General features: G+C 50.2%; 35 protein-coding genes, 1 rRNA gene, 1 pseudogene and 1 riboswitch. Of the genes and pseudogenes, 16 read left to right on the top strand and 21 right to left on the bottom strand.

Features of this window, described 5'->3' with window-relative positions; all coding sequences use genetic code 11:
* The first annotated feature begins 84 nt into the window (after positions 1-84).
* From rrf to F452_RS0107280, 9 genes are all read left to right on the top strand, one after another.
* A 5S ribosomal RNA gene (rrf, locus tag F452_RS0107325) occupies positions 85-195 on the top strand.
* Positions 196-528: 333 nt separating this feature from the next.
* The gene (locus F452_RS0107320) at positions 529-1722 is read left to right on the top strand and encodes a saccharopine dehydrogenase family protein (protein ID WP_018965567.1); all 1194 of its coding nucleotides are present in this window, start codon (positions 529-531) and stop codon (positions 1720-1722) included.
* Between the two features lie 31 nt (positions 1723-1753).
* Positions 1754-2266 (top strand): isochorismatase family protein, encoded by a 513-nt coding sequence (locus F452_RS0107315; protein WP_018965566.1) that lies wholly within the window; start codon positions 1754-1756, stop codon positions 2264-2266.
* Positions 2267-2466: 200 nt separating this feature from the next.
* The gene (locus F452_RS0107310; RefSeq protein ID WP_018965565.1) at positions 2467-3801 is read left to right on the top strand and encodes a TolC family protein; all 1335 of its coding nucleotides are present in this window, start codon (positions 2467-2469) and stop codon (positions 3799-3801) included.
* 42 nt (positions 3802-3843) lie between these two features.
* Positions 3844-5097, top strand: coding sequence for an efflux RND transporter periplasmic adaptor subunit (locus F452_RS0107305; protein WP_018965564.1), 1254 nt, complete (start codon positions 3844-3846; stop codon positions 5095-5097).
* A gap of 440 nt (positions 5098-5537) precedes the next feature.
* On the top strand, positions 5538-7889 hold the full coding sequence (locus F452_RS0107295) for an ABC transporter permease (protein WP_026292288.1): 2352 nt from the start codon (positions 5538-5540) through the stop codon (positions 7887-7889).
* A gap of 32 nt (positions 7890-7921) precedes the next feature.
* On the top strand, positions 7922-10288 hold the full coding sequence (locus tag F452_RS0107290; protein WP_018965561.1) for an ABC transporter permease: 2367 nt from the start codon (positions 7922-7924) through the stop codon (positions 10286-10288).
* A gap of 26 nt (positions 10289-10314) precedes the next feature.
* Positions 10315-12690, top strand: a complete 2376-nt coding sequence (locus tag F452_RS0107285; protein ID WP_018965560.1) for an ABC transporter permease — start codon at positions 10315-10317, stop codon at positions 12688-12690.
* A 93-nt stretch (positions 12691-12783) separates the two neighbouring features.
* Positions 12784-13443: an ABC transporter ATP-binding protein gene (locus F452_RS0107280; protein WP_004585231.1), complete on the top strand. Its 660-nt coding sequence runs from the start codon at positions 12784-12786 to the stop codon at positions 13441-13443.
* Between the two features lie 347 nt (positions 13444-13790).
* On the opposite strand, the gene F452_RS0107275 is transcribed toward F452_RS0107280, so the two are convergent.
* The 9 genes and pseudogenes from F452_RS0107275 to F452_RS12830 form a co-directional block, all read right to left on the bottom strand.
* Complete coding sequence (locus tag F452_RS0107275) at positions 13791-14969, bottom strand: hypothetical protein (RefSeq protein WP_018965559.1); 1179 nt, start codon at positions 14967-14969, stop codon at positions 13791-13793.
* Positions 14970-15301: 332 nt separating this feature from the next.
* Positions 15302-16840: a PAS domain-containing protein gene (locus tag F452_RS0107265; protein ID WP_018965557.1), complete on the bottom strand. Its 1539-nt coding sequence runs from the start codon at positions 16838-16840 to the stop codon at positions 15302-15304.
* Between the two features lie 119 nt (positions 16841-16959).
* On the bottom strand, positions 16960-17118 hold the full coding sequence (locus tag F452_RS12080) for a DUF1661 domain-containing protein (RefSeq protein ID WP_234231716.1): 159 nt from the start codon (positions 17116-17118) through the stop codon (positions 16960-16962).
* A 205-nt stretch (positions 17119-17323) separates the two neighbouring features.
* Entirely contained in the window at positions 17324-18679 is a 1356-nt protein-coding gene (locus tag F452_RS0107250) for an aldehyde dehydrogenase family protein (protein ID WP_018965555.1), read from the bottom strand.
* Positions 18680-18875: 196 nt separating this feature from the next.
* On the bottom strand, positions 18876-19991 hold the full coding sequence (locus tag F452_RS0107240) for a 4-hydroxybutyrate dehydrogenase (RefSeq protein ID WP_018965553.1): 1116 nt from the start codon (positions 19989-19991) through the stop codon (positions 18876-18878).
* Positions 19992-20040: 49 nt separating this feature from the next.
* The gene (locus F452_RS0107235; RefSeq protein WP_018965552.1) at positions 20041-21336 is read right to left on the bottom strand and encodes an acetyl-CoA hydrolase/transferase family protein; all 1296 of its coding nucleotides are present in this window, start codon (positions 21334-21336) and stop codon (positions 20041-20043) included.
* Between the two features lie 5 nt (positions 21337-21341).
* Positions 21342-21626, bottom strand: coding sequence for a NifU family protein (locus tag F452_RS0107230; protein WP_026292287.1), 285 nt, complete (start codon positions 21624-21626; stop codon positions 21342-21344).
* 72 nt (positions 21627-21698) lie between these two features.
* Positions 21699-23159 carry a 4-hydroxyphenylacetate 3-hydroxylase family protein gene (locus tag F452_RS0107225; RefSeq protein WP_018965550.1) on the bottom strand — a complete coding sequence of 487 codons (1461 nt, stop codon included), beginning with the start codon at positions 23157-23159 and terminating at the stop codon, positions 21699-21701.
* A 301-nt stretch (positions 23160-23460) separates the two neighbouring features.
* Positions 23461-23663, bottom strand: a riboswitch (cobalamin riboswitch).
* A 348-nt stretch (positions 23664-24011) separates the two neighbouring features.
* Positions 24012-24104: pseudogene (locus F452_RS12830) on the bottom strand (DUF1661 domain-containing protein); the annotation flags it as partial.
* Positions 24105-24120: 16 nt separating this feature from the next.
* On the opposite strand from F452_RS12830, the gene F452_RS13375 reads away from it, so the two are divergent.
* From F452_RS13375 to F452_RS0107205, 5 genes are all read left to right on the top strand, one after another.
* Positions 24121-24186 carry a hypothetical protein gene (locus F452_RS13375; RefSeq protein WP_394331897.1) on the top strand — a complete coding sequence of 22 codons (66 nt, stop codon included), beginning with the start codon at positions 24121-24123 and terminating at the stop codon, positions 24184-24186.
* A 333-nt stretch (positions 24187-24519) separates the two neighbouring features.
* Positions 24520-25473 (top strand): D-2-hydroxyacid dehydrogenase, encoded by a 954-nt coding sequence (locus F452_RS0107220; protein ID WP_018965549.1) that lies wholly within the window; start codon positions 24520-24522, stop codon positions 25471-25473.
* A gap of 223 nt (positions 25474-25696) precedes the next feature.
* A complete protein-coding gene (locus tag F452_RS0107215; protein ID WP_018965548.1) occupies positions 25697-26845 on the top strand; it encodes an 8-amino-7-oxononanoate synthase in 1149 nt (382 codons plus the stop codon).
* A 5-nt stretch (positions 26846-26850) separates the two neighbouring features.
* Positions 26851-27264, top strand: a complete 414-nt coding sequence (locus F452_RS0107210) for a hypothetical protein (protein ID WP_235317553.1) — start codon at positions 26851-26853, stop codon at positions 27262-27264.
* Between the two features lie 3 nt (positions 27265-27267).
* Positions 27268-27693, top strand: a complete 426-nt coding sequence (locus F452_RS0107205) for a hypothetical protein (protein WP_018965546.1) — start codon at positions 27268-27270, stop codon at positions 27691-27693.
* 90 nt (positions 27694-27783) lie between these two features.
* Here the strand turns inward: F452_RS0107205 and F452_RS0107200 are convergent, their stop codons facing one another.
* From F452_RS0107200 to F452_RS0107180, 5 genes are all read right to left on the bottom strand, one after another.
* Positions 27784-28986, bottom strand: a complete 1203-nt coding sequence (locus F452_RS0107200) for a tetratricopeptide repeat protein (protein WP_018965545.1) — start codon at positions 28984-28986, stop codon at positions 27784-27786.
* Between the two features lie 33 nt (positions 28987-29019).
* Positions 29020-31599, bottom strand: a complete 2580-nt coding sequence (gene gyrA / locus F452_RS0107195) for a DNA gyrase subunit A (protein WP_018965544.1) — start codon at positions 31597-31599, stop codon at positions 29020-29022.
* Between the two features lie 184 nt (positions 31600-31783).
* Positions 31784-32710, bottom strand: a complete 927-nt coding sequence (locus F452_RS0107190; protein ID WP_018965543.1) for a hypothetical protein — start codon at positions 32708-32710, stop codon at positions 31784-31786.
* A gap of 36 nt (positions 32711-32746) precedes the next feature.
* Positions 32747-33457, bottom strand: a complete 711-nt coding sequence (locus F452_RS0107185; RefSeq protein ID WP_018965542.1) for a DUF3256 family protein — start codon at positions 33455-33457, stop codon at positions 32747-32749.
* A 64-nt stretch (positions 33458-33521) separates the two neighbouring features.
* Positions 33522-33980, bottom strand: coding sequence for an HU family DNA-binding protein (locus F452_RS0107180; RefSeq protein ID WP_018965541.1), 459 nt, complete (start codon positions 33978-33980; stop codon positions 33522-33524).
* 345 nt (positions 33981-34325) lie between these two features.
* On the opposite strand from F452_RS0107180, the gene F452_RS0107175 reads away from it, so the two are divergent.
* Entirely contained in the window at positions 34326-35537 is a 1212-nt protein-coding gene (locus F452_RS0107175; RefSeq protein ID WP_018965540.1) for a DUF6080 domain-containing protein, read from the top strand.
* Between the two features lie 26 nt (positions 35538-35563).
* Here the strand turns inward: F452_RS0107175 and rodA are convergent, their stop codons facing one another.
* From rodA to F452_RS0107140, 7 genes are all read right to left on the bottom strand, one after another.
* Entirely contained in the window at positions 35564-37021 is a 1458-nt protein-coding gene (gene rodA / locus F452_RS0107170; RefSeq protein ID WP_018965539.1) for a rod shape-determining protein RodA, read from the bottom strand.
* Positions 37011-38876, bottom strand: a complete 1866-nt coding sequence (gene mrdA, locus F452_RS0107165; protein ID WP_018965538.1) for a penicillin-binding protein 2 — start codon at positions 38874-38876, stop codon at positions 37011-37013. Before mrdA ends, rodA begins: the two co-directional genes overlap by 11 nt.
* Positions 38869-39387: a rod shape-determining protein MreD gene (gene mreD, locus F452_RS0107160; RefSeq protein WP_018965537.1), complete on the bottom strand. Its 519-nt coding sequence runs from the start codon at positions 39385-39387 to the stop codon at positions 38869-38871. The genes mrdA and mreD overlap by 8 nt, the downstream gene beginning before the upstream one ends.
* A complete protein-coding gene (gene mreC, locus F452_RS0107155; protein WP_018965536.1) occupies positions 39387-40274 on the bottom strand; it encodes a rod shape-determining protein MreC in 888 nt (295 codons plus the stop codon). The genes mreD and mreC overlap by 1 nt, the downstream gene beginning before the upstream one ends.
* A 37-nt stretch (positions 40275-40311) precedes the next feature.
* Positions 40312-41331 (bottom strand): rod shape-determining protein, encoded by a 1020-nt coding sequence (locus F452_RS0107150; protein ID WP_018965535.1) that lies wholly within the window; start codon positions 41329-41331, stop codon positions 40312-40314.
* A gap of 101 nt (positions 41332-41432) precedes the next feature.
* A complete protein-coding gene (purH, locus tag F452_RS0107145) occupies positions 41433-42950 on the bottom strand; it encodes a bifunctional phosphoribosylaminoimidazolecarboxamide formyltransferase/IMP cyclohydrolase (RefSeq protein ID WP_018965534.1) in 1518 nt (505 codons plus the stop codon).
* A 374-nt stretch (positions 42951-43324) separates the two neighbouring features.
* Positions 43325-44704 carry a tryptophanase gene (locus F452_RS0107140; protein ID WP_026292286.1) on the bottom strand — a complete coding sequence of 460 codons (1380 nt, stop codon included), beginning with the start codon at positions 44702-44704 and terminating at the stop codon, positions 43325-43327.
* Between the two features lie 974 nt (positions 44705-45678).
* Between F452_RS0107140 and F452_RS11580 the strand changes: the two genes are divergently transcribed.
* Positions 45679-46037 (top strand): ISAs1 family transposase (locus F452_RS11580; protein ID WP_018965531.1); only part of this gene is annotated, 359 nt, incomplete at its 3' end.

The following is a 46037-nucleotide window of genomic DNA, read 5'->3' as shown; positions in this document are numbered from 1 at the left end:
TATAGGTTTGCTTGGATAAAGCGCTTTACAAGATGATTTTATTTCTTAGTCTTTCGATATGTCGATTGCCTTTTTTAGAGGTATTCAGGTGGTTATAACGTTGGGGATCCACCTCTTCCCATTCCGAACAGAGAAGTTAAGCCCAACGGTGCCGATGGTACTGCGTAATAGTGGGAGAGTAGGACGCCGCCGTTTTTTAAGAAGAAGAGGGGTATTATTTCCCCGAGTCAAGGAGAGAGTCTCTAACATACAGAGACTCTCTCCTTTTTTGGTTCCCTGTTTTCGACTGATTAGGTCCTTATCTCTTTCTCATCACTTCCTTATTAATATCCATTCCCCATCCCTGCCTCTCCCCACCGCCCCCGCCAAGGAAGCATGAAACTAAGGAGGAAGGGCAAAAGACCAAGTGAATACTGCTTTTTAGTGCGTTTGGAGAGTCGGGGTGGGATTTTTTTGCCGATTTGTTGGTCTGTTCTCTTTATCTTTGCGCTACAGGCGAATAATAATCATACAAAGAATCATAGAAAAATGGGTAAAGTCCTCATTATCGGGGCCGGCGGTGTAGGTACCGTTGTGGCCAAGAAGGTGGCTATGAACACCGATGTATTCACGGAGATCATGTTAGCCAGCCGCACGAAAAGCAAGTGCGACAAGATTGCGTCCGAAATCAAAAACGTCCGGATCCAAACCGCTCAGGTCGATGCCGACAATGTGGAAGAACTGGTGGCTCTATTCGAGAGTTTCAAACCGGAATTGGTGATCAACGTGGCACTTCCCTATCAGGATCTGACGATCATGGATGCCTGCCTGCTCTGTGGGGTGAACTATCTCGATACGGCCAACTACGAGCCTCTCGACGAAGCCAAGTATGAATACAGCTGGCAGTGGGCTTATCAGGATCGTTTTCGCGAGGCCGGCCTGACTGCTATCCTCGGCTGCGGCTTCGATCCGGGTGTGACGAGTGTATATACGGCTTATGCGGCCAAGCATCATTTCGATGAGATTCATTATCTCGATATTGTGGACTGCAACGGTGGCGATCACCACAAAGCTTTTGCCACGAACTTCAATCCCGAAATCAACATTCGCGAGATCACTCAGAAGGGTAAGTACTGGGAGAACGGCCGTTGGATAGAGACCGAACCGCAGGAAATACACAAGACGCTGACCTATCCGAATATCGGTGAGCGCGAGTCCTATCTGCTCTATCATGAGGAGCTGGAATCACTCGTGAAGAATTTCCCGACGATCAAGCGCGCCCGTTTTTGGATGACGTTCGGACAGGAATATCTGACTCATCTTCGCGTGATGCAGAATATCGGTATGACGCGTATCGACCCGATCATGTACAACGGCGTGGAGATCGTCCCCATCCAATTCCTCAAAGCCGTGCTGCCCAACCCCGGAGACCTCGGCGAGAACTATACGGGCGAGACGAGTATCGGCTGCCGCATCCGCGGTATCCGCGATGGCAAGGAGCGTACCTATTATATATGGAACAACTGTAGCCACGAAACCGCCTACAAAGAAACGGGAACGCAGGGCGTAAGCTATACGACGGGCGTTCCTGCCACGGTGGGAGCCATGATGTTCATGAAGGGTATCTGGCGCAAGCCCGGTGTCTTCAACGTGGAGGAGTTCGATCCCGATCCATTCCTCGAAGAGGTGGCCAAGCAGGGACTGCCTTGGCACGAGAAGCACGACATCGACTTGGAACTCTAACCCCCGTAAGGAAGAAGAAAGACATAGAGCTATGGTACTCTTGATCGTGGATCCGCAGGTGGATTTCGTAAGCGGTTCGTTGGCCGTCAAAGGCGCACCGAAAGCCATGAAGGCTTTGGCCGAATATATGGCTGCACATCGGAAGGAGATAAAGTCCATCGTCGTGACGATGGATCAGCATCCGGCCGATCATTGCAGCTTCGTGGCACAGGGCGGACAGTGGCCGCCGCATTGTGTCCGTTATACGGTGGGTGCCGCTATCGAACCATGCATTGCGGAGGCTCTGGCTGCTTGTTCGGCAGAGGGTATCCCTGTCGAAATGATAGAGAAGGCTACTACGCAAGAGCGCGATGCTTACAGTGCCTTCGAGACGGAAGTGCCCGATTCGTTGCGCTCGGCCGAACGCATAGTCGTGGCCGGAATAGCGGGCGATTACTGCGTGCGTCAGAGCGTGCTCGATCTGGAGCGTCATGGTCTCGGTGAGCGGATCGAACTTCTCAAGGAGGGAATCGCCTATATAGCCGAAGAGGAGAACCGGCCGTAAAACGCTTTCCTGCTCTTTCTCCCTCGCGGAAGAAGCCTTTCCTTTCAGGATATACTGTCCAATAATTAGACGCCGATGTCTAATTATTGGACAGTTCCTTTTTAGGGGTAATGGCGTAAAGCGTTTGTTTACAGTGCTGTATGGAGTTTGGCACGGCGTTTGAAACTATTCTTGTATAGAAAACATCATACCGGAATAATATGCGTTTCCAACATTATCTCATTTGTACGGCTGCCGTAGCGGCTTTGGCGACGAATTCCCTTACGGGCCAATCGAACATGACCCTCGAAGAGTGCGTAGACTATGCACGCCGGCACAGTTCGGCCGTGGCTCTGTCCGTTGCAGAGCTGGAGCAGTCCAAGGCCGATTATCTTCAGGCCGTCGGCAGTTTTCTGCCCCGTGTGTCGGCCGGAACCGCTGCTTCGTGGAACTTCGGACGCGGATTGGATGCCGAGACGAATACCTACACCGACATCAACAGCTTCAACAATTCGTACAGCATACATGCCACGATGACCCTCTTCGACGGTTTGCAGAGTGTCTATCGGTTGCGGATGGCGCGTGCACGCCGGGAGTCGTCGCGCCTCTCCGTTCGCGAGCAGCAGGAGCTGGCAGCCCTCGGAACCACGGAGGCCTACTACGACCTCGTCTATGCGCGCCGAATGCAGGAGCTGGCCATGCAGAAGTACGAGGAGAGCAGCCGCCTCCACCGGCAGACGGCTCGGATGGAAGAGCTGGGGATGAAAAGCCGTCCCGATGTCCTCGAGATGCAGTCGCGAATGGCCGGCGATCGTTTGGCTCTGACCCGGGCGGACAATCAGTGCATCATCGCTCTGATCCGACTCAAAGAGAAAATGAACTTCCCCATCGAAGACGAACTCATCGTAGACGATATGCCGGCTGACAGCCTCTCTGCCGACATGGCCCAATCGGACAGCTCGGCCGGCGTCTTCGCCCGTGCTGCCCATCATCATCCCGTCCTCCTCCGTGCCAGACTCGACGAGCAGGCTGCCACTGACCGTTTGCGAGCCGCGCGAGGTGCATTCCTGCCGAGTGTGTCGGTATCCGGAGGATGGAACACGGGATTCTCACGCTTTTTGAACGGATCGGACTATACGCCCTTCAGCGAGCAGTTTCGCAATCGTCGGGGGGAATACGTCAGTCTGAATCTGAGTATCCCCATCTTTTCGGGCTTCAGCCTCGTGAGCCATCTGCGTCAGGCGCGTGCCGAGCGCAGGGCGGCAATCGTCCGACGGGGCGAAGCGGAGCGCAAGCTCTACAGCGAGATCGCCGAGGCCATGGCCGACCGGGATGCCGCTCTGGCTTCCTACCGTCAGGCAGAGGAGCATACCGATGCCATGCAAGCTGCTTACGAAGCCGTCTTACAGCGTTATGAGGAGGGGCTGAATACGGCCATCGACCTGACCACTCAGGCCAATCGGCTCCTCGATGCCCGTGTGCAGCGACTGAGAGCGGCCATGACCTACCGGCTCAAATGCAGGCTCATAGCCTACTACGGCTGCCTTTCGGACTAAAACATTTCTTTTCTCCCGTTCGTATCAAATCATACCATCATCATGGATAGAAAAATAGAAAAAAAGAAGACGCTCATCCCCCGTAAATATTATCCCTATGCAGGGGGAGCGATAGTAATACTCGCCTTGGCGGCATGGGCCGTATTCGGCAATCACAGCACCAAGTTCAGAGCCGAACGCGCTCGGATCAGCATCGACAGCGTGCGCCGGGGCGAGTTCAACGACTATGTCCGCATCAACGGTCAGGTGCAGCCCATCAACTCCATTCAGATCAGTGCCGTAGAGGGCGGAATGGTGGCGGAGAAAGCCGTGGAGGAGGGTGCCATGGTGCACAAGGGGGACATCATCGTGAGGCTGACCAATCCGATGCTGAACCTGAATATCCTCGACAGCGAAGCGCAGCTTGCCGAGAAGCAGAACTTCCTGCGCAATACGCAGGTGACCATGGAGCAGGACAGGCTCAACCTGAAACGCGAGAGCCTCAACCTCCGATTGGATATAGAGCGCAAAAAGCGGAAAGCCGAGCAGTACGCCCGGCTCTATAAGGAAAAACTCTGTTCGCGCGAGGAGTATCTGCAAGCCGGCGAGGACTACCAATATGCCGTGGAAGGCAGCAAGCTCGTCATGGAACGGCAGCGACAGGACTCGCTCTACAGGGGGATACAGGTGCGTCAGATGGAGGAGAGCCTGCACAATATGCGCCGCAATCTGGAGATGGTGCGTGCCCGTGTGGAAGATCTGAACGTGAAGGCACCGGCCGACGGTCAGCTGGGACTTTTGGACGTGGAGATCGGGCAGACGGTAGGAGCCGGCAGCCGCATCGGACAGATCAACGTCCTGTCCGACTACAAGGTGGAGGCTATGATAGACGAGCACTATATCGATCGGGTCAAAGCCGGTCTGGCCGCTTCGTTCGAACGACAGGGTAGGGACTTCTCCCTTCGTGTCCGGAAGGTGTACCCCGAGGTTCGGGACAAGCAGTTCCGTACCGACTTCGTATTCGACGGAGAGCGACCCGACAATATCCGCACAGGCCAGACCTACTACATCAATCTGCGTCTCGGACAGCCGTCCGAAGCCATCATGATCCCACGTGGAGCCTTTTATCAGAATACCGGTGGCCGATGGATATTCGTCGTTACGCCCGATGGCAAGCGAGCCGTTCGCCGGGACATCACGATCGCCCGTCAGAATCCGCAGTATTATGAAGTTACCTCCGGTCTGCATGCCGGCGAGATGGTTATCACCTCTTCGTATGATATGTTCGGCGATGCGGAAGAAATTATCCTGAATTGACCTATCTACAGACTCCGTGTAAAAGAGAAACGATATGACTCTTATTCCTTTTCCTCTATTAAAGAATCGAATCATGCAAATCTGTCTTATAAATTCATTTTTGCAGGATTGTAAAGAAGAATTTCCAAGCCGAAATTCATGGTTACAAGCTTGCAGCATACAATTTCGTCGGAAAAATCGCTTGTTGCAAGCTTGCAACATGAAATTTTGGGAGAAAAATTACTTGCTGCAAGTTGCAGAAAGCTTTTTCGGTCGAAAAATTACTCACTGCAAGCTTGCGACTATAAATTTCGGAAGCAAAATTTGTCGCTGCAAGCATGTATCAGCATTTTCTGCTACAAAAATCGCTATTTGCAAACTTGAATCAAAAGGATATTAGTCATAAGGTTAATTTTTCCTTCGAGAATACAACCATCATTCCATCATTCGTCATCATTATCATGCGTACTTACTTCAAATTCCTTAGCAGAAACAAACTCTACACCTTCGTTACTATCGTAGGCTTTGCCCTCTCGCTCATGTTCGTCTTGCTACTTAGCTTCTATGTGCAGCGCGAACAGCAAGCCGATCGTATTCATACCGATTACAAACGTATCTATCAGTACAATGTCGAGAGCAAGGATAGCTGGAGCGGATTTATCTGTTGCTATCCTGCCGGAACGCTCATTCGCGAGCAGGTACCCGATGTGGAAGAGATATGCCGCATCAGCGAATACAACGACAAGGAATACATCTTTATCGGTGCCGATAAGCAAAACGGGTTGATTGCCTCCCATCTTTCGGTCGAATCCAATTTCTTTACTTTCTTCGACGGCTACAAAATCCTTGAGGGTGATCCCAAAACCGTCCTTTCCGAGCAGAACAGTGCCGTTATTTCCTCCGCGTTGGCGGCCCGTATCTTCGGCAACATGTCTCCCATCGGGCAGGAGATTTCTTTTTTCGATTTTTCCAAAGACAAGCAGACCTTTCGGATCACGGGCATCATGGAGCCGATGCCGGATAACTGCCATATCAGACCGGCCGAACTCCTTTTCTATCAGGAGCCCAAAGAAAGCAACTACAACAACGGCAACTATATCCTCTATCTCAAAGCTCGCGAAGGAGCCGACCTCACGGCACAACTGCCTGCCGTGCAGAAAGCCGTCCAAGGCAAAGATGTCATATTCGCTTTCGACGAGAAGGCCGAGGTGAAGCTCCATCCGCTGGAAAAATGCTATCCGGAGCCGCTATTCCCCAAGGAATACGCCCTAATGGTGCAAAAAGGAAATCCCGCCCGCACGCGCATACTCATTGCCATCACCCTTTTGGTCCTGATCATTGCCATCATCAGCTATATCAATCTGACCCTCGCACAGGCAGGCAGCCGCGGCAATGAGGTCGCCCTCAGAAGGCTCTGGGGGAGTAGCCGTCTCGCCATCGTACGCCGCCTCTGGTTCGAGTCGCTTCTGCTCATCTTCCTGAGCACGCTGCTGGCCGTATTCGGCATGTTCGCACTCGAACCCGTATTCGATCGCCTGTTCGATACGCATCTCTATCTGGCACGGCATATTTCGCCCGCGCTCATCCTGCTGCTGATCGGCTTCATGCTCCTGCTGAGCATCGTGTGCGCAGCCCTGCCCGCATGGTTCATATCGCGGTTTCGTCCGATCGAGGTGGTCAGCGGCAAGTTTCGCCGTGTGGTCAAGAGCAGCTTCTCGCAGATTATGGTTATTTCCCAGTATGCCATTACGATGATCCTGCTGGGCTGTACCATGGTGATGGCCGTGCAGATCGACTATATGACCAACTCCGACATGGGCTACGATTACAGGAACAAACTGATCGTAGACGTTTTCAGACTGGATCCGCAGATCGTCAATACGATGAAAACCGAAATGGCCAAAATCCCCGGCATAACGGGTATAGGTCTCACCCATGGCACTCCGCTGAACGAAGGCAACAACAACACCTCCGAATACCGTGGCAAACCTCTCTCCATGCAGATTTTCTCCATGGACTCCGTGGCACTGAGCCTGTTCGACCTGAAGATGAAGCCCAACGGCCGCAAGACCGACAAGCCCTATAGCACCCTCTATCTCAGCCGATCCGCCTACAACGACTTCGATGTGGCCAATCTGCCGGACGGTGTCATTCATTGGGGCAAAGCCGGCGAGTTCCACTATTGCGGCGATGCTCCTGAACTTCATTTCGGAGGATTCAAAGAACCACAACCGAGCTATCTCTTCATCCCTTATCCCAAGACATCCGCCTGGTCGTGGTCCGTACTGGTCGGCTATTCCGAGGGGGCCGATCCGGAGCAGTTGATCCGAAGCATACAGGCCGTTTACTCCCGTGTTACGGGGCAGCCCTATACCGAAATCCTGCGTTCGGAAGACATCATAGCCTCGCACAGTAAGGAGGAACGTTCGCTCAGCGGTTTTCTTCTCCTCTTCAGCATTCTGGCACTGGTCGGCACGGTGATGAGCGTCTTTGCCATGGCAGCCCTGCGCATCCGTCACAAGCAAAAAGAAATAGCCATCCGCAAGGTGGTCGGAGCGCGCGAAGTGCAGATATTGCAGATTATCGGCCGCCGCAGCCTGTGGAATCTGCTCATCGCCTTCGCCGTGGCCACTCCCGTCATCTATCTGGTCATGAACCGCTGGCTGCAAGGCTATACCTATCATGCCGATATGCCTTGGTGGGTATTCCCCGCATCGCTTCTCTTCGTCTCCGCAGTAGCCATGCTCTCCATGCTCAGCATGGCCATGAACGCTGCATCGAGCAACCCCGTGGACTACCTCAAAAACGAATAAAAACAGCAGCATCAAAAACGATTGTCGTCACTATGCGTACTTACTTCAAATTCCTCAGCCGCAACAAACTCTACACCTTCGTCACCGTATTCGGTTTCTCCGTATCTCTGATGTTTGTCATCATATTAGGCATATACATCCGGAACGAAATGTCCGTGGATCGCTTCCACTCGAAGGCCGACCGCATCTACATGCTCTGCTCGGAGCAAGGTGCCAACTGGTCTAATCTGGCTCCCCCGTATATACAGAGCATCCTGCCCGACATCGAATCTTATTGTCGTGTGGCAAACAGGGATGTATACGTCCAAATGCCCTCCGGAGAGAGACTGAAAACCCCCATTCTGCTGGCGGACAGCACCTTTTTCACCCTCTTCGATTTCCGTCTCACGAATGGCATCCCCTCGCAAGTGCTCAACGACCGGAAGTCAGCCGTCATCTCTCGGGATTTTGCTCGCAAGCTCTTCGCCGATCAGGATCCCGTGGGTCAATCCGTATTTCTCTACAATTTTCCTCATACGATCACGGGCGTAATGGAGGGAATCTCGTCCAACAGCCAGTTCAAAAAGGTGGATATTGTGGTCAATTACCATTTTCTGTCCGATTTGAGTGGCGAGAATGCCTTCCGCTGGGGTAATTGCAGTTTTATGGCCTACTATCTGCTCAAAGCCGGAACCGACCTTGAGAGCAAAGCCCGAATCCTCGAAGAAACATTCAAGAAGGAGGCGTTTATGTGGCTCTATCATCAGGGTTTCCACAAAGAAGTACACTTCGTCTCTCTGCCGGATTGCTACTTCGATAGCAGGGTCGTGGAAGCCAATCTGGAGAATCGCGCGAACAATATGACCAAAGTGAAAGTGCTGACGGGTATCGTCCTGCTCATCCTCGTTATCGCCGTGCTCAATTATGTCAATATGACTGTCGCACAGGCCGGTTTCAGGGGCAAGGAATCCGCCATTCGCCGTCTGCTCGGCGGAAGCCGTTCGGGAGTCATCCGCAAGCTCCTGTTGGAGTCTCTGGTCATGACCCTGCTCACATTCATCACAGGTCTGCTGTTGGCCTTTACCTTCGAGCCGTTTTTCAATCGCGTGCTGGAGACGACCCTCGACCTCAAACATCAGTTTACTCCCTCCACCGTCATTGCCATAGCCCTCTTCGTCGTGCTGCTATCCTTCCTGTCGGGTATTCTGCCGGCTTGGATCATCTCCCGTTTCAAACCGATAGAAGTGGTCAAAGGGACACTCCGCTACCGCATCAAAAGCACTTACTCCAAGGTGCTGATCATCTTCCAATATACCATTGCCGTCGCTCTGCTGGTATGCAGCTTGTTCATGATCCGTCAGACGCATTACCTCATTCATTCCGACTTGGGATTCCGCACGCGTGGCGTGCTCTGGATGTCCAATACGGCGGATTCCGTTCCGAAGGGAATGCTTCGTGCCGAATTGGAGAAGATCCCCGGCGTGGAGAAAGTATCATATGCATGCGGCAATCCTATCCGGTATGTCAATAATATGTCGTTCACCAAAAACGGAGTGAACGTGAGCACTTGGGAAATGGTGGTGGACTCCGTCTTCTTCGATTTCTTCGAGATCAGTCCGATACCGCTGACGGACGAGCCGGTGGAGACCTTTTTCGACAGGGAAAAGATGCGTGCCGCCCGAATTATTCCCGAATGGGGCAATATGAAGATGTTCAACGCCGTCCAACCCGATCCCGAGACCGGCATATTTACCCAGGGCGATGACGATAACGACGAGGTGAAGTATCGTATGGTGGGACGTATCCCCGACCTGAAATACAAACCCCTCAACATGGAACAGTCTCCCCTGCAGATACGTCCTCTCTATGCTCGCGAACAACCATGGGTAACGCTCGTAAGGGCCTCGGACGAGGCAGACAAATCTGCCGTCCTTGCTGCCGTGAGCGACACTTATAAGCGAGTGACCGGAGCCGAGGACATAGAACCCCTCTGGGCGGAAGACATCATTCTGGACCGGTACAAGTCGCAGACCAATCTGTCGCAGCTCATTTCCGCCTTTGCCCTGCTCACCGTCCTCATTATGGTGATGGGCGTCTTCGCCATGAGCCTCTATATGATCAAGCAGAAAGAGAAAGAGATCGCCCTTAGAAAGGTCAATGGTGCCACGGTAGCTACCATACTGGCCATGCTCAACATCCAGTCGCTCCGCCGTTTCGGTATAGCTCTGCTCATAGCTCTGCCTGTATCGTGGTGGGCCATGGATCGCTGGCTCCAGACATTCGCTTTCCACATCAGGCTGGACTGGTGGGTATTTGTCGTTGCAGCCCTCATCGTCTTGCTGCTATCGCTCGTGAGCACATCGCTTCAGAGCTGGCGGGCAGCCTGCGCCAACCCCGTGGACTATCTCAAAAACGAATAACAACCTTAAACGATATATAGCACATCATGTTACCTCTCAGACTTGCTGCTCGCCGCCTCTTCCGACAGGGCGAACACAGCATCAGCAAACTCCTGACGCTTACGCTCGGACTTTCCGTCAGCGTGCTCCTGCTTTCTATCGTCATCTATCAGCGAAGCTACGAACGGGATTTCCCCCATCATGATCGCATCTGCATCGTCAAGACGCATGGCACGCGCCAAAGTCAGGAGGGGGGTAAGCCGGAAGAACTCGACTTCCCTCAGGTCAGCGGAGGTGTTGCCCCTGCCATTCAGGAGGAAATACCGGGTGTGGAACTGGCTACCCGAACGACTCTGTATGGCACCTCGAAGATGGTACTCGAAGACAACAAAACCTACGAGACAAAGACGCTGCTGGCCGAACCGGCTTTCCTCGACATGTTCGGGGTGGAACTCATCACCGGCGTCCGGGATAGTGCCTTGCGCGACAATATGACCTGTCTCATCTCCGAGAGTATGGCCCGGAAGATGGGGGGCGATGTCTTGGGCAAACGGCTGAGACCGGCAGAAAGCAAATCGGGCCGAGCCATCACGATCGGAGGAGTATTCGAGGATCTGCCACACAACAGCAGTATCCAAGCCGATATGCTCCTGCCCATTACGTGGATGCCGGCCGAGAGCCTGAACAACTGGATCGGCAACGACCGCTACATAGCCTACGTTCGCCTGCGTCCCGGCGTGTCGCCGGAGAGTCTTGACGGAGCTCTCCTTGAGATGCAAAAGCGGCATCAGGATATGGAAGTCTTCCGCAAAGCAGGAGTGGAATTGCACTATTCCCTCACGCCCTTCAACCGCTTGCGTCTGGAAGATCCTACCTTGGTCAATATGCTGCAAATACAGCAGATCGTGGCCATAGCAGTGCTGCTTATTTCGCTGCTGAACTACGTGCTCATGACCCTTGCCTCCATGGTCAATCGCCGGCGCGCAGCTGCCATTCGCAAGTGTTACGGAGCCATGCCCGTGCAGATACAGGGCACGATGATCTGGGAGACCTTCCTCTATCTCCTCCTCTCTCTCGTGCTGGCCGTCCTGACCCTTGTACTCTTCCGCAAACCGATGGAGGCTCTGATCGAGACTCCGCTGCTGCATCTGATCTCGTGGCGCGTAGCCGCAGCCTTGGCCGGAGTATTGGCCGTGGCCACTTTCTTCATGGGATGGATCCCCGGCTACTCCCTGTCCCGTACTCCGGTGATGAATATCTTTCGCAAGTCGGTGGCACACAATCGGCTCTGGAAGCTGGGGCTGCTGGCTGTGGAATTCGTGGCAGCCACTTTCCTCTTCGGCCTTTTGGCTGTCACCGGTCTGCAATACCGGCACATGGTAGGGCAGGATGCCGGGTACAAAGCCTCCGGCCTGTATTATGTCCCCATCGAGTCGCTGGATCAGCAGCAACTCCCCGTCGTGATCGAAAAGCTCAAGGCACTGCCCGAAGTGGAGGGCTATACGCTGACGACCGCCTTGCCGGCTTCTTCCGGCCAGAGTGGAGATAACCTCATCGACCCCGTTACGGATCGTGAACTGATCAATGTGGCCGACCTCTTCTACGTGGACGAACACTATCTGAATGTCTATGGCATCAAGCTGCTCGAAGGGAAAAACTTCGACACCGCCACCGAAAAGGACAGAGAGATCATGCTCAGTAAGAAAGCGGCTGCGGAATTGGCTCGGCTGATGAATTGGAAAGACGGTGTCATCGGCAAGAATATCATCCTGACATCCTTCGGCCGTGTGGTGATTCGCGGTGTGTACGACGATCTCATGCTCCGCCGTCAGCACCTGAGCCCTTACCCCGAAAAGCTGCCTTCCGCCATCGTCTATGGGGACGGTTGGCTGCATTATCTGACGATCCGCCTTCGCCATGACGATGCCGAGCTCCTCCATCGCGTGAATGGCATCCTCTCCGAAGCCGATCCCTACAAGGAGACTTCTTTCCTCAGTGTGGAGATGGAGCTTCTCAGTCGCTTCGAGGCGGCCAAGACCTTCCGCAATACAATCCTCTTCGGCAGTGTCGTGGCTATCCTGATCGCTCTGATCGGACTGGTCGGTTATGTGAATACGGAGGTCAATCGCCGCCGCAAGGAGCTGGCCATCCGCAAGATCAATGGAGCCGGAGAGGGCGACATCTTGCGTCTCTTCCTCCGCTCCATTTCCCGACTCAGTGTGCCGAGTGTGCTTGCCGGACTTTTCGTCGCTTATCTCTTCGGCCGGAACTGGCTGGAGAAGTTCAGCTATCGAATCGAATTGAACGGCTGGATTTTCCTCCTTGTAGGCCTGTTCGTCCTCCTGATTATTGCATTAGCCGTAGTCATCAACCTCCGGCGCATAGCTCGCCGCAACCCTGTCAATGAACTCCGATACGAATAAATACGGCGGCAATCCGGCAAATGGCGGATTCGTGTCCAAGGCCTTGTCCGGCTTGTCGCTTTTCCTTTCACCAAATAAAAACCAGTAAAAACAATGATCGAAATCAGCAACCTCACCAAGGTTTTCAGAACAGAAGAGATAGAGACGGTAGCCCTCGATGGCGTATCGCTCAAAGTGGACAAAGGCGAATTTATCGCCATCATGGGGCCTTCGGGATGTGGTAAGTCCACCCTGCTCAATATCCTCGGCCTTCTCGACAATCCCACCTCCGGCATCTACAAGCTCGACGGGGCAGAAGTGGGCAACCTCCGGGAGAAAGACCGAACTGCTGTCCGTAAGGGCAATATCGGCTTCGTATTCCAGAGCTTCAACCTCATCGAGGAGATGACCGTAAGCGAGAATGTGGAGCTGCCGCTCGTCTATCTGGGCGTGAAAGCCTCCGAGCGGAAAGAGCGAGTGGAGGAGGCACTGCGCAAGATGAGCATCAGCCACCGAGCCGGCCACTTCCCCAATCAGCTCTCCGGAGGACAGCAGCAGCGCGTGGCTATCGCCCGTGCCGTGGTAGCCAATCCGAAGCTCATCCTCGCCGACGAACCTACCGGTAACCTCGACTCCAAAAACGGAGCCGATGTCATGGAACTGCTCAGAGGTCTCAATCGCGAAGGTGCCACCATCGTCATGGTGACGCACTCCGAGCATGATGCACGCAGTGCCGGCCGCATCATCAATCTATTCGACGGTAAGATTCGCTAAGCCTCGGCTCCCTTTCGTCGGTCACTGCTCCCGATGTCTCCGTTCGAATGGATTATAAGATCGCACGAACCCCTCCTGAAGTAAAGCATTGAGGAACCCCTAAGGAATCTCTGTTGGGACCCCTTAGGGGTCTTGGTTGGGATCCCTTAGGGGTCTTGGTAGGGATCCCTTAGGGGTCTTGGTAGGGATCCCTTAGGGGTCTTGGTAGGGACTCCTTAGGGTTCTTGGTGGAGACTCCTTAGGGATCTGGAATACCGGTATATCCGACCGTCTCCCCATTCATACAAAGGAGGTGTGCCATGATTATTGACACACCTCCTCTTCTCGTTTATTATCTTTTGATGGATTTATCGTTTTACAAATCGGAATACACCCATTTGGTTATATCTTCCTACATATACACCGGCAGGGAGCCGATCAAGGGCTATACCTCCCTTGCGATAAATGGTTTGCAACATCTTCATACCGCTGATGCTGAAGATCTCGATGATACTGCCTTCGGCCAAGTCCGGTAGGTAGAGGTGATTTTGTTTGATATAGAAGTTCACCGGCATGGGGGTTACTCCTTCTATAGACGTAGGCGTGCCTTTGTAGCTATAGTCGTAGTCTCCCACGTGTTGAATCTCATCTTGGCCCATCGGCATTTGCCACCACTCTTCTTTTTCGATGGCATAGGGGGAAACCTCCCAGGCAAAGTAGTAGGGGGTGAGGGAGTCCTCGAAGTTGAGCGGAAGGAATACCTGATCGTTCTTCAGATCGCTATGGTAGTGGTAGATATACCTAAGCTGAGGTTCATTGCTGGTAGCACCCAGGAAAGTGGTATAAGTCTTGAGGTTGTCTTGCTCGTCGTAGGTGTATTCGGCACGTTGTACCTGAGACGGCTCCGTCGCAAATTGATCGTAGTGTTGGGTAATCACCTTCACCAATTTGTCCTGTTGCCAAATGTAGGTAAGGCGAGCACTGAGATAGATGTCAGCTTCGGGATTGTTGGAGCCAAAAGGTACTGTGTAGAATTCACGCTTTTCCAAGCGCCCATTTAGCCAGTGGTAGAAGTCTTTGCTCAGGAGGTCGAATCCTCCGGGGGTATTCCAGCTCGAGAGATAGGTATTCACCTGCTTGATCGTACCATCTTCGTTGTAGGTCCACTCGAGTTTGCCACCCAAAGAGAAGCTGCCATCGAAGTTGTTGTAGTTCAGGCGCTTGATCAGTTGGTCATTCTCGTTGTAGGTGTATTCCAGGTAGTATGTGTGTTTCCATACGTTGTTCAGCTTCTGGTAGCCATCTTCCCGAACACAGTTGCCCTGCCCGTCGTACTTATAGAGGCGGTAGTGCTCGAAGTCACCCGTTTGATCTTTTTGCCATACGTACATGGAGTCGAGTCGGCCTTGTTCGGTGTAGAAATACTTGTTGGTGTCCCAGCCGGCGAAAGTGCGTTCGGAGAGTTCGAACTTTTGGGGTGCTTGTCCGAAGCAAACGATGCCGGAGAGCAAGAAAAAGAGAACGGAGAGAATAGTCTTGCGATTCATAATTATTAAGTGTTTAATGTGATTTATTGAGAGGTAAAGATAGAATATATCGGATAATTGCAAAGCGGTATCCGTCTGTGCACAGGGCAACCGCATCAAAATGTAAGTGCCTGATTATCAATCATAGTTTTGAGTGCATTCTTTATCTTTGAGTATAATCTCCGAAATGCAATCATTTGAAAATTAGCAACTTGTATTTTCTCGAGATTTTTGATGTGGTTGCCCTGGTCTGTGCACATTCTTCCCTGAGAAATAGAGGCATAAATAGAAAACGAGGAGGCTGTGCCCAAAAGGAATTTTGACACAGCCCCCCTACACAGTTTCTATTCCGTTTAGTCGGGCTTATTATAAGACGCTATGAGCGATCCCAGTTTGTCGATCAGCGTATCCAATGGAATGTCGGCGCGTTCGCTCATCATTCTAATCGTGGCAACAGGAAGGATTACCTTGGCCATCGGAGAACGAAGTAGCGTGAACTTGGAGCTGATAGTCGGCAAATCATCTATCAGCCGGGGATAACGCTGCAAGAGATTCTTCAGCTTCGTGTCCGGCCGAATACCATCTGCTTCGGCAGTATCGGATTCGCTTTCTTTTGACTCTTGTGCCGGACTTTGCTCTTCGTCCCAAGTAAGCAGTGTGCGCGAGCCTTCGAGGCTACGGATTCGTGTGCAGTCCTGCATCATTTCCATCACACCGCGGAAACGCCCGTCGGCGTCTCTGATGGCCACATAGACAATGTAGATGAAGACTCCGGGCTTATTGATCCAGAATTCTGCGCGATCCTGTTCGCCACGTCGGAACTTATCGATTATCTCCTCTACGATATGAACGCTCTTGGGCGGATGGCAGTTACGTACTTCTCGGCCGATCACGCCCTTGCTTCTGGGGAATACTCTGTGCTTTGTGTCCGTATAGAAACAAACCAGCTCGTTTTCGTCCACGAACGAAATATCCACAGGGAGATGACGGAAAAGCAGATTGATCTGCTCCAAAGTCAGCTTTCCTTCGGCTACATCCAGTATCGCCTTGTCGTCTTGTCCGCCTGTCCCCATACCATGTTTGGCAAGTAAGGCTCCCAGTTCTGCCATAAATGATTGGCCGTGGGCTTCTTTTGATTGCTTGGCCGGTGCATCTAATTCCGGCATGTCGATAAGGAAGAAGCCTATTTCCCGATCGCCATGTTTCATTGCTTCGAACTCTTTGTCGGAAATGAGCTTCAGAGAGGTTGGATAAAGGATAAGCTCTTCTTTTTCCATCAGGTCACGCAGAACGATAGCCATCTCTTTGTATGCTGCAGGGAAGGAGTCGTAGTCTTTTTCGCGCAGTAGGCTCATGGCTTTGTTCATCTCGTCGCGGATATGATCGTCATAAGTCCACATCGTAGTGGAGGGGCGGTCGAATCCTTTCTGCTCCAGTGTTGAATAGAGTTGGTTTTGTTTGCGAGCAAAGTGTAGCTTATATCCCATAAGCGTCTCCATCAGTTCTATCCATGGATTGGGGATAAAAGTGCGCTCCAGTAGGGCATCCGCCTGATCGAGTAGTTCTTTGGCCTTATCGTTTTCGCGCAGATAGGCATCGATGGGGTGTCCGAAAGGTAAGTCGGGACGAATGGGATTTATCAGGCCTTCGAACAGCTGTAGCATTGTCCGTACGTCTTCGTTTTGGCATTCGTCCTGATCACGTTCTTTGAAGAGTTGCTCTGCTGCGGCAAACTCTTCGGGCGAGATGGAACCCACTTCTTTTTTCATACGCTCCTTGGCCTCTTCAAGTGTCAGATGACCTTCGCGATGAGCCTCTTTGATGTCGAGCATACGCTCCAACTTACTTTTGTCGAGGCTGTCAAAAGTTTCATTTGTTTTTATGACCTGCATGTTTTTTGAGCAATTAGTGATGAATAACAACCTCCTCGCAGCTTATCAAAAGCTTATTGTGGAGGCATATCCACTTTCGTAAATATAACAATCTCAGAATATATATTTGTTCTGGTTTTTCATCGAGGAAAAAAGTGCATATGCTCATTACGCCTCAAGCAGGATACGAGCCTGAAATGCTCCGATTGTGGTTTGTGTTTTGTGAAAAACAGGCGCGAGATTTTTTTCGTTTTGGTTTCACTTTTTTTCTTTTCCCACGCCAAAAGCAAAAAGTTCACGTGCCACACTTTTAGGTGTCATAAACCCGAAAATTTAGGCGTGTGAACCCAATCGGATAGGGATGATACATCCTATGGCTGAATCGGAAGTGAATATGGTGCAAAAAAAGAGGGACAGTGCACGAATTTGGCACTGTCCCTCGAAAAGAGAAGATTAAGATTCCTTCTCTATCGGGTTATTAAGCCTCGAAAGAAGGAAATTTAATTAGAGTTCCCAGATTTCTTTGTCATTGGGGATGTGAATGCTTGAATTCAGCGGTGCGATGCGTGAAATGTTGAGGAGGTGCTTGTAAGTGAAGTTCTCGGAGATAGAGTTATTACCCCATGATCCGCATCCGAGCGTATTGGTTACGGCAAGACCGTTTTGGATGTGACCACCTGCTGTAGTGGCACTCGGAGCATTCACTACGATACGAGATACCGTCAGCTCCGATCCTGCGAGGATGATGTGTGCCTGATTGTTGGAGTGGATAGCGCAGGTGTGGCCGTTACCTTCGTTGGCAAGGTTCGTACGTGCGATTTCTACACCTTCTTCGAAGTGCTTGTAGCTGAGAGCGCACATTACGGGACACATCTTTTCCTTACAGATAACGTCTTCTGCTCCTACACCGCGAGCTTCAACGACGAGAATACGGGTACCTTCGGGGATATTGATGTTTGCTTTCTTGGCAATGAAGTCAACGCTCTGACCTACTACATCTTTCGCGATGGATCCATTTTCGAAGATAGCCGTACGAACTCGATCTCCTTCGGCTTCGTCACAGAAATATGCACCGTGGTTGCGGAATGCGGTGAAAACAGCTTCCTTGTCCGCTTCGTTGTAGATGATGCTCTGTTCGCCTGAGCAGATGATACCGTTGTCGAAAGCACGACCGGTGATGATTTTTTCTGCAGCAACTTCGAAATCAATGTTGCTATCCACGATCACCTGGACGTTACCGGCTCCAACGCCGAAAGAAGGCTTTCCTGAAGAATATGCGGACTTTACCATGCCCATACCACCCGTAGCAACTACTACGTCTACGGCACCCATGAGTTCCTGCGTCTTCTCGATGCTGGGTTCTTCGATGATCTGAACCATGCCTTCCGGTACATTGAACGGAGCGATAGCTTCTTTGATCAGACGAACTGCGTGTGCAGAGCATTTTTTAGATCTGGGGTGGGGAGCAATAATGATGGCATTGCAAGTCTTGAGAGCAAAGATGATGTTACTCATCGGGGTAACGATCGGGTTGGTCGTCGGCGTTACAGCTCCTACAACTCCGATAGGCTTTGCGATTTCAATCATTCCGGTATGCTCGTCTATATTGAGGATACCAACCGATTTTTTATTGTGGAGGTTGTACCAAACACCTTTGGACTTGCCTTGATTCTTGGCCACTTTGTGTTCGTAAACGCCCATACCGGTTTCGTCTACTGCTTCGCGAGCCAGAATAGCTGCATTTTCATAGATAACTTTTGCTGCAGCTCGGCAAATATTGTCAACTGCTTCTTGGTTATGAGTAGCTTGATACTCCTTCTGAGCCTTGCGGGCAAGGCTCACCATTTCTTTGATTTCCATTGGAAAAATTTTTATTGATGTGGTTTTTGATTAGTCTTCTGTAGCCCTTGGCCAAGAATATAATAGCCGTATATCTTTTGGCTTCAGGCAGATTTTGGGGTGATAGCAGACCTGTATCGGCCGGTCTTGCTATCACCCTCGATTTGCGGCTTTTTCTCGGTTTTTGTCTTTATTCGAAAAAAGAACCTTTATGTGTTTAGTAGAGTCTTCTGTAGATACCTTCGATCTCGTCTACAGTAAGCTCTACATAGTTGTTGGCGAGCAATCTTTGCTGTGTCTGAAGCACTGATTCGGCAAAGCCTCTTACCTCTTCATCCTTCATGCCGTATTCGCGCAAAGGTTTCTTGGAAAGAAGGCATCCGAGAAGTTCGTCCAACTTCGGATACACGTATTCGGGCTGGCAGTTCAATATCTTGGAGAGCTTCCAGTTGAGTTCGACTATATGGCCGAAAGGATTCTTCTTTTGGTATACTTTGAATACTTCCGTGAAGAACTGATAGTTAGCTTCTCCATGCGGTACGTGATAGTTGCCTCCCAACGGGTAGGATAGTGCGTGGACGGCTCCTACTCCTGCATTTCCGAAGGCTACACCAGCATAGTTGCTGGCCATGATCATTTCTCCCAGCTTTTCGAAGCGGTATTCAGGGCCGTGTTCGGCGATTTTCTTGAATACTTCCAAGATAATATCCCAAGCAGCCTCACTGAAAAGGCGTGAATATGGACCGGCTTTAGGAGATACATATGACTCGATGGCATGGATAAGAGCATCGATTGCACTGCATGCATAGAAGTGGAAAGGCAAGCTCTTCAGTAGTTCAGGTATGATAATGGCATGGTCTGCAACAATGGCATCGTCTGCCAATCCCATTTTGGTGTGACGGCTTTTGATTTCTGCGATAGAAATGTTCGTCACCTCGCTACCTGTTCCGCATGTCGTGGGTACAATGATCAGTTCTTTCTCTTTGATAAGAGGTATTTTGCGGTCGAATGCATCGAGTACATCATTTAATCCTTTCAGAACGAAAAGTTTAGAGATGTCAATAACCGTACCCCCTCCGATACCGATTACACGGTCGAACTGGATATCACGGATGTCTGCCAAGATGTTGTTCATCATTTCGTCAGAAGGCTCGCCTTGCCCGTATTTCTCCTGCATAACGAAATGGCAGGGGAGCTGGCATGCCTTCATATACGGTTCATAGATGAACTCGTTGGTAATTACCAAGTCGCGTTCTCCAAGGTTGAATTCCTTGGCAAATTCTGCAAAAGTGTCAAAGTGATGTGTTACACTCTTGAGTTTGAAAAGTTGCATAATAGTATTATTGAGTTTTTGTAATAATCCTAAGCTTTTTCCTCTCGTCTTATCCGAAACGTTTGTGGAAATGTTCCATCAGCTCTTCCCTGAAGTCCGGATGAGCCACGGAGATAAGAGCTTCTGCTCGCTGGCGCAAACTCCGTCCTTTGAGTTGTGCTATACCGTATTCGGTTACAACATAATCGACTTCATTACGGAGAGTGGTTACCGCAGCACCCTCAGTAATCAGTGGTACAATTCGAGAAGCGGTACCGTTTTTGGCCGTTGAGGGAATTGCCATGATGCTTTTCCCGTTTTTAGACCATGCTGCTCCACGAACATAGTCTACTTGACCTCCCGTTCCGCTGAATTGCTTGCTTCCTATGCATTCGGACACGACTTGTCCCATAAGATCGATTTCAATACAGCTATTGATACTAACCATATTGTCGTTTTGGGCAATTACTCGGGGGTCGTTGACGTAATCTACGGGATAAAGTTCTACGTCGGGATTCTTGTCGATGAAATGATACACATCTTCACTTCCCATTAAGAAGGTTGCGACCATCTTTCCGGGGTGGAGTGTCTTTTTCTTCCCTGTGATTACTCCACTGCGTACCAATTCGACAACACCGTCCGAGAACATCTCGGTATGGATTCCCAGATCTTTTTTGTCCTTGAGAAACAACAAAGCTGCATCGGGAATGGCTCCGATGCCGAGTTGGAGTGTGGCACCATCTTCGATGAGCTTGGCGCAATTGCGACCGATGGCTTCTTCCACTTCTCCGATTTTCGGCTTTGCCAGAGGATAGATCGGGTAGTCTGCCATCACGATGTAATCCAACTTCGATACATGAATCAAGTTGTCGCCGTGTACATATGGCATTTGACGGTTGATTTCCCCTATAACTAAATGAGCGCTTTCTGCTGCCGGTTTGGTATAATCGCAGGATACTCCGAAGCTGCAGTAACCATTCTCGTCAGGCATGGAAAGCTGAACGATGGCGACATCTATGTGGAGGATGTCTTTGCGAATCATCGATGGCACTTCATAAAAGAATGCCGGAATGAAGTCGGCTCGGTTTTCCTCTACTGCCTTACGAGAGTTGCCACCCACAAAATTGGTTATGTGGCGGAAATGAGGTGCCATTTCAGGTGCCATGTATTTCCCTTCGCCTAGACAAAGCATATGATAAATCTCGACATTCCGGAAATGGTCGGCTTGTTGTACCAGTGCATTTACACAACTCTGAGGAACTCCGGCAGCATGTGACAAAGCTACCCGTTCTCCATTTTTAATATGTTTAACGGCTTCTTCGGCCGAAACAATTCGGGAGGCATATTCCGCCAATACGTCTTTCATAAAAGCTATTTGGGTTTTCTCAAAATATTCTTGGCTTGTTCCAGCAAATCATCGCTGACACTATTTTCGAGAATGACATCGATGTTGTCATCCTTGAAGTATTCGCGTATCATGGCTTGAACGATTTTTTCTACTGTCTCATTTGCTGCCGGACAGAATCGGCATGCTCCGGAAAACCGTATGAAAACGGTATTGTCCTTGATTTGAGATAAAGATAAGTCGCCCCCGTGACTGCGCAGTAGCGGACTGATCCGCTCGCGCAGTACGAGTTCGACTATTTCTTCTGTCATTGTATCCGGTTTCACGGCTGCGTTATAATCCGTCTTCTAAATACATCAAACAGATAAGTAAACGAGAGCCGATTACTTGTCGAGTGATTCGTCGATATGAGCAATTGCTCGTGCAAGTTTTTTCTTGCCCTCGAGGTCTCCCTGACGAGCGATCATAATCCTCTGAGCTTGAGGTGATCCGGCTCCGTGCATAGACTCGGTTCGATAACCGACGGCAGCTGTTCCCAACGTGATATTCTCAATCAAACGCAGAACACGCATGCGGTTTTCTGTCGATTTGCCCGTTGCACCTGCAAGATATTTCTTTACGATCGGGCCTATTTCCGGATGGCGGAAGTCTTGTTCGGAAGGCATGGTTACCATCAAACCTCCTGCAATATCCTCTGCCAGACGAGCTATTTCGTAAGGAAGACGGGTGATATTTTGCTTACAAACATTGGCTAGCAACAAATCGATCATATAGTTGCCGGCTTTCATTTGAGTTCCTTCTGAAGAGCATGCGATACCGCAAGCATACAGGGTTTCATTCAGGTGGATCATCTCAATGAGTTTATCCTTAATGTGAGATGCCTTGGGTACTCCGTTGTAGTCAGCTGCAAGAGCGGCTGCACCGATAAGTACGTCACCAACACCTACTTTACATCCTCCATAAGACTGACGGTGGTATCCTGCGAAACGTTCTACCATCATACCTGCAAACTGGTATTCTTTGCACATGAATACGCGGTCGTTGGGTACGAATACGCGGTCGAATACAACAAGAGCTTCGTGACCACCGAATTCAGGGTTACCGAGGTCGATGTCGGCTCCTTCTTCCATTTTACGAGTGTCACATGACTGGCGACCGTAGATCATGATAACGCCTTCTGCATCACTGGGAACGGCAAAAGAAACGGCATAATCAGCATCAGCTTCACGCATAGCAATCGTCGGCATAATGAGGTGCTCGTGCGAATTGACTGCTCCGGTCTGGTGTGCTTTTGCACCCGAAACGACGATCCCATCTTCACGAACTTCAACAATGTGCAGATAAAGATCCGGATCGGCTTGTTCCGAGGGCGATAGACCGCGATCCCCTTTGGGGTCTGTCATGGCTCCGTCTACAACCAAGTCGTTGTCTTGTACATATTTCATGTACTCGATGAAACGCTTGTGATAAGTGGTGCCAAGAGCTTGGTCCATTTCATAAGTAGTAGAATAGATGGCATTGAAAGCATCCATTCCTACGCAGCGCTGGAAGCATGACGCTGTCTTTTGCCCCAAGAGACGCTGCATTTTCACTTTGTTTTTCAGATCCTCTGTGTTCTGATGTAGATGGCAGAAACGATTCACCTGCTTACCAGTCAAGTTTGAAGTTGCTGTCATTAAATGCTTGTATTCGTCCATCTCAGCAAGCTTATAAGTCATAGCTACTGAATTCATTGAGGGACGAATCATGGGGTGATCTACAGGATTATTGATCTTTTCACCCATGAAATACACCTTCAGATTAAGTTTCCGAAGACTTTCTACGTACTGTTCGCTAGTCATCATAGTTTCTTTGCTCTTTAAGTGATAAAACTTTCGCTTTATTTCTGTTTTAGTCGATTCTAATGCGTTTCAGGCTCCTCGAGGAAAAGTTTTGGATTCCTTGTATAGCCATGAGCTGGGTTCTTTTGGTGGTTTACAGGTGATAGAGCGGTTAAAAGAGGATACGTCCGGTGCTTGAATAGACTTTGATATGCCGAAAAAACACGAAAAAAGTCGAAAAGAATCAATATCCTTCGACAATTCACGTGAATACAACAATCAAATGTAACACAGACCCTTCTTTATCTCTAATCCCTGAGATCCAAAGAGAACGCTTGCAATGGCAGGTCTTCTGACTTATTCAAGGTTTTGCTGCCTTCCCATACGATCTTGTATAGTGGCTTTCCCATCGCAAAACCCTTATATCTGAACTTACAGCTGAGGGCACAGCTCCAGATTTTCACTGGATTCCCTTTTCATCCTAGACCAGAAAGACCGGCCTAGAAAACCATTGACACGGCAAAGATATTCATTATATCTATACTTGTGCGGAAAATTGAAGAAAAAAATATGGATTTCATGGAGGGTCTCTTTCATGCACACCGTAAGGGTCTGTTTTTCTTCCTGTTTTAGGCCAAGTTACAGGTTGGGAAGAGATTATTTGTGGAATGGAACCTGTTCGGAAAGAAGGGGGTAATGCTTAGAGCTTGACCTTCACTGTGAACTACGAGTATGTTTGCTTTCTTTCCTTGTATGCTGCTGCTTGTGTTTTGATTTGGACGGAGTAAAAGTGGGGGCGTTTTGGGGTTTTCTTGTCGTTGAATGTTCTTGGTTAGCCTTTTCCTAATCTCAAAAATCAATCTCTACATTATGCGCTCATGGCAATACGAACCGAAAATGCTCCAATTCCGGTCTGTGTTTCCTGCAATAGTGGCGCGAGATTTTTTTCGTTCCGGCGCGTAAAATTTTTACTTCCCGCGCCGTAGTGAAAAAGTTTACGCGCCACGTTTTTCAGAGCGAGGAAATAGAAATTTGTATGAAAAGCGCGTGAAAATGCTTAATGTGAATTTTTTCAGTCACTTGTGAATACAAGACTGGAGATACGCGATCGTCATGAAAAATGCCGACAATAATAAGGTTGGAAAAGTCCTCTATAAGGTATTTCAGCGTGAATTTGACATTGAGATAACGATGAATATTGCCTCCCCCGTAAGCACTTGACACAGGAATGTGCAAAATGTGCAATCTAATATTCAGTTTTGTAATGGGCGACAAATTTTCTCTTTTGGAATAAGACTTACTCTACTACACACCGGGCATTATATATTAGATAGCACAAACAACCGAAAGCACTATGCTGTTTCATTCTTAAAAGGATATACCGATGAAGATAGTGATAGCAGACAGCTATGCAGCCCTACCCGGAGATTTGGATTGGAGCGGTATCGAAGAAATGGGCGAATGCGTGTTTTACGAATACACCCGTCCGGAGGATTTGGCTCTGCGTGCTGCCGATGCTGAAATACTGCTGACCAACAAGACACCTGTAACTGCGGCCGACATGGAAAGGATGCCCCACCTACGTTGCATCGGACTGATGATTACAGGCCTTAATCTTATAGATATGGATGCTGCTCGCCGGCGTGGTATCACCATAACGAACATCCCCCGCTATAGCACAGAATCAGTAGCCCAGATGGCGATCTCGCATCTGCTGCACATAGCCATGCCGATCGGAGGACTATCCCGACAGGTGAAAGATGGTCGCTGGCAGAACGATTACGAACAAATCGCTCGCGATACTTATCAGATAGAACTGAACGGGCTGACGATGGCTATCGTGGGACTTGGGGCAATAGGTACGCGTGTAGCGGAAATGGCACGTGGATTCGGCATGAAGATATTGGCACATACATCCAAATCCCCAATGGAGTTGCCTTCTTATATAGAAAAGGCCGATAGTATGGAGGAGCTTTTCTCGCGGGCTGATGTGCTGAGTTTGCACTGCCCCCTGACACAGCAAACCCATAAGATAGTGTCGGCTGATCGGCTCGCACTGATGAAGCCGACAGCTATCCTGCTGAATATGTCCCGAGGAGGTCTGATCGATGAAGAAGCATTAGCCTCTGCCCTAAATGAAGGACGGCTCTATGCTGCAGGATTGGATGTCCTTGCGGAAGAACCTCCGCGCATGGATCATCCTTTGCTCAAGGCACGTAATTGTCACATCACGCCACATATGGGTTGGAATACGGATGCAGCTCGCCTGCGCCTTTCAAAAACGATCAAGGACAATCTTCAAGCTTTCATTTCGGGTCAGCCTGTCAATGTCGTTTGAGAACGCAATCCATCAAAGTGATTCTTCTCGCTCCGAAAGCCTTTAAGGGATTTGCATTAGGAGGATTTATACCTGACAAATCTCCCAATCGCACATAGGCCGCCACATCTTCGTTTGTTTATATTTGCACCTTATTAGTATCCTACCTGATAATCGTTCCGGCACAATCATCAAACATCAAAATGAGAACACAGAACTCGGAACAGACAATCAAAAAACCTGAATGAACGAAAGATATAAGGCAGAACTGCGAGAGCTGGAAAAAAGCGGGAATCTCAGGCAGGTTCGGAATCTGACACACGATGGCAGTTACATCATCGAGGGGGAAAGACGAATGCTCAACCTCTCCTCGAACAATTATCTTGGGCTGACAGCCCGGAAAGATCTCATAGATGAATTTTACACATCTATCTCCGGAGAGGATCGCCTGCCGGGTAGCTGTTCTTCCCGTTTGCTTACGGGCAATAGTGCGGTATATGACAGATTGGAGCTTCAGATAGCACAACGATTCGGACGCGAGTCTTCTCTGATATTCAACAGTGGCTACCACCTTAACACAGGTGTTCTACCCGCCATTGTGGACGGACGCACCTTGATCGTAGCAGACAGATTGGTTCATGCCAGTATCATAGACGGCATCCGACTCTGTGGAACTCCTTTCGAGCGATTTCGGCACAATGATTTGGAGCATTTGGAGCGGATCCTCCACAAGAACAAGGATCTATATAGCCGGATCATCGTAGCAGTGGAAAGCATTTACAGCATGGACGGTGATTTGGCCAATCTTCCTTCCTTGGTTCGTCTCAAAGAGCTGTACCCGACTGTCGAATTATACGTGGACGAAGCTCATGCTATAGGAGTAAGGGGAAAGACCGGTTTAGGCCTGGCAGAAGAGACTGCTACCATCGAGAAAATAGACTATCTGGTGGGTACTTTCGGAAAAGCTTTAGCTTCGATGGGTGCCTATATAGTGTGTGACCATACCGTACGAGAATACCTGATCAATCGAAGTCGTTCGCTTATATTCTCCACAGCTTTACCACCTGCTACGATAGCATGGACTGAACTGGTATTCCGTCGGCTACCTGAGTTTGTGATGGAGAGAAAGCGGCTGGAGGAATCTGCCACGCTTTTGCGTAATGCTATCAAGGCAAAAGGCATAGAAATGCCATCATCGAGCCATATCATTCCCTATATGGTAGGCGAAAATACTCCTTGCATTGCATTAGCCAAACATCTTCAGGACAATGGTTTCTTCGTTCTCCCGATACGACATCCGACCGTACCGCTCCATACGGCTCGCCTGCGCTTCTCACTGACGGCAGCACTCGACACAGCAAGTATTCATAAACTGATTGATATTCTTCCCTGATGAATATGAAAAGATTTCCGCTCTATGGCATAGCAGGGCGCAAAGGATGGGCATATTGGGTGCTCCTGTTCTATGGTTTGCTATTTGTGGCTTCACTCATAGCGTCCTATATCCGCAACGAAGAACCCGTGATACCTGCATTTGCTTTTTACATTCCTGCATTCCTCCTGTGGGCTTGTATGCCGGTGGCAGTAGTCATTGATGAAGAAAACGGGCGACTGCGTTGGATAGTCGGCTTTGGACGAATACTCACCGGAGGAAAACCCCTCACGGAGTATGTCCGAGCCGAATGCGATGACACCCACACACGAAAAGTAAAACTACTCTCCAAGAAAACCCATACTTTTGTCGAGCTTTACCAGCCGGAGGCTTTCTGTGAGGAAATGAACAAGGCCATCGAAAACAATAGACAAGACTGAAAAATGACAAACCGGAAAAAATTCTACGTGCGAGGGTTCTCTGAAAAGCGAGGAGCCAGATTTTGGATCTCGATATTTTACATCGTTGTAACGGTCATTACACTTATCCTGTGGATTTTCTCTCTTGCCAACTTGTCTATTTATTACTTAGGTACATACTTCTTATTATACTCGATCTTTATGGGGTTGCAGCCGGAAGCCTACCTTATCGATGAAGAGACGAAAACCCTGCGCAAGGTGATTGCATACGGATTCTACACGACAAAAGGGCGTCCTCTATCGGATTACTTGAGTGCCGAACTCGGCCGAAACAGTAAGTACAATGTAGAGCTCAAGACTAATACAGGGGTTTCATTCATTGCATTCCAAGAGGCTGATGCTTTTTGCTCCGCTCTCAATACGGCCATTGCTGCTAACGGAAGCAAGTAACTTCCCCCTTCTTCCTCTGAAAGGATATAAAAAAGCCGTGTCCTCAGGTGTGACACGGCTTTTTTATGAGTTTGAAGTTTGAAAGGAGAATTATTTTCCTTCGTGACGCTCTGTCAGCTCTTTGTACTTATCGTTCATCTTCAAGTTGTAGTACACATTACGCAGTACATACCATGATTCGTCCGGATTGATCGAATAAGCCTTTTCCAGTAGAGGTAAGGCCTTCTGTAGATATTCCTTGGCCTTGGCTTCTGTCTCGGCATTTACCTGATCGGCACCCTTCAAATCGGCAGCTCGATTGTAATACACGCGACCCAAATCGTAGCATACGGAAGCATTGTTCGGATCGAGAGCCAAACCTTTCTTCAGCCACTCCTCGGCTTTGTCATAGTCTTGCGTATTCTCATACAACTTGGCCATCACGTCATAAAGCTGTACGTTCTGAGGATCATCTGCGATAGCTCTTTCCAATGAAGAAATAGCCTCTGCCGTACGACCCGTTTCGATGTATTTGTTGATGAGGTTAAGCAGATAATACGCTTCCTTCGGGAACTTCTGTACACCTTCTTCGAGCATGCGGATATAACCCTCTGTATCTTTTTTGTCCTGATATACTGTGGCGATCAGCTGGTATACATCATTCTGACGATAGGGAACATCCTTGATCTTATTGCAGATTTCGAGCGTTTTGTCCAAGTCGTTGGCCTGATAGGCACAGATAGCCGAAAAGAATCCTACCATCATAGAGTTGGAATCCTGTGCAGAGATTTCAGGAACAGCGGCAAACATGGGCAGTTCCTTGATTTGCATGAACTGATCGAAAGCTTCAAGAGCTTTCTTAAAGTCTTTCTTCTCCATGTAATAACCACCGGCATTGATATAGTAGAGATGATTCCCTTTGAGAGATTCCATGATCTTCTTGGTGAACTTGGGCTTTACCTTACCTTTTTCGTCCGGTGTATTGTCCAGCTGATCGGCTTTCAAGTAAAACGGCAAAACGCGCAGCAAAGCATCGTTCATTGCAGCACGATCCGGCTCCTGATTCACAGTTTGCTTGAGATTCTCTGATGTAAAGAGTCTCTCTTCCACCTGACCGGCCACAAACCAAGTCTTGGCATCGTTCATCGTTTCGGGGTTCTTCATAGCTTCACCGATCAGCGTACGAGCTTCGGCAAAGTTCGGTTTGGAACCACCGGAAAGGCTTTCTGCTCCTTTCACATTGGCTTTCTGGGCAAAGGAAACCGGCATAACTGCTGCAAACAGGACAGCTGCCAATAAACTTTTCTTGTTCATACTGATTGTGCGTTAATAGTTAAACGTCTAAAATTATTCTGGTTCGTTAGTATCAGTCATATCACTGACATCACCATTTTCTACAGATGCGGAAGAGTCGTCTTGCGGCAAAACTTCGTGAGTATGGTCGGCATGCTCTTCCGCCTTGTTCTCTTCTTCCTCGGAGACTACACTGCAAACGGAAGCGATCTCGTCTCCACGCTTGGACAGATCGATGAGCTTGACACCTTGTGTAGCTCGGCCGATAATACTCAGATCGGCCACTTTTACCCGAATGGCGACACCGCTCTTATTGATGATCATAAGATCGTTGGCATCGGTAACGGCACGAATATCGACCAACTTTCCGGTCTTTTCGGTGATATTCAGTGTCTTCACCCCTTTACCACCGCGATTGGTAATACGGTAGTCGTCTATATTCGAACGCTTGCCGTATCCCTTCTCGCTTACTACCAAGATGGTTTCTTCTTCCGGATGCTTGATAGAGATCATTCCTACCACTTCGTCCTGACCGTCATCGTCGAGCGTCATTCCCTTCACTCCCATGGCTGTACGACCCGAGGGACGAACCACGGATTCATGGAAACGAATGGCACGTCCACCGCGATTGGCAATAACCATATCGCATTTACCATTGGTCAATCGGACACTTACCAAGCCGTCGTTGTCTCGCAGGTCGATAGCGATCACGCCATTGGCACGTGGACGGGAGAAGGCTTCGAGCAATGTCTTTTTGATGATTCCTTTCTTGGTACAGAAGAGGAGATAGTGACTATTGACAAACTCCTTGTCCGTCGTCAGGTTCTTGATACGGATAAAGGCATTGACCTTATCGTCGGGATCGATATTAAGGAGATTCTGAATAGCTCGTCCTTTGGCATTCTTGGCACCCTCGGGGATCTCATACACCTTCAGCCAATAGCAGCGCCCTTTGGCCGTGAACAGCATAATGGTGGCGTGCATGGAGGCCGAGTAGATATACTCCACGAAATCCTCTTCGCGAGTATCCGATCCCTTGGCTCCGACTCCGCCACGAGCTTGCGTTCTGAATTCGCTCAGAGGGGTACGCTTGATGTAGCCCATGTGCGAAAGGGTGATGATCATATCATCGTCGGCATAGAAATCTTCGGGGTTGAATTCTTCCGAAGCATATATGATCTCGCTCTTGCGAGTATCACCATATTTCTCTTTTATCTCCAACAGTTCGCTTTTGACCAGCTCCATCAGCAATGCTCTATCAGCCAAAAGAGCCTCCAAATGATTGATGGAGGCCATGATCTCTTCGAACTCTGCACGCAGCTTGTCGCGCTCCAGTCCTGTCAGGGCACGCAGGCGCATATCGACGATGGAACGTGCCTGAATATCCGACAAGTTGAAACGCTCTATCAAACGGCTCATTGCCTCTGCAGCATCTTTGGAGGAGCGGATGATAGAGATAACTTCGTCGATATTGTCTACGGCTATAAGCAAGCCTTCGAGGATATGAGCACGCTCCCGTGCCTTACGCAATTCGAAACGACAACGGCGCGTCACTACCTCCTGACGATGATCCACGAACTCTCCAATGAGATCTTTCAGATTGAGGAGGCGGGGACGTCCCTTGACCAATGCGATATTGTTTACGCTGAAAGAGCTTTGCAAGGCCGTCATCTTGTAGAGTTTGTTGAGCACGACCGAAGCATTGGCATCGCGCTTGATCTCTACGACGATCCGCATTCCCTTACGGTTCGACTCGTCCGATATATTGGAAATACCATCCAGACGCTTCTCGTTGATCAGCTGTGCAATGTTGGAGACAAGCTCGGCCTTATTGACCAGATAGGGAATCTCCGTGATGATGATCCGCTCATGGTTATTGTGCTGCTCGATCTCGGCACGACTTCTGATAACGACTCGGCCTCGTCCCGTCTCGAAGGCTTCCTTCACTCCGGAATAACCGTATATGAACCCTCCTGTGGGGAAATCCGGAGCCTTGACATACTGCATCAAGCCCTCCACGTCTATGTCGCCATCCGCTTCTATATACGCCACACATCCGTCAATGGCTTCGGACAAATTGTGGGGAGGCATGTTGGTAGCCATACCGACAGCAATACCGGAAGCCCCGTTGATGAGGAGATTGGGGATGCGTGTGGGCAAAACCGTAGGCTCCTGACGTGTATCATCGAAATTGTTCTGGAAGTCTACCGTTTCCTTATCTATGTCCTGAAGCATCTCACCGGCAATCCGGCTGAGGCGCGACTCGGTATAACGCATGGCAGCAGGCGAATCGCCATCCACCGAACCGAAGTTGCCCTGACCGTCCACCAACGGATAGCGCAGGCTCCACGGCTGTGCCATACGCACCAAGGCCATATAAACGGAAGAGTCGCCATGCGGGTGATAGTGTCCCAGCACTTCGCCGACGGCATTGGCGCATTTGCGAGTGGGATTGGTGTACACATTGCCCGTCTCGTTCATGGCATATAGCACACGGCGATGAACGGGCTTGAATCCGTCGCGGACATCAGGCAAAGCTCTGGAGACGATCACCGACATCGAATAGTCGATGTAGGCGGTCTTCATTTCCTCCTCGATGCTGATGTTAATAATTCTGTCTTCTCGATCAGTCATTTTCTTATATTATGCTATGGTGAAAGTGCCGGGCCGGTCAATTAACCGAAGGCGGATATTTCCACCATTATATTATTCCTGTTTCCTAATTGTTTCCCGTTGGCAAATGGGATACAAGTCCCGTCCAAACAAGGCACTAAATTACTATTTTCGGGCAAAGGGAATACGTTCGCAATCAAAAAACTTACTCGCCCAAGCTGAAGCCTTTGCGTCCGATCAGATGCCCATCGGCAAAGAAATCGACCCGATAAGCTCCGGGCATCAGGGTTTCTCCCACATTCCAGTAGAGGATCACATCGGTCTGCTCTCCGGTGTATTCTATTTGTTTGCGACAGGAGTAGCTGATCTGCTTGCCCTCGAAGGCGAAAACGTCGGCAGAGGATTTTTGGAGCACGTCGTCACTGGGTGTGAGGATACGGGCGTAGATGGCTTTCTCTCCGACGGGAGCCGTAATGTTCTTGGGAATGATGAAGCTCATCTGAATGTTCTTGATCTTCGTCACCTTCTTGGTCGAACGGCCTTTCTTGTCGAGCAGAGCCACCGATATGCCGGTAGCCTCCAGTTTCGATGCCAGCTCCACCTTCCCGGTCAGCTCGGCTTTCTCCACTTTCAGACGACTGGCCTCGCCCACGGCCTCGGAGAGGTTGCGCTTCACCTCCTGATTCTCCGTTCGGAGGCGGGCATTGGCTGCATTGAGGGAGTCGATCTGCACGACATACGACTTCAGTATGGCACGAAGGGTCTTGACCTCTCCTCTCAGCTCGTTTATGCGGCGTGCATTGGTCGTCTTGACGGTTTTCAATTCGTCCTGCAAACGATTGACGCGGGCACGCTCGGCGGAGAGCTGCGCCAGAAGGGAATCGTTGGCCAATTGGATATTCATTTCTCCCGCAGAGCCGGAGAGCTTATTGTACTGCTGCGTATAGTCCTCGGATATACGATCCAGTTCGTCCTGCATGGCCTCCTTTTCGAGCTTGGCAAAGTTCTCACGATCCTGTTCCAGGGCAGCACGTTCGCGAGCCACACGCCAGTTGAAGAAAAACCCCATGGATACAATAAGAACGAGTACGGCAGCCCCCATCAGGACGAGCCTCTTCTTCGATACTTCCATCGTTTCCTTGCTATTACCTTAATAATATGTATTGCTTTATCGAACCTGCCGAACGAATCGTCCGGACTGCCAATGGTAGACTAACGGTTCGGGTGAAAGAAAAATTGCCGCAAGCGGTTTCTCCTCCTCTGCCAAGGTCTCTGTCACGGTCTGACGGACCGACAGGGTGTCCGACTCTTCCGAGAGCGACACCTGCATGTAGGACGGACTGAGACTTGCATGTATGGCCTGATAGGCATACGACTGCCTGTCCGTATCGGGGAGGAAAAAGTCGTCTATCCGAGGTTGCTGCCAGAAGCGGTCGGCCTCGAGCGGCTTCCATTCGGTGGTGTAGAAATCGATCCGGCTATCCGCCACGGGACGCGAGACCGTGGTGACCACGCAGATGACGGAGCTGCTGTCCGAAAAGGGTAGGACGCGCATAAATACTTCTCCGACGGTACTGGTCTGAATCCTGATAAAGTTCCGATTGAGGAAGAACGTAACGGTACCTCCCAGAGAAGACTCCAGAGATGCCGTATGGGTAAAGCCGGTGAGATGGCCTGCCCTCCGGCACAAATCGTTCCGCTCCTCCATGGTTACGATCGGCAGGACGGATTCGGGCATGGCCAAGAAGCAACGCTCCAGTTCGCTCGCCACTATCTCCTGCGACCTTGCAGGCAGCACACTACCGAATATGCATCCCGAAAAAATGGCGAGAGCCAGACTCAGCGACTTGGCTGTCCGACTGATAAATTCCTTCTTCATTATGCTTGCAAAGATAATCGGGCACACAAAAAGCACCAAATAGCACCCGAATCGGCCCCAAGGACTACAAGCCTGCGGAAGCATCGCCCTCGGCGGACTCCGTACCGCCGGTGGTGAGATCTTTCTTCTTGGTCAGATAGGGATTGTCCACTGCTATCCTGATCGAAGAGGAAGCTTCGCGCAGATGCCTGTTCTGTATGAACTGGATCTTCGCACCCTTGATCGTCGTGGCATTGACATCCTCGGGATGCTCCATAAACCGCCCGGGGGCATAAAGCCGAAACGTCCCGATCTGTCCGAGCCTGACGGTATTGCCTTCGGCCAACTCGCGCCTGAGGTAATAGGCCAGTCGGTCCACGGCATTGCGCACATCGCCGGTCGTGAGCGAACTCATCTCGGCAACGTCCCGAATTACCTCTTCAAAGTCGATTACCTTCGATTTCTGAGCTTCGGCATAATACATCGTTTTGCCTGCATGCTTGCCGACTTTCATTCGGCGTTCCTTCACTGTGTACTGTATCATTTGTTCTGTCTTACTTCCGTGAAAACTTCCTAAGAGCCTCCCGACCGGCTCATCAGGCTCCAAATATAGGCATTATAAATAGGATCTTCCATAAAAGAATAGTATCCCCTCATATGAGACCATAGTATCCTCTTATAGGAGACCATAGTATCCTCTCACATGAGACTATAGTATCCTCTCATATGAGACCATAGTATCCTCTCGTATGAGACCATAGTATCCTCTCATATGAGATCATAGTATCCTCTCATAGGAGACCATAGTATTCTCTCGTATGAGACCATAGTATCCTCTTATCATTATATAATATCTACATTTGCAACACAAAGTATTGAAACGCCTGAAATGATACGAAAGGGAGCTATCGGAAGATTGTTCGGTCGGTACCGAGAGGAAGCCATTCTATGCTGCATACTCAGCCTGCTCTACGGAGCACTGACAACGTACATAGCATCTACCGGACTGCTGACGCCGCACGACGGACTCATCGGAGCCTATCTGGGCTATGACAACTACTATCGCTTCGAAACGGCAGGAGGTGTCTTCGACGTAAGCCATCCCTTCCTGAACCTCTTCTATGCCCTCAATCGGTTCGGATTCGTCACGATCGGAGGAGAGAGCTTCGCCCTCGGCATTTGTCTGGCCTTGATGACGTTGTGCACGGCAGCAGGCGTAACGGCCACCTACGCCTATCTCCGCCGTGTGGCGGATCAGGGACGAACGAGGAGCCTGCTCGTCACCCTCCTCTTGGCCGGTAGCTTCACAGCCCTTACCCTGCCATTCACCATCGAGAGCTATCCGATCTCGTTCTTCCTCCTTCCCCTTTCCATCACCGTACTGTCAGTTCGGTACAAGATGCGTGGGAGCTTCGGCGGAGGCACCATTCGTTGGTTTGCCTTTCTACTGGGAGGAATCACCCTGACCAACGTGGCCAAACCGGCCTTGGCTTTCCTTTTGGAAAAAGGGACGATAGGCTCGCGAATCAGGAAAGGAGCTGCCTTGGCAGGAGCATTCTCGCTCTGCGTCCTGCTGGTCGGCCTGCTCTTCACCTATCGGGCGGCCCAACAGGGACAACCCGAGAACGATCCGCGCGCGCTGGCCATCCGCATGTTCGACTTTCGGCAGGGAGCCGATGAATCGGTAGCCGAATACTTCGGCCATCCGCTCCTGGTCAGCGATCTGGCCCCGGCACGCCGATACGAAGAGACCACCCTGCGCCCTACACCCTATCGCCGGCCTTGGTCCTATATCGTGCCGCTGCTTTTCCTCACGACGGTTGTCGCCACCCCCCTGCTGAAGCGGAGGGAAAAGCTCGTTTGGCTGCTGCTCCTGTATCTATCGGTGGATGTAGGGGTCAATGTGATCGGAGGATATGGGATGAACGAAGCGGTGATATTCGGAGGACATTGGGTCTTTCTCTGGCCTATGCTGTTGGGATGGATTTACCGGTCGATCCCTCGGAAAGCCTGCCGCCCGATGGATATGGCGGTCTTCCTGCTTGCGGCCGTGCAGACATTACACAACCTCTCGGTCATTCTGCTGCGCCTGCATCTCTGACGGCGACCGAAGAGGTTAGGCTCCTCCTACCGGCAGTCCCGGTCGGCATCGAGCCGGAGAAAGATGAAGATCAGCAGGGTAAAGCCCCAAAGAGAAGACCCCCCATAGCTGAAAAAGGGAAGGGGAATACCGATAACGGGCACGAGGCCGATCACCATCCCGACATTGATAGAGAGGTGGAAGAGCAATATGGCCGCCACACTATGGCCATAGACTCGCGAGAAGACTTTGGTCTGACGCTCCGCCAGTACAACGATCCGTATGATCAGCGTGGCATAGCCGATCAGCAGCAACACGGATCCTAAGAAGCCCTGCTCCTCGCCCACGGTACAAAAGATAAAGTCGGTATCCTGCTCGGGCACATATTTCAGTTTGGTCTGCGTCCCTTTCAGGAACCCCTTGCCCATAAATCCGCCCGAGCCGATGGCGATCTTGGACTGGTCTACATTGTATCCTCCTCCCCGCAAATCGTCCTCTATTCCCAAGGCAACCCTGATACGCATCTGCTGGTGGGGCTGCATCACTTTGTTGAACACATAGTCCACCGAATAGAAGTAGCCCACCGAACCCAGGGCGAAAACGGCTATCAGCGCATACGACAGCACATACCGCTTGATGGCCATTGCCAAAGCCCATACGACCAATGCAGCCAAAAGGCCGTATGCCACGAGGACAAAATCCACCGACACGAAGTACGACAGCACTATGGCTACGACATAGGTGGCAGCAGTAAGCCCTGCCGCCACGGCATAGAAGCGTCCTCGCTCCTTGGTATAGATCCGCACGAGGAAGACTCCTATCACAAAAGCCATCGAGACCACAGACCATTCGGCGGCATCCGTATGTCCCCACCACACATCGCCCTGCAGCTTCAAAGCCGTGACGAAAAAGAGGACGGCACAGAAGGCAATACCGATGAATACGCCGGACATTCCCTCACGATAGAGGGCAAGGAAAAAAGCTATGTAGACGAGGGCAGACCCCGTTTCGTTCTGCATCAGGATAAGCAGTACGGGGATGAGGATAATGGCAAAAGTGTAGGCATAGGCTTTCATCCCTCGCAGGACGAAGTCGTTCTGATTCAGCTTCCACGCCAGGAAGAGGGCTGTGGTCACCTTGGCAAATTCGGCCGGTTGGAGTCGCAACGGCCCTATCACCAGCCACGAATGCGAGCCTTTTATATCCGGTGCTATCAGTATGGTCAGAGCTAAAAGCCCCAGCATAGCGGCATAGAAGACGGGAGCCAGCGACTCGAAAATATCCGTCTCCATGAGCAGAACCATAAAGCCTATGACCACCGCAAGACCGATCCATAGGAGCTGCATCATCGGACGACCGCCCATGGCGAAAAGATGGGATATGTCGAAGTCGTAGCTGGCTCCGCAGACGGCAAACCAACCGGCCACGACGAGCAGCAGATACAGAATGATGGTAAACCAATCGATCCGTTCCTTATAATTGCCTCGGTCTCTCTTAAAAGACATTGCTGTAGTGAATTGCAGTGTTGGACATCTTCGTGGCTACAGCTTCGCCCTCCGGAGACAGATTGCCCTCGCGGAGATAATACTCCATCATTACCCGTCCAATGGGAACTCCGTACATGGCCCCGAAGCCGCCGTTCTCTACATAGACGGATACGACCACCTTCGGATTATTGCGAGGGGCAAAGCCAAGGAAAGCCGAATGGTCTTTACCATGAGGATTCTCGGCCGTACCCGTCTTGCCGCATACCTCTATTTCCCCTGGGGCGAAGTTGGCCGCATGGCAGGTTCCGCCCGTTACGGCTCTTGCCATTCCCTCTACTATATACTCCATATTCGCCGCACTGATGCCGCTGTTCTGCCAGTTCGTATAAGCCGTATCGAGAGGGATCCCCTGAATGGCTTTCACCACATGCGGACGGCGATAGCGTCCTCTGTTGGCAATGATGGCACCCAGATTGGCTATTTGGAGCGGAGTGGCCAAGATTTCACCCTGACCGATCGAGATGGAAATAATGGTGGAGGAATTCCATCGCCCCCTATAAGCCTTGTCGTACACCTTGCTGTTGGGGATATAGCCTCGCCTCTCCCCGGGCAGATCCAGTCCAAGCCTGTAGCCGAACCCCAGTCCGACGATTCTGTTCTTCCAATGCTCGAATGCCTCCTGAACGGAAGGATAGAATCGCCTGCTGTCCAGCATGGCACGAAGCCCCCAGCAGAAGAAAGCATTGCAGCTGGTAGCCAGTGCCGGCACCAGACTGAGTGGAGAGCCGTGGCTATGACAGGCCGGCCTGTTGTTCAAGGGAGGGAAGCCATGATAACAGCTAAAGGCATCCGTAGGCCTGATCACCCCTTCCTGCAGGAAGATAGCCCCTTGTGCCGGCTTGAAGGTGGATCCCGGGGGATAGGTGGCCTGAATGGCTCGGGCATACAGGGGCTTGTTCCGGTCATGCTCCATCTCCAAATGATTTTTCCCCCTGTCCTTACCGGCAAGAAGCGAGGGGTCGTAAGAGGGTGAAGAGACGAGACAGAGTACTTCCCCCGTCTCCGGCTCGATCATCACTATAGCCCCACGTTTCCCCTGCATCAGCTGTTCGCCCAGCGTCTGTAGCTTGCTGTCGATCGAGAGGGTCAGATCGCGCCCGGGGATGGCCGGCGAATCGTATTTGCCATCGGAATAGTGTCCTTTGATACGACCGCGAGCATCACGAAGCAGGACTTCTATCCCTTTTTCTCCTCGGAGCGTTTTCTCGTACTGACGCTCCACACCGCTTCTGCCCACATAGTCGCCGGCAATAAGCGAGCTGTCGCGCTCCAAGTCCCGCGTGTTCGCTTCGGATAGATAGCCCAGCACATGTGCGGCTCCATGATACTTATATTGACGGATGGCACGGGGACGAATGGAAAAGCCCGGGAATTTGAACAACTGCTCCTGAAAACGTCCTGCTTCGCGAGGGTTCAGTTGAGCCAGCAGGAGTTGGGGCACATAAGGCGAGTAGCCGGGATTGATACGACGATCCCTTATGTCCTGAAAACGCTTGTGCACATACTCCGGCTCCACATTCAAGGTCTGACACAGAGCAAGGGTATCGAATTCGCCCACCTCTTTCGTCACGGCTACGAGGTCGTAGGCCGGTTCGTTATACACGAGCAGCTCTCCGTTGCGGTCGTATATCACCCCTCGCGAAGGATATACAGGCTTCTGATAGAAAGCATTGCTATCCGCGCGAGCCTTATAGTTCGGACTCAGGATCTGCAGATAGAACAGGCGTATCGCATAAATGAACACCACACAGATCGTGGTTATCACCAGTAGGAAACGATGTTTTTCGTTGGGATCTTTCCGCCGTTTACTCATTTTCTGGCATTTTGAGTCTCTTGCCAAAAAGCGAATTCATAATAAGCAATAGCAAATAAGTGAGCAGGATGCTTGCCCCTGTACGAAGCAGCATATACGGCACACTCAGCAGGCTCCACGAATCCAGAATGAAAAGGAGCAGATGATGTATGACGGTAAGCTCCAGCACGAACACATATACACCGACTTTCAGATTCCGTGCCGACGGTGGATACCCCAAGTCCGAATCCTTGTCCAAGAAAGGACGTGCCAGTCCGTTGCGGGCGAAAGCCGTAGCCGTCAATGATGCGGCATGCAGCCCGGGTACTCCGCTAAGAATATCAAGGAGCATACCTATTATGAATGCTCGCCACAGAAGAGCGGAAACCGACATGTTCAGCGGCAGCAGCATCAGAGCATATATATAGACGAAAGGGGTGGCTACTTTGAACAGAAATATGTAGTTGAACACCCATACCTGTAGCAGAACGAGCAGCACGGCTGCCGAGAAAAACCTTATCTCACGAATCATCAGTAAGCCTCCGTTTTGGGTATGTCGTTTTCCTCCTCCAGTTTCTGTCTCTCTATGTCGATCTTATTCAGGATCACATACACATCCGTCAGCCTGCCGAAGTCGGCAGACAGGATCACCGGCACGGCACTGAACGAGTTCCTCTCGGCCAAAGGCGTATCCTTGCCCTTTATCTTGCCTACACGCCCGACCATCAGGTTGGCAGGGAAGATGGACGAATACCCGCTCGTTACTACCGTATCGCCCTGTGCTAGCTGCACATGACGGGGCAGATCAGTCAGCTGGGCTACATTGCTCCCGGGCTTCTCCCATAAAATGGAACCTACGTATTCGCTTCCCTTGAGTCGGCAACTGAGTTTGAACTTCGGGTTGATGATCGGGATCACAATAGCATAATGGTCTGAAGCAGCCGTTACGGCACCGACTACCCCCGTAGCTGACACGACCCCCATCTCCGGCAGTACACCATCGGCTCGTCCCTTATCTATCGTCATGAAATTCTCCACCCTGTTATAGGAGGCATTGACCACCTGTGCTCTCAGGTAGTCCATCTCCACCGGTTGGGGATTGAGGGAATCCGGCCGAAAAAGCAGGGGGTGTGCAGAATCGGCTATCGCAGCATCAACGGCTCTCTTGAGCGAAATATACTCCAACTCCAATCGTGCATTGGCATCGAGAAGCATGCGGTTTTTCTCGCGCAGATTCATATAACTGCGCACTTCGCCCGTCAGGCTATTGATACGCCCCGTCAGGGCATTGGCTATCGCCATTCCTTGTGCCCGATGGTAGATGCTGTCGTTAAAGAGTACGACAAAGGCTACTGTCTCCAGAAAAAGAAACAGTAGCCAATGCCGATGACGTACTATAAACTCAATGAGCTTACGCATGTTAGAGCATGCAGGAAGAAGGTTTTTCGGATTATCTCTATCGGATCAGGAAATTGAATGTGTCCACATATTTGAGTGCAATCCCCGTACCCTTGGCTACGGCCAACAGAGGTTCATCGGCTACCTGGAAAGTGATACCGAAACGATCGGTCAGACGCTTATCCAAGCCGCGCAGCATAGCTCCTCCACCGGTCAGGAATACACCGTTCCTCACGATGTCGGCATAGAGTTCGGGAGGAGTTTCCTCCAATGCTTTGAGGATGGCAGCTTCGATCTTCACGATGGACTTCTCCAGACAGTGTGCCACCTCCTTATAACTTACGGGTATCTTCCGCGGCAGGGTATCCATCTGGTCGGCACCGCAGACGAGGTAGGTCTCAGGCGGTGAAGCCAAGTCTTCCGAAGCAGCACCTACATTGATTTTGATCTGCTCGGCTGTACGCTCCCCGATCTTTACATTGTGTTCGCGGCGCATATAGTCCATAATATCATTGGTCAGTTCATCACCGGCTACACGGATGGACTGGTCCATGACGATACCGCCGAGTGAAATGACGGCGATCTCTGTGGTACCACCACCTATATCTACGATCATATTCCCCTCCGGAGCCAGCACATCGATACCGATACCAACGGCAGCAGCCATAGGTTCATATATCATATATACGTCACGCCCACCTGCATGTTCGCTGGAGTCGCGCACGGCACGCATCTCGACTTCCGTACTGCCCGAAGGGATGCCGATCACCATGCGGAGCGATGGATGGATCCAACGATGCTTCTTACCGATCATACGGATCATACCGCTTATCATCTGCTCGGCAGCTTTGAAGTCGGCTATCACACCGTCTCGCAAAGGGCGTACCGTCCTGATATGCTGGTGTCCTTTCTCGTACATCTCACGAGCAGCTGTCCCTACCGCTATCACTTCATCTGTGCGGCGATCGAATGCTACCACGGAAGGCTCATCCAAGACGACCTTACCATCTTTGATTATTATCGTATTAGCCGTACCTAAGTCAATGGCCAATTCCTGTCGAAAAGAAAATAATCCCATCTTGTTCTGTATCTGTAGAAAAGTATTTCCTGTGCTGGTGACGGTACGGGAGTGCTATATCCGACCATTCTTTTGCTACAGGCCTATTTTCTATGTTTTTGTTAATGTTTGAAATGTCTTACTCCCGTCATCACCATGGCAATGCCCCTCTTGGTAGCCTCTTCGATGCTCAGGTTGTCCTTGATGGAACCTCCGGGCTGGATGATAGCGCGAATACCTGCTTCGGCAGCTATCTCCACACAGTCGGCAAAGGGGAAGAAAGCATCGCTGGCCATGACAGCCCCATTCAGGTCGAAGCCGAAGCTCCGCGCTTTCTCTATGGCCTGTCGTAGAGCATCGACTCTGGAAGTTTGCCCCACTCCACTGGCACAAAGTTGGCTATCCTTTACCAAAGTAATAGCATTGCTCTTGCTATGCTTTACCACCTTATTGGCAAAGATGAGGTCGTCCGTTTCGTCTGCCGTAGGCACCACCGGTGTTACAGGCTTAAAGTCCGTAGCCTTCGCTGTCACACTATCCGTCTGCTGCATGAGCACACCGCCAAACATGGAACGGAACTGCCACTGCTCACGTACAGGTTCTTTCTGTAAGAGGATGATCCTGTTCGTCTTTCGTGTCAGATATTCCATGGCGGCATTGTCATAATCGGGAGCAATGATCACCTCGAAGAAAATCTTGTCGATCTCTTGAGCCGTTTCCTTATCAATAGGAGTATTCGTCACCAGTATGCCGCCAAAAGCCGATACGGGGTCACCTGCCAGAGCAGCCTGCCATGCTTCGATCAGCGTACCGCGCGAAGCTATGCCGCAGGCATTCGTATGCTTGAGGATTGCAAAGGTGGGGGCGGAAAACTCACTGATAAGCGATACCGCAGCTTCGATGTCCTGCAAATTATTGTAGGAGATTTCTTTCCCTTGGAGCTTATCGAAATAGAGGTCGAAGTTGCCGAAAAAGAATCCTCGCTGATGAGGATTCTCCCCATAGCGAAGCACTTTCGGGCTATCTGCCGACATACGAAAAGCCGTGTGCTCTCCATCATCGAAGTAACGGAAGATAGCACTGTCGTATGCCGAACTCACTGCAAAAGCCTCACGGGCATAGTGCCTGCGCTCGGCTATGGTAGTTTTGGCTCCCCGTTCTTTCAGCAGTCTGTAAAATCCGCCATACTGAGCCCGTGACGAGATGATAACGACATCTTCGAAGTTCTTGGCTGCTCCTCGAATGAGAGAGATACCGCCTATATCTATCTTCTCTATGATATCTGCTTCCGATGCTCCCGATGCCACGGTGGCCTCGAATGGATATAGATCCACAATCACCAGGTCGATAAGGGACAATCCGTATTCTCCTACTTCGCGCACATCGGTTTCATGACCACGACGTGCCAAAATACTGCCAAAAATCATCGGATGCAATGTCTTCACCCGTCCACCAAGCATCGAAGGATAGTGCGTCAGGTCATCTACAGCCCGACACGGATAACCGAGTGAAGTGATAAATTCATGAGTGCCTCCTGTGGATACGAACTCCACTCCTTGTCTGTTCAATTCGGCCAATATTTCGGCCAAACCTTCTTTATGATAGACCGATATGAGAGCTCTACGGATAATCTTTTCCATTACACGCGATTTGCTGCTTGTATTACTACGTAGTTAAATAGGAATGGTTACAAAGGTAGTGGTTTTTCCGACAGATAGTTGCGCATTGTTTCTCGGATACCAACAGAATAACTTTACCGTTACACATGCAGATTCTTAGGTCAATAAAATTATTTTCCTCGATAGCTGCATGAGCGATTTAGAAACAAAAGGCATCTTGTTTGCTTGCAGTTTTACAAAAATGGCAATTTAATTTTCCATTGATTGCATTTCAATCAGCTAAAGCATAAGCGTTTACTTCTCTTTTTTATCCACAAAAAAGAAAGTTGCTTCCACCGATCTTTCGACGTGGAAACAACTTTCTTTATAGTTTTTTTGCGGAGGTTCCTTACCGCTTACTTGGCTTTTTCCAGCTCAACGGTGAAGTGACGCATGATCGGATTTTCATACGTAATCACATAGCCGCGTGTAATGCTCTCGCGACGGTCGTACACATTCTTTACCGCAGCAGCGATAACGTCCATGTGGTTGTTCGTGTAGGTACGACGCGGAATAGCCAGACGCAGGAGTTCGAGACGCGGATAGCGGTTCTCCTTTGTCACAGGATCACGGTCTGCAAGGATAGAACCGATCTCAACCCCACGAATACCGGCCTCCAGATACAGCTCAATACCCAGAGTCTGAGCGATGAACTCTTCTTTCGGCACATTCGTAAGGATCTTCTTAGCATCGAGGAAAATGGCATGGCCACCGGCAGGACGCTGATAGGGAATACCATATTCATCCAACTTTTTGCCCAGATATTCCACCTGTTTGATACGGGTCTCAAGCGTATCGAAATCGGTACCTTCGTCCAGACCTTGTGCCAGAGCATTCATATCACGACCGCTCATACCACCGTAAGTGATAAAGCCTTCGTTCATGATACAGAACATCTGGCAACGCTTGAAGAGCTCTTCATCCTTGAATGCCACGAAACCACCCATATTCACGATAGCGTCTTTCTTGCTGGACATGGTCATCATATCGGCATACGAGTAGATTTCCTTCACGATCTCCTTGATACTCTTATTTTCATAACCGGCTTCGCGAGTCTTGATGAAGTAGGCGTTTTCAGCAAAGCGTGCAGAGTCGATCAGCAAACGGAGACCATAGCGGTGCGTCAGCTCGCTTACTTCGCGGATATTCTTCATAGAAACGGGCTGTCCTCCGGCTGTGTTGTTCGTAATCGTAAGCACTACGCAGGGGATCTTTTCCTTAGGAGTCTCTTTCAGTATTTTCTCTAACTTGTTCAGATCCATATTGCCCTTGAAGGGAAGTTCGATCTGCGTATCGGCAGCCTCGTCGATGGTGCAGTCAGGGGCAAAAGCGCGACGGTATTCGATATGCCCTTTAGTCGTGTCGAAGTGAGAGTTGCCGGGCAGTACATCACCTTCTTTTACGATGGTGGAGAAAAGCACATTTTCGGCAGCACGACCTTGGTGCGTGGGGAGAAAGTAGTTAAAGCCCAGAATGTCGTGAATGGCATTCTTCATATTATAGTATGAACGTGCACCGGCATAACTCTCATCCCCGAGCATCATAGCAGACCATTGGCGGTCGCTCATAGCACCTGTACCTGAGTCGGTAAGCAAATCGATAAACACATAGTCGCTCTTGAGCAGGAAGAGATTGTAATGAGCGTCCTTGATCCATTGTTCACGCTCTTCACGCGTACTCTTACGGATAGGCTCTACCATTTTAATGCGGTAGGATTCTGAAAAAGGTAATTCCATAGGATTGTAACTGTGATTTTGAAGTTAGTTTTTCCTGTTATGTTCTAATGGGCGGCAAGTTAGTCATTTTTTACCGGAGAGGCATCTTTTTCGGAGAATTGCTCTGAGGGTGTGATACATGACAATCGGCTGAATACTTGAAAAGTATGATGGATAAGAACGAAAAACGCTCCATAACGTGAATGCGGAGTATGATGAAAAGAGATTCATGCCACGGGAAAATACGCACCCAAAAAAGTTTTCAACAACGAAGCGGAGTTTGGAATGATTCTAAATAAGCAGCAAAAAAAGAAAGAGAAACGTAGTAATAAAGACCGGAAAACGGACTTTCACAGGTCGATTTTCGATTTTGATGTGTTCGCATAACGATTTATATATAAAGCATTTTCAATGTATATACAGATCGTTTTCGATTTATATATAAAACGATTTCAATAAATATATAGATCGTAAATGATTTATATATAAATCGCAGACTGAAAAAGGCCGATTCGGGAGGTGATAAAACAAAGGCACCCACCGAGTTTAACAGCAAACTCAGTAGGTGCCCGGTCTCTTGCGAGGATTACCGAAAAGGTATTTCGCCCCTACGCAAAGTAGAATATATGCTCTTTATTTTCTATGGCGTTGATGGGATATAGACAAAGAGGGTGCGACTGTAGCAGCCGTATCGGCAGATGAAAGGGATGCGAGAACTCGGTGTACATGTCGGGCAGCAATTAGCAGTTTATCCAATGTATTCGTATTAAGCGGGTAAAGACAGTCGGGAAATGCATTCGGCTTTCTGCCCTGAGCTTTACCGGTGGCAAATATAACAAGATCATTCATTCTCAGGGAATCGAAATTGCTCATGAGCGTTCCACTCTGAGATATAGGGCACCCGCATCAAAATAGAGCTATCTTCGGGTTATGGATGTACAAGGCTATTTTTCTAAGTTTCTTGCATCCGCGGTTGTCGCCCCCGGCTCGAGGTTATGGATGTACAAGATTATTTTTCTAAGGTGGAAGATCCACGTGTAGTGGGTCGTTGCAAGCATAAGTTAAGCGATATTCTGGTTATAGCACTGGCGAGTTATCTGTGTGGAGGCGAGGATTATGAGTCCATGCATGAACTTTGCTTAGAGCGAGGAGCATCTCTTCGCCCACCGGTTGAGTTGCCGAATGGTTGTCCGAGCGTAGACACCTTTGAAAGAGTGCTCCAACGTATTGAGCCTCAGTCTCTCTATGCTTGTCTTCAAGTTTATGGGAAAGAACTCATTAGCGACTTAGATGGTAAACATATCGCCATTGACGGCAAACGCCTCAGAGGCTCGAAGAAGAAAACCGGCAGTAC

Source organism: Porphyromonas gulae DSM 15663, assembly GCF_000378065.1.
Classification (GTDB): Bacteria; Bacteroidota; Bacteroidia; order Bacteroidales; family Porphyromonadaceae; genus Porphyromonas; species Porphyromonas gulae.
The sequence above is the reverse complement of the archived record's forward strand: the minus strand, read 5'-3'. Positions and strand labels throughout refer to the sequence as shown.

Coding starts and splice junctions, on each gene's coding strand:
- F452_RS0107320 (WP_018965567.1), top strand. CDS start 529: ATGGGTAAAGTCCTCATTATCGGGGCCGGCGGTGTAGGTACCGTTGTG.
- F452_RS0107315 (WP_018965566.1), top strand. CDS start 1,754: ATGGTACTCTTGATCGTGGATCCGCAGGTGGATTTCGTAAGCGGTTCG.
- F452_RS0107310 (WP_018965565.1), top strand. CDS start 2,467: ATGCGTTTCCAACATTATCTCATTTGTACGGCTGCCGTAGCGGCTTTG.
- F452_RS0107305 (WP_018965564.1), top strand. CDS start 3,844: ATGGATAGAAAAATAGAAAAAAAGAAGACGCTCATCCCCCGTAAATAT.
- F452_RS0107295 (WP_026292288.1), top strand. CDS start 5,538: ATGCGTACTTACTTCAAATTCCTTAGCAGAAACAAACTCTACACCTTC.
- F452_RS0107290 (WP_018965561.1), top strand. CDS start 7,922: ATGCGTACTTACTTCAAATTCCTCAGCCGCAACAAACTCTACACCTTC.
- F452_RS0107285 (WP_018965560.1), top strand. CDS start 10,315: ATGTTACCTCTCAGACTTGCTGCTCGCCGCCTCTTCCGACAGGGCGAA.
- F452_RS0107280 (WP_004585231.1), top strand. CDS start 12,784: ATGATCGAAATCAGCAACCTCACCAAGGTTTTCAGAACAGAAGAGATA.
- F452_RS0107275 (WP_018965559.1), bottom strand. CDS start 14,969: ATGAATCGCAAGACTATTCTCTCCGTTCTCTTTTTCTTGCTCTCCGGC.
- F452_RS0107265 (WP_018965557.1), bottom strand. CDS start 16,840: ATGCAGGTCATAAAAACAAATGAAACTTTTGACAGCCTCGACAAAAGT.
- F452_RS0107250 (WP_018965555.1), bottom strand. CDS start 18,679: ATGGAAATCAAAGAAATGGTGAGCCTTGCCCGCAAGGCTCAGAAGGAG.
- F452_RS0107240 (WP_018965553.1), bottom strand. CDS start 19,991: ATGCAACTTTTCAAACTCAAGAGTGTAACACATCACTTTGACACTTTT.
- F452_RS0107235 (WP_018965552.1), bottom strand. CDS start 21,336: ATGAAAGACGTATTGGCGGAATATGCCTCCCGAATTGTTTCGGCCGAA.
- F452_RS0107230 (WP_026292287.1), bottom strand. CDS start 21,626: ATGACAGAAGAAATAGTCGAACTCGTACTGCGCGAGCGGATCAGTCCG.
- F452_RS0107225 (WP_018965550.1), bottom strand. CDS start 23,159: ATGATGACTAGCGAACAGTACGTAGAAAGTCTTCGGAAACTTAATCTG.
- F452_RS0107220 (WP_018965549.1), top strand. CDS start 24,520: ATGAAGATAGTGATAGCAGACAGCTATGCAGCCCTACCCGGAGATTTG.
- F452_RS0107215 (WP_018965548.1), top strand. CDS start 25,697: ATGAACGAAAGATATAAGGCAGAACTGCGAGAGCTGGAAAAAAGCGGG.
- F452_RS0107210 (WP_235317553.1), top strand. CDS start 26,851: ATGAAAAGATTTCCGCTCTATGGCATAGCAGGGCGCAAAGGATGGGCA.
- F452_RS0107205 (WP_018965546.1), top strand. CDS start 27,268: ATGACAAACCGGAAAAAATTCTACGTGCGAGGGTTCTCTGAAAAGCGA.
- F452_RS0107200 (WP_018965545.1), bottom strand. CDS start 28,986: ATGAACAAGAAAAGTTTATTGGCAGCTGTCCTGTTTGCAGCAGTTATG.
- gyrA (WP_018965544.1), bottom strand. CDS start 31,599: ATGACTGATCGAGAAGACAGAATTATTAACATCAGCATCGAGGAGGAA.
- F452_RS0107190 (WP_018965543.1), bottom strand. CDS start 32,710: ATGGAAGTATCGAAGAAGAGGCTCGTCCTGATGGGGGCTGCCGTACTC.
- F452_RS0107185 (WP_018965542.1), bottom strand. CDS start 33,457: ATGAAGAAGGAATTTATCAGTCGGACAGCCAAGTCGCTGAGTCTGGCT.
- F452_RS0107180 (WP_018965541.1), bottom strand. CDS start 33,980: ATGATACAGTACACAGTGAAGGAACGCCGAATGAAAGTCGGCAAGCAT.
- F452_RS0107175 (WP_018965540.1), top strand. CDS start 34,326: ATGATACGAAAGGGAGCTATCGGAAGATTGTTCGGTCGGTACCGAGAG.
- rodA (WP_018965539.1), bottom strand. CDS start 37,021: ATGTCTTTTAAGAGAGACCGAGGCAATTATAAGGAACGGATCGATTGG.
- mrdA (WP_018965538.1), bottom strand. CDS start 38,876: ATGAGTAAACGGCGGAAAGATCCCAACGAAAAACATCGTTTCCTACTG.
- mreD (WP_018965537.1), bottom strand. CDS start 39,387: ATGATTCGTGAGATAAGGTTTTTCTCGGCAGCCGTGCTGCTCGTTCTG.
- mreC (WP_018965536.1), bottom strand. CDS start 40,274: ATGCGTAAGCTCATTGAGTTTATAGTACGTCATCGGCATTGGCTACTG.
- F452_RS0107150 (WP_018965535.1), bottom strand. CDS start 41,331: ATGGGATTATTTTCTTTTCGACAGGAATTGGCCATTGACTTAGGTACG.
- purH (WP_018965534.1), bottom strand. CDS start 42,950: ATGGAAAAGATTATCCGTAGAGCTCTCATATCGGTCTATCATAAAGAA.
- F452_RS0107140 (WP_026292286.1), bottom strand. CDS start 44,704: ATGGAATTACCTTTTTCAGAATCCTACCGCATTAAAATGGTAGAGCCT.